At 73.0% G+C, this 54,883-nt stretch carries 41 protein-coding genes and 1 pseudogene; 26 read left to right on the top strand and 16 right to left on the bottom strand.

What is annotated here, in order from left to right; translation table 11 throughout:
• Nucleotides 1–88: 88 nt before the first annotated feature.
• Together AB0N31_RS30000 and AB0N31_RS29995 are read right to left on the bottom strand one after the other, a co-directional pair.
• A complete protein-coding gene (locus tag AB0N31_RS30000; RefSeq protein WP_366061588.1) occupies nt 89–1,948 on the bottom strand; it encodes an AAA family ATPase in 1,860 nt (619 codons plus the stop codon).
• 491 nt (nt 1,949–2,439) lie between these two features.
• A complete protein-coding gene (locus AB0N31_RS29995) occupies nt 2,440–3,012 on the bottom strand; it encodes a hypothetical protein (RefSeq protein WP_366061590.1) in 573 nt (190 codons plus the stop codon).
• 244 nt (nt 3,013–3,256) lie between these two features.
• Between AB0N31_RS29995 and AB0N31_RS29990 the strand changes: the two genes are divergently transcribed.
• The 4 genes from AB0N31_RS29990 to AB0N31_RS29975 all read left to right on the top strand — a co-directional run bounded on the left by AB0N31_RS29990 (nt 3,257) and on the right by AB0N31_RS29975 (nt 7,310).
• Nucleotides 3,257–4,714 carry a peptidase C39 family protein gene (locus AB0N31_RS29990; RefSeq protein ID WP_366061587.1) on the top strand — a complete coding sequence of 486 codons (1,458 nt, stop codon included), beginning with the start codon at nt 3,257–3,259 and terminating at the stop codon, nt 4,712–4,714.
• Between the two features lie 150 nt (nt 4,715–4,864).
• The gene (locus tag AB0N31_RS29985) at nt 4,865–5,008 is read left to right on the top strand and encodes an SCO1431 family membrane protein (protein WP_366061586.1); all 144 of its coding nucleotides are present in this window, start codon (nt 4,865–4,867) and stop codon (nt 5,006–5,008) included.
• Nucleotides 5,009–5,113: 105 nt separating this feature from the next.
• On the top strand, nt 5,114–5,773 hold the full coding sequence (locus AB0N31_RS29980) for a TetR/AcrR family transcriptional regulator (protein WP_366061585.1): 660 nt from the start codon (nt 5,114–5,116) through the stop codon (nt 5,771–5,773).
• 364 nt (nt 5,774–6,137) lie between these two features.
• Nucleotides 6,138–7,310, top strand: coding sequence for an acyl-CoA dehydrogenase family protein (locus AB0N31_RS29975; RefSeq protein ID WP_366061584.1), 1,173 nt, complete (start codon nt 6,138–6,140; stop codon nt 7,308–7,310).
• A gap of 454 nt (nt 7,311–7,764) precedes the next feature.
• Here AB0N31_RS29975 and AB0N31_RS29970 read toward each other — a convergent pair whose 3' ends face one another.
• Nucleotides 7,765–8,232: a hypothetical protein gene (locus AB0N31_RS29970; RefSeq protein ID WP_366061583.1), complete on the bottom strand. Its 468-nt coding sequence runs from the start codon at nt 8,230–8,232 to the stop codon at nt 7,765–7,767.
• A 240-nt stretch (nt 8,233–8,472) separates the two neighbouring features.
• Between AB0N31_RS29970 and AB0N31_RS29965 the strand changes: the two genes are divergently transcribed.
• From AB0N31_RS29965 to fxsA, 4 genes are all read left to right on the top strand, one after another.
• On the top strand, nt 8,473–8,913 hold the full coding sequence (locus AB0N31_RS29965; RefSeq protein ID WP_363091426.1) for an Lrp/AsnC family transcriptional regulator: 441 nt from the start codon (nt 8,473–8,475) through the stop codon (nt 8,911–8,913).
• A gap of 86 nt (nt 8,914–8,999) precedes the next feature.
• Complete coding sequence (locus AB0N31_RS29960; RefSeq protein ID WP_366061582.1) at nt 9,000–10,613, top strand: amidohydrolase; 1,614 nt, start codon at nt 9,000–9,002, stop codon at nt 10,611–10,613.
• Nucleotides 10,614–11,181: 568 nt separating this feature from the next.
• Nucleotides 11,182–12,057, top strand: a complete 876-nt coding sequence (locus AB0N31_RS29955; RefSeq protein ID WP_366061581.1) for a polyprenol monophosphomannose synthase — start codon at nt 11,182–11,184, stop codon at nt 12,055–12,057.
• A gap of 99 nt (nt 12,058–12,156) precedes the next feature.
• Nucleotides 12,157–12,717 (top strand): FxsA family membrane protein, encoded by a 561-nt coding sequence (gene fxsA, locus AB0N31_RS29950; RefSeq protein WP_366061580.1) that lies wholly within the window; start codon nt 12,157–12,159, stop codon nt 12,715–12,717.
• 146 nt (nt 12,718–12,863) lie between these two features.
• On the opposite strand, the gene AB0N31_RS29945 is transcribed toward fxsA, so the two are convergent.
• The 4 genes from AB0N31_RS29945 to AB0N31_RS29930 form a co-directional block, all read right to left on the bottom strand.
• Entirely contained in the window at nt 12,864–13,238 is a 375-nt protein-coding gene (locus AB0N31_RS29945) for an RNA polymerase-binding protein RbpA (protein WP_020128921.1), read from the bottom strand.
• A 278-nt stretch (nt 13,239–13,516) separates the two neighbouring features.
• A complete protein-coding gene (locus AB0N31_RS29940) occupies nt 13,517–14,872 on the bottom strand; it encodes an MFS transporter (protein ID WP_366061579.1) in 1,356 nt (451 codons plus the stop codon).
• Between the two features lie 63 nt (nt 14,873–14,935).
• Nucleotides 14,936–15,703, bottom strand: a complete 768-nt coding sequence (locus AB0N31_RS29935) for a glycerophosphodiester phosphodiesterase (protein WP_366061578.1) — start codon at nt 15,701–15,703, stop codon at nt 14,936–14,938.
• Entirely contained in the window at nt 15,700–16,365 is a 666-nt protein-coding gene (locus AB0N31_RS29930) for a hypothetical protein (protein ID WP_366061577.1), read from the bottom strand. Before AB0N31_RS29930 ends, AB0N31_RS29935 begins: the two co-directional genes overlap by 4 nt.
• A 98-nt stretch (nt 16,366–16,463) precedes the next feature.
• On the opposite strand from AB0N31_RS29930, the gene AB0N31_RS29925 reads away from it, so the two are divergent.
• Nucleotides 16,464–17,963, top strand: a complete 1,500-nt coding sequence (locus tag AB0N31_RS29925; protein WP_366061576.1) for a PLP-dependent aminotransferase family protein — start codon at nt 16,464–16,466, stop codon at nt 17,961–17,963.
• Nucleotides 17,964–18,022: 59 nt separating this feature from the next.
• Here the strand turns inward: AB0N31_RS29925 and AB0N31_RS29920 are convergent.
• Together AB0N31_RS29920 and AB0N31_RS29915 are read right to left on the bottom strand one after the other, a co-directional pair.
• Nucleotides 18,023–19,591, bottom strand: a pseudogene (locus AB0N31_RS29920) (hypothetical protein); the annotation flags it as partial.
• Nucleotides 19,592–19,663: 72 nt separating this feature from the next.
• A complete protein-coding gene (locus AB0N31_RS29915; RefSeq protein WP_366061575.1) occupies nt 19,664–19,858 on the bottom strand; it encodes a hypothetical protein in 195 nt (64 codons plus the stop codon).
• Nucleotides 19,859–20,121: 263 nt separating this feature from the next.
• On the opposite strand from AB0N31_RS29915, the gene AB0N31_RS29910 reads away from it, so the two are divergent.
• The 4 genes from AB0N31_RS29910 (at nt 20,122) to AB0N31_RS29895 (ending at nt 24,779) form a co-directional block, all read left to right on the top strand.
• Complete coding sequence (locus AB0N31_RS29910; RefSeq protein ID WP_366061574.1) at nt 20,122–20,514, top strand: ankyrin repeat domain-containing protein; 393 nt, start codon at nt 20,122–20,124, stop codon at nt 20,512–20,514.
• Nucleotides 20,515–20,838: 324 nt separating this feature from the next.
• A complete protein-coding gene (locus tag AB0N31_RS29905; RefSeq protein WP_366061573.1) occupies nt 20,839–22,260 on the top strand; it encodes a HEAT repeat domain-containing protein in 1,422 nt (473 codons plus the stop codon).
• Between the two features lie 168 nt (nt 22,261–22,428).
• Entirely contained in the window at nt 22,429–23,556 is a 1,128-nt protein-coding gene (locus AB0N31_RS29900; protein ID WP_366061572.1) for a glycosyltransferase family 1 protein, read from the top strand.
• Nucleotides 23,553–24,779 (top strand): glycosyltransferase, encoded by a 1,227-nt coding sequence (locus AB0N31_RS29895; RefSeq protein ID WP_366061571.1) that lies wholly within the window; start codon nt 23,553–23,555, stop codon nt 24,777–24,779. The genes AB0N31_RS29900 and AB0N31_RS29895 overlap by 4 nt, the downstream gene beginning before the upstream one ends.
• Before the next feature lie 16 nt (nt 24,780–24,795).
• Here the strand turns inward: AB0N31_RS29895 and AB0N31_RS29890 are convergent, their stop codons facing one another.
• The 3 genes from AB0N31_RS29890 to AB0N31_RS29880 all read right to left on the bottom strand — a co-directional run bounded on the left by AB0N31_RS29890 (nt 24,796) and on the right by AB0N31_RS29880 (nt 27,351).
• A complete protein-coding gene (locus AB0N31_RS29890) occupies nt 24,796–25,665 on the bottom strand; it encodes a biotin-dependent carboxyltransferase family protein (protein ID WP_366061570.1) in 870 nt (289 codons plus the stop codon).
• Between the two features lie 310 nt (nt 25,666–25,975).
• Nucleotides 25,976–26,602 (bottom strand): allophanate hydrolase subunit 1, encoded by a 627-nt coding sequence (locus tag AB0N31_RS29885; RefSeq protein ID WP_366061569.1) that lies wholly within the window; start codon nt 26,600–26,602, stop codon nt 25,976–25,978.
• Complete coding sequence (locus tag AB0N31_RS29880; protein WP_366061568.1) at nt 26,599–27,351, bottom strand: 5-oxoprolinase subunit PxpA; 753 nt, start codon at nt 27,349–27,351, stop codon at nt 26,599–26,601. Before AB0N31_RS29880 ends, AB0N31_RS29885 begins: the two co-directional genes overlap by 4 nt.
• Before the next feature lie 151 nt (nt 27,352–27,502).
• On the opposite strand from AB0N31_RS29880, the gene AB0N31_RS29875 reads away from it, so the two are divergent.
• The 4 genes from AB0N31_RS29875 (at nt 27,503) to AB0N31_RS29860 (ending at nt 35,806) form a co-directional block, all read left to right on the top strand.
• Nucleotides 27,503–28,207 (top strand): GntR family transcriptional regulator, encoded by a 705-nt coding sequence (locus AB0N31_RS29875; protein ID WP_366061567.1) that lies wholly within the window; start codon nt 27,503–27,505, stop codon nt 28,205–28,207.
• Nucleotides 28,208–28,497: 290 nt separating this feature from the next.
• On the top strand, nt 28,498–30,024 hold the full coding sequence (locus AB0N31_RS29870; RefSeq protein ID WP_366061566.1) for a hypothetical protein: 1,527 nt from the start codon (nt 28,498–28,500) through the stop codon (nt 30,022–30,024).
• A gap of 153 nt (nt 30,025–30,177) precedes the next feature.
• Entirely contained in the window at nt 30,178–31,053 is an 876-nt protein-coding gene (locus AB0N31_RS29865) for a hypothetical protein (RefSeq protein ID WP_366061565.1), read from the top strand.
• 139 nt (nt 31,054–31,192) lie between these two features.
• Nucleotides 31,193–35,806 carry a hypothetical protein gene (locus AB0N31_RS29860; RefSeq protein WP_366061564.1) on the top strand — a complete coding sequence of 1,538 codons (4,614 nt, stop codon included), beginning with the start codon at nt 31,193–31,195 and terminating at the stop codon, nt 35,804–35,806.
• Between the two features lie 188 nt (nt 35,807–35,994).
• Here AB0N31_RS29860 and AB0N31_RS29855 read toward each other — a convergent pair whose 3' ends face one another.
• Entirely contained in the window at nt 35,995–36,621 is a 627-nt protein-coding gene (locus AB0N31_RS29855) for a hypothetical protein (protein ID WP_366061563.1), read from the bottom strand.
• Nucleotides 36,622–37,041: 420 nt separating this feature from the next.
• Between AB0N31_RS29855 and AB0N31_RS29850 the strand changes: the two genes are divergently transcribed.
• From AB0N31_RS29850 to AB0N31_RS29820, 7 genes are all read left to right on the top strand, one after another.
• Nucleotides 37,042–39,939, top strand: coding sequence for a nitrate- and nitrite sensing domain-containing protein (locus tag AB0N31_RS29850; protein ID WP_366061589.1), 2,898 nt, complete (start codon nt 37,042–37,044; stop codon nt 39,937–39,939).
• Nucleotides 39,936–40,370 carry a roadblock/LC7 domain-containing protein gene (locus tag AB0N31_RS29845; RefSeq protein WP_366061562.1) on the top strand — a complete coding sequence of 145 codons (435 nt, stop codon included), beginning with the start codon at nt 39,936–39,938 and terminating at the stop codon, nt 40,368–40,370. The genes AB0N31_RS29850 and AB0N31_RS29845 overlap by 4 nt, the downstream gene beginning before the upstream one ends.
• Nucleotides 40,371–40,379: 9 nt before the next feature.
• Nucleotides 40,380–40,775 (top strand): DUF742 domain-containing protein, encoded by a 396-nt coding sequence (locus AB0N31_RS29840; protein ID WP_366061561.1) that lies wholly within the window; start codon nt 40,380–40,382, stop codon nt 40,773–40,775.
• A 24-nt stretch (nt 40,776–40,799) separates the two neighbouring features.
• Entirely contained in the window at nt 40,800–44,474 is a 3,675-nt protein-coding gene (locus AB0N31_RS29835; RefSeq protein ID WP_366061560.1) for a hydantoinase B/oxoprolinase family protein, read from the top strand.
• Entirely contained in the window at nt 44,455–45,060 is a 606-nt protein-coding gene (locus AB0N31_RS29830; RefSeq protein ID WP_366061559.1) for an ATP/GTP-binding protein, read from the top strand. The genes AB0N31_RS29835 and AB0N31_RS29830 overlap by 20 nt, the downstream gene beginning before the upstream one ends.
• Before the next feature lie 213 nt (nt 45,061–45,273).
• Nucleotides 45,274–46,110: a M15 family metallopeptidase gene (locus tag AB0N31_RS29825; protein WP_366061558.1), complete on the top strand. Its 837-nt coding sequence runs from the start codon at nt 45,274–45,276 to the stop codon at nt 46,108–46,110.
• A 17-nt stretch (nt 46,111–46,127) separates the two neighbouring features.
• Nucleotides 46,128–46,664 carry an NUDIX domain-containing protein gene (locus AB0N31_RS29820; RefSeq protein WP_366061557.1) on the top strand — a complete coding sequence of 179 codons (537 nt, stop codon included), beginning with the start codon at nt 46,128–46,130 and terminating at the stop codon, nt 46,662–46,664.
• Here the strand turns inward: AB0N31_RS29820 and AB0N31_RS29815 are convergent.
• A complete protein-coding gene (locus AB0N31_RS29815; RefSeq protein WP_366061556.1) occupies nt 46,655–49,030 on the bottom strand; it encodes a glycoside hydrolase family 31 protein in 2,376 nt (791 codons plus the stop codon). The genes AB0N31_RS29820 and AB0N31_RS29815 overlap by 10 nt on opposite strands.
• Before the next feature lie 213 nt (nt 49,031–49,243).
• Here AB0N31_RS29815 and AB0N31_RS29810 point away from each other — a divergent pair, with 213 nt between their 5' ends.
• Nucleotides 49,244–51,211, top strand: coding sequence for an acetoacetate--CoA ligase (locus AB0N31_RS29810; RefSeq protein WP_366061555.1), 1,968 nt, complete (start codon nt 49,244–49,246; stop codon nt 51,209–51,211).
• 90 nt (nt 51,212–51,301) lie between these two features.
• Nucleotides 51,302–52,207 carry a hypothetical protein gene (locus AB0N31_RS29805; protein ID WP_366061554.1) on the top strand — a complete coding sequence of 302 codons (906 nt, stop codon included), beginning with the start codon at nt 51,302–51,304 and terminating at the stop codon, nt 52,205–52,207.
• 69 nt (nt 52,208–52,276) lie between these two features.
• Here the strand turns inward: AB0N31_RS29805 and ptsP are convergent, their stop codons facing one another.
• Together ptsP and AB0N31_RS29795 are read right to left on the bottom strand one after the other, a co-directional pair.
• Nucleotides 52,277–53,947: a phosphoenolpyruvate--protein phosphotransferase gene (ptsP, locus tag AB0N31_RS29800; protein ID WP_366061553.1), complete on the bottom strand. Its 1,671-nt coding sequence runs from the start codon at nt 53,945–53,947 to the stop codon at nt 52,277–52,279.
• Nucleotides 53,948–54,025: 78 nt separating this feature from the next.
• Complete coding sequence (locus AB0N31_RS29795) at nt 54,026–54,475, bottom strand: PTS glucose transporter subunit IIA (RefSeq protein ID WP_366061552.1); 450 nt, start codon at nt 54,473–54,475, stop codon at nt 54,026–54,028.
• Nucleotides 54,476–54,883 lie beyond the last annotated feature (408 nt).

The raw sequence follows: 54,883 nt of genomic DNA, 5'->3' as shown, positions 1-54,883 counted from the left end.
TCGGGGCGACCCTCCGCCTTGCGATCGCACGCACCAGACGCCGCCGGGCCTGCCCTTCGGGCAGACGACGCTACTTTCGAAACACGCCCTAGGCCGGGTCCTGCGGCCCCCGTCCCGACAGCACCTCGCCGTACGCCTGCATCAGATCCGGCAACCGCAGTGTCGACAGGTCGTCCCGGGTCAGAGTCCCCGGGTACGTCGACAGCCGCAGGTCCCGGTAGGCGCAGCTCTTCTCGTACAGGGTCCGCAGGAACCGTCCGTTGCCCAGTTCGTCGATCCACCCCTGGTCCACCACGTGCCCGGCGATCGACCGCAGTTCGTCCAGCGCCTCCTCGTCCCACACGTCCCCGTTGTCCGCCGCGAGCACCTCACCGATCGAGGTGAGTTCGAGGGGTCGGTACGACGGGAAGTCGACGCGGGTCGTGAAGCGGGACGACAGACCGGGGTTCGCCGCGAGCAGCCGGTCCATGCCCTCGGGATAGCCGGCCAGGATCACCACCAGGTGGTCCCGGTTGTCCTCGGCCCGCTTCAGGAGCACCTGCAGCGCCTCGTCCCCGTACGCGTCCCCCTTGCCGTAGCCGGAGTTGGACAGGGAGTAGGCCTCGTCCACGAACAGGACGCCGCCCAGCGCGGAGTCGATCAGTTCGTTGGCCTTCACGGCGGTCTGGCCCAGGTACTCGCCGACGAGGTCGGCCCGCTGGGCCTCCACGAGGTGGTCGCCGCCGAGCAGACCGAGGGCGTAGAACACGCGGCCGAGGATGCGGGCCACCGTGGTCTTGCCTGTTCCGGAGGGGCCGGAGAAGACGAAGTGCCGCTTCGGCGGCTGGACCGGGAGCCCCTGGCCGGCCCGCAGCCGGGCCATGTTCAGCTGCGCCGAAAGGGCCTTGACCTGCCGTTTCACCGGCTCCAGACCCACCATGCGCTCCAGCTCGGTGAGCGCCTCCTCCAGTAACGTCGGGTCGGTGGGACCGGCCGGCAGGACCGAGGGCACGACGGTCTTCTCGCGCACGGCCGGGTCGGGCGCCGTCGGGACGGGACCCACGGGCGGCAGGTCGGACGGGTCGCCGAGTCTCAGGTCCCGGCCCTCGGTGCCGAACAGCGGGTCCAGGACGTCCGTCCCGTCCCCGACGTCCTGACCGACTCCGGCCAGGGTGATGGACGCCAGGTCGCCCGTGTCGTCGTAGCCGTCGCCCTCGGCGATCGCGGCGAGCCGGGCCGAGGTGTCCATGAAGGCGGGGTCGACCCGGTGCACGGCCCGGTACAGGGGGAGTGCGGCGGCGGAACGGCCGGTGCCCTCGTGCGCGCGGGCCAGCCAGTACCGCAACTCCTTGCGCTGCGGCTGTTCGCTGCGGCAGCGCATGAGCGCCGTCGACAGCAGCGGCTCGGCCTGCCCGTACATCTCCAGCCGGACCCGGGCCATGCCGCCGAACAGACCGGCCTCGATACCGAGGAGGTGGTCGTCGAGGAGCGGGTCGGTGTGCCGGACGAGCTGCTCCCAGTCCTTGACCAGATAGGCGCGGCAGGCGTGCAGGAAGCGGACGTGGTGGTCGGCGTCGACGGGCGGGAGGCCGGCCAGTGCCCGGTCCAGCTCGGGCACGTGCCGGCCGTCCAGCCAGTGCGAGGCGTGCGCGAGGAGCAGGTCGCGGGGACTCTCCAGTACGGGCTGCACCCACCAGCCCAGCCAGTACCAGGAGTTGAGGGTGCGGCGGTGCCGGGTGCGCTGTTCGCCGAAGCGGTCGCGGTGCCGGAACATCCTGAGCAGCGCGGTCGTCGTGTCGACGCGCAGCGCGTGCAGTCCGAGCCAGCCGTCGGCCATGCCGGGATCGATCCGCACCGCGGCGCGGAACTCCTCCTCCGCCTGCGGATACGCGCCCATGGTGTAGGCGTCCACACCTCGCAGCCAGGCGAGGTCGGCCGGGGCCTCGGGGCCCCGCGTGCCGAAGTCCATCACGTCCCCCACGAACCGTGCCCCCGTCGGTATGCCACCGGGCCGGAGCCCATCGGCTGCGATGGTCGAACCGCTGTGCCGCGGACCGGAGTTGCCAGGTGCGCACAGCAGTCGCCCGTAGGTCGCACCGAGGGCATCGTACCTGCGGGGGAGCACCCCGCCGTAGGGTGCCGCACGGCCCGTTCGGCGAGGTGGGAGCAGAGGGGGCGCACCGTCGCACGGTGACCCTGGGTGAGCGAACGGCATCACGGCGCGTCCGCGAAACGGCCCCCGAGGGGCGCGCGGGCAGAACGAAGCCCCCGATCACGGGGGAACAATCGGGGGCTTCGCGACTGCGGGGCGGCTTCCAATGCCGCACATTGAGAACGTAAGTCCTGTACGGGCCCTCGGTCAAGCCGAGTTGAAGCACTTGGCGGAGTTCGAACGCAAGGCCCTTCACGCTTTCACCACATTGCAGGCGTCCCCTCACCCTGCGTGACGCAGTGGTGTGCTCAGCGCGTTCCCTCGGGCCCCGGCAGCACCTCGTACCCCTCGGGCGACTGCCGTACCAGAGCGTGCGCGTACGGCCGCGACGGGTCCTCGGCGAAATGTCGCGCTTCCGCCTCGACCCATCCGTCCCAGAACTCCCGCTGGTCCTCCCCGTCCCGGGACCGCCCACGAGCCCAGGCCTCCTCGCGCGGCAGCTCCATCCACAGCAGGTGGGCCAGGTACGGCCGCAGGGCACGGCGGCCGGCGCCGACGCCCTCGACCAGGATCACGGGGGCCGGGGGAAGCGGGCGGGGCGGACCGAACCCGCGGACGCGCCAGTCGTAGGGGGCGTAGTGCGCCGTCTCGCCGCGTCCGAGCGGCTCGATCACCTGGGTCAGCAGCCGCCCGGTCCACGCGAACGGTTCGTCGTGGGTCGCGATGTCGTCCAGGCGCAGCACCGGTGCCCCGTCCGACGCCTCGGCCAGCTGTCCCGCGAACGTGGACTTGCCCGAGCCGGCGTGCCCGTCGACGCCGATCAGGCGGACCGGGCCGCAGGACGGCGGCAGGCTGCTGAGCCGGGAGGCGAGCTGGCGGATGACGGTTCCTGGCGGTGGTGGGGGCAGCGGTGGTGGTGGCGTGGCGGTGGCGGGCCGGGCAAGTCTAGCGGCGCGGGTCGGACCTCCCGCAGGTCACGCCAGTGGACCAGACCCATATTGCCGGGCGCGGCACGGGCGGAAGTGCTGGCAGGTCCGCCCCCCTCCCGCCATAGTTGGCGCACACCGCACACCGCACACCGCACCGGACCCGCTCCGACTCGGACACCCTGGGAGTCTTTCGCTCATGAGCAGAGCCGAACAGCCGTCCAGGAGGGCCGACCAGCTCTCCGACCGAACCGACCAGCCGTCCCGCAGGACGCTCCTCGCCGCCGCGGTCGTCGCCGCCGTGGCGGGCGGCGCGGCCCCCGCGGTGGCCGAGGCCGCCGTTCCGACCGAGCCCGCGGGCCGGGACGCGGCACCGGGCACAGCACCGGGCAGGGCGCCGGAAGCGGGGCCGGGCGCGGCCCCGGACCGACCCGTGGAGTACCACTCCTGGACGACCTACACCGACTGGCGCTCCGGCACCGCCGCGGGCACCCGCGCCGTCGCCGGCGCCCGGCCCGGGCTGGTCCTCGCGGCCCCGGCCGGGACCACCGACTACACCGACCCGCACACCGGCACCACCGCCGCCTGGGAGTACGCGACCTGGGCCTCTCCCGTCCACCGGTTCGCCGTCCCCGCCACCGAGGCGATCGCCTCCTGGAACGCCGGCACACCGGCCGGCACCTGGCTCCAGGTCGAGTTGAAGGCCGGCTACTCCGACGGCACGGACACCCCCTGGTACGTGATGGGCCGGTGGGCCGCCGGGGACCAGGACATCAAGCGGACCTCCGTCGACGGCCAGACCGACGGCAGGAGCACCGTGTGGACGGACACCCTCGCGGTCGACGACGCGGCGACGGGCCTGCGCCTCACGTCGTACCGGCTGCGCCTGACCCTGCACCGCAGGCCCGGCACGAAGCTCACCCCGACCGTGTGGCGGGTGGGTGCGACGGGCTCCGACGTCCCGGACCGCTTCACCGTCCCGGCCTCGGTGCCGGGCCTCGCGCAGGAACTGGTCGTCCCGCGCTACTCGCAGGAGATCCACGCCGGCCAGTACCCCGAGTACGACAACGGCGGCGAGGCCTGGTGCAGCCCCACCTCCTCGCAGATGATCATCGAGTACTGGGGCGGCCGCCTCACGCCGGAGCAACTGGCCTGGGTCGACCCCGCGTACGCCGATCCGCAGGTGTGCCACGCGGCTCGCCACACGTTCGACCACCAGTACGACGGCTGCGGCAACTGGCCGTTCAACGCGGCCTACGCCGCCACGTTCGACGGCCTCCAGGGCGTGGTGACCCGGCTCGGCTCCCTCACCGACCTGGAGACGCTGATCGCGGCCGGCATCCCGGCCATCACGTCGCAGTCCTTCCTGAAGGAGGAGCTGACGGGAGCGGGGTACGGCACCTCCGGCCATCTGATGACCGTGATCGGCTTCACCGCGGACGGCGACGTGATCGCCAACGACCCGGCCTCGCCGAGCGATCCGGCGGTGCGGCGCGTCTACCGGCGGCGGGAGTTCGAGAACATCTGGCTGCGGACCAAGCGGTACAACGCGAGCGGCAAGGTCGCGTCGGGCACCGGAGGCGTCTGCTACCTCTACTTCCCGGCACGTCCGAGCGCGCTCCAGCGCAGGGCGCTCGCGGCGGTCGGAGTGCGCTGAGCCCCGACCCGCACGCCGACGGCCCCCGCCGTGGCGGGGGCCGTCCGCGTGTGAGCAAGCTCTCGGCCGCAAAAGCCCCGCACGGTGGCAAGGTGGACGGATCGGGGGAAGCCCGCCGTCCACCGCACGCACGACCGTCAGCGAGAGACCATGACCGCACACGCCGCCACCGCCGCCGCCCGCACCCGTACCGGCGGGCCCGAGGACGACGGTCCGAAGATCTTCGAGCACGTCATGGGGTGGACCCTGGTCGTCGTCGTGGCGATGCTCGTGACCCAGCTGGGCCTGGTCTGACGCCGGCGCGGGAGCGTCGTCCGCGGTCCGGTCCCGCTGCGCCCGGGCCCGGTTCGACCTGACATACTGACGTCGTCCCGCCGAGCGTTGGAGCCAGGGTCGACATTGAACATCAGTCAGCAGCGTGACGCGTCCCGTCCCCGGGCGCGCGGCACCGAACGCTCACTGGCGCGTCGCGCCGAACTCATCTCCATCGGGCGCAGGTTGTTCGCCGACACCTCCTACGACGCGCTCTCCATGGACGACATCGCCCGGCAGGCGCACGTCGCCAAGGGACTGATCTACTACTACTTCCAGTCCAAGCGCGGCTACTACCTGGCGATCATCCAGGACTCCGTCGCCGACCTGGTCTCCTTCGCGGCGAGCGGCATGGAACTGCCCCAGGTGGACCGGGTGCACCGCACGATCGACGGCTACCTGCGCTTCGCCGAGCACCACCAGGCCGCCTACCGCACCATCGTCAGCGGTGGCGTCGGCTTCGACACCGAGGTGCACGCCATCCGGGACGGGGTGCGCGAGGCGATCGTGGCCGCCATCGCCGAGGGCGCCTACGGCCGCAGCGACATCCCGGCGCTGCCCCGCATGAGCCTGCTGTCCTGGGTGTGCAGCGTGGAGGGTGCCACCCTCGACTGGATCGGCCGCCCCGAACTCTCCCGCGAGACCATGCGCGACCTCCTCGTGAAGACCCTGGGCGGCGCCCTGCGCGCCGTCGAGGAACTCGACGCCGCCTTCCCGGCCCCGAAGCCGGCCCGGCGCGATCCCTGAACCGCCCCCGGGGCGAAGGCCCGTGGTCCTCCGCCCCGAGTGCCCGTGCGAGGCCGGCTGGTCGATGGCCTTGATCAGCTCGAGCAGACCGGCGGCGAGCGCGGCCGTACAGGCGGCGACGAGCGCCCGGAAGCGGGAGCGGCGGTGGGGAGGCTGCTGCATGGGGTGCCACCTCGTGGGGGAGAGGGGAGCACGCGCTGATTGGCATGAACGCGGTAACGCGGTGCCGAGAGGGCGAGAGGACTGGACCAGTCCGGTCAATGGTGCGGACCGACCGCCTCCGCGCTGGTCGTGCGGCCGCCGCCGGCCGCGGGCATACTCACCGCGCCGGGCCGCCGACCGGCCCGAGGAGGAGAGTGGGGTCATGCCCGACCGTCCAGCACCGCCCGTGGACCGCCTCCTGCCCACGGAGGAGGCCCGCGACCTGCTCGCCCTCGTCCAGGACATCGCCCGCCGCGAGATCGCCCCGAGCGCCGCCGCGGAGGAGGACGCCGGGCGCTTCCCCCGCGCGCTGTTCACCCTCCTGTCCCAAGCGGGTCTCCTCGGCCTGCCCTACCCGTCCGCGTACGGCGGCGGAGACCAGCCGTACGAGGTCTACCTCCAGGTCCTCGAGGAACTCGCCGCCGCCCGCCTCACCGTCGGCCTCGGCGTCAGCGTGCACACCCTGGCCACCTACCCCCTCGCCGCCCACGGCACCGAGGCGCAGCGGGCCGCCCGCCTGCCCGCGATGCTGGGCGGCGGGCAACTCGGTGCCTACTGCCTCTCCGAGCCCGCCTCCGGCTCCGACGCGGCCGCACTGCGCACCCGGGCCGTCCGGGAGGGCGACGGCTGGGTCCTCGACGGGACCAAGGCCTGGGTCACCCACGGGGGCATCGCCGACTTCTACACCGTCATGGCGCGCACCGGCGGCGAGGGCGCCCGCGGGATCACCGCGTTCCTGGTGCCCGGTGACGCCGAGGGGCTGAGCGCCGCGCCGCCGGAGCGGAAGATGGGGCTCAAGGGCTCGCCGACCGCCCAGGTCCACTTCGACGGGGTGCGGATCCCCGACGCGCTGCGCATCGGCGACGAGGGGCAGGGCTTCGCGATCGCCCTCGCCGCCCTGGACTCCGGACGGCTCGGCATCGCCGCCTGTGCCGTCGGCGTCGCCCGGGCCGCCCTGGACGAGGCGGTCGCCCACGCCACCGGGCGCCGGCAGTTCGGGCGGCCGATCGCCGACTTCCAGGGACTGCGCTTCCTGCTCGCCGACATGGCGACCCGGGTCGAGTCGGGCCGGGCCCTGTACCTCGCGGCGGCACGACTGCGCGACGCCGGCCGGCCGTTCGTGCGCGAGGCGGCCATGGCCAAGCTGCACTGCACCGACGCGGCGATGCAGGTCACCACGGACGCCGTCCAGGTGCTCGGCGGCTACGGCTACACCGCCGACTTCCCCGTCGAGCGCTACCTGCGCGAGGCCAAGGTCCTGCAGATCGTCGAGGGCACGAACCAGATCCAGCGCATGGTCATCGCCCGTCAGCTGCTGGGTCCGGAGACCCGCTGAACTGGCCCGGCCGCACCGGCGGTGCGGCCAGCCGCGCCCACTCCGGGTCCCGCCGACCGGGCAGGGTGCGGCCCCGGTCGGCCCAGGCGCGCATCATGTCGCGGTAGATCGGCGGGTCCTGCGGGGGCGGCGGCGGAGCCGGCGGAACCGATTTCGCCGACACCGGGGCCGGGACGGACAGTTGGCGGTGACGCCCGGACGCCTGATAGGTGGGGGTCATACCAGGGCAACGCGAGCGCGCGACGCCAGGTCACGGCTCGCACTCTCGTGCGTGAGTTCGGGATGTGCCCCCGGTACGGCCCGCGTTGACACGACCGTTCACCGACCCGCCGTCACCTACCGGTGCTCGAGCGGCACTCGACTGCTCCGGGCGTGCCGATCACGGGCCACGGCCGGGACGCGGGCCCGGATGCGGACCGTGGCGCGGATCGGTGGGGGCGTCGGGCGGAGGTGCTCAGGCGGCGTGGCGGCGCAGTGCCGGCACCCGGATCGGGCGCGAGGCGGGTCCGCCGACGTGCGAGAAGGGCTGCATGCGCCAGTCCAGTCCCTGAGGGAGCGTCAACAGCAGTGCCGTCTCCTGCTCCTGGGGCTCCACCGACTCGTCCGCGGGACGGGCCTCGGTCGCGGCACGGCCCGTGCCGGCGCAGACCGTGAGCCCGAACGGGTTCCACGGCGAGGCGCACAGCGCGTGCTCCGGCAGGACCTCCTCGTCCGCCAGCAGGGCGATGGGCTGCGCGCAGTCCGGGCAGATCACCCGGTACATCTCGAACGTGTCGTAGGCGTCGAACTCGTAGGAGTGGTCGCCGCTCTCGTCGTCGAGGCCGTCGTAGCCGTCGGGTTCGACGCCCTCCGGCTCGGACTCGACGACGGTGGGCTGGAACCGCTTGGGCGCGGTACGACCAGGACGCTTAAGGCTCTGCATGGGATTCTCCCCCTCGGGCTGGGCCGTTCAGGCACTGCGGCCTCGACCACAGCAAGCACTTCCCAGCCCTCCGCGGCGGTAATCACGGGACCATCACGAAGACTTCGCACGAGCTGTGGTGTTGGTCACATGCCACGCGCAGGTGCCGGTCGGCTCGTCCCGTCCGTCACATCACGAACCGGTATGGCCTGGGCTGTATACGTATACGAAGAGATCGCGCGCCCTGTAAGTTCTTGCGCCATGGAGGAGCTGGACCGACAGATCGTGCAGCTGCTCGTCAAGGACGGGCGGATGAGTTACACCGACCTGGGCAAGGCCACGGGCCTGTCCACGTCGGCCGTGCACCAGCGGGTGCGCCGGCTGGAACAGCGCGGCGTGATCCGGGGGTACGCGGCCGTCGTCGACGCCGAGGCCGTCGGGCTGCCCCTGACCGCCTTCATCTCGGTGAAACCCTTCGACCCCAGCGCGCCCGACGACATCGCCGACCGGCTCGCCGGAGTGCCCGAGATCGAGGCCTGTCACAGCGTGGCCGGCGACGAGAACTACATCCTCAAGGTGCGGGTGGCCACCCCGCACGAACTGGAGGAGCTGCTGGGCCGGCTGCGGGCCCTCGCGGGCGTCTCCACGCGCACCACGGTCGTGCTGTCCACCCCGTACGAGGCCCGCCCGCCCCGGATCTGAGGACCGCCGCCCCGGACGGGCCCCGACACCCGGGTACGAGGGGTCCCCCGTGCCGGTCGGCCGGGGCGAGGTACGAGACTGGTGCCATGAGTGAGCGCACCCCCGACCCGAAGACCGTCCTGCTCCGCCGAGGAGAGGTCCACAGTCCCGCCGACCCGTTCGCGACCGCGATGGTCGTCGAGCGCGGCCAGGTGGCCTGGGTCGGTTCCGAGGGCGCGGCCGACGCCTTCGCGGACGGCGTCGACGAGGTGGTCGACCTGGACGGTGCCCTGGTCACCCCCGCGTTCACCGACGCCCACGTCCACACCACCTCCACGGGCCTCGCCCTGACCGGCCTCGACCTGTCGGCCGCGCCCTCGCTGGAGGCGGCCCTCGCCCGGGTGCGGGACTTCGCCGCGGCCCGGCCGCGGGACACGGTCCTTCTCGGCCACGGCTGGGACGCCGCCCGCTGGCCCGGCGGCCGTCCCCCGACGCGCGCCGAACTGGACGAGGCCACCGGCGGACGGCCCCTCTACCTGTCCCGCATCGACGTCCACTCCGCGGTCGTCACCACGGCCCTGCTGGAGATGACCCCGGGCGTCGGCGCGACGGACGGGCCGGGCGACGCCCCGCTCACCGCCGACGCCCACCACGCCGTCCGCGCCGCGGCGTTCGCAGCCGTGACGCCGGCCCAGCGGGCCGAGGCCCAGCGAACCGCCCTGGCGCACGCCGCCTCGCTCGGCATCGGCTCGGTCCACGAGTGCGCCGGCCCCGAGATCTCCTCCGAGGACGACTTCACCTCCCTGCTGCGGCTGGCCGCCGAGGAACCGGGCCCGCGGGTCGTCGGCTACTGGGCGGAGCGCGACGTCGACAAGGCGCGCGCGCTGGGTGCCCTCGGCGCGGCCGGGGACCTCTTCGTCGACGGCGCCCTCGGCTCCCACACCGCCTGCCTGCACGACCCGTACCGCGACGCCGCCCACACCGGCACCGCCTACCTGGACGCCGCCGCGGTCGCCGGACACGTCACGGCCTGCACCGAGGCCGGCCTCCAGGCGGGCTTCCACGCCATCGGCGACGCCGCCGTCACCGCCGTCGTCGAGGGCGTGCGCGCGGCGGCGGAGAAGGTGGGCCTGGCCCGCGTGCGGGCCGCCCGCCACCGCGTCGAGCACGCCGAGATGCTCACCCCCGAGACGATCGCCGCCTTCGCCGAACTCGGCCTGACCGCCTCCGTCCAGCCCGCCTTCGACGCCCTGTGGGGAGGCGAGGACGGCATGTACGCCCAGCGCCTGGGTGCCGAGCGGGCCCGCGCCCTCAACCCGTTCGCCGCCCTGCTGCGCTCCGGCGTCCCCCTCGCCTTCGGATCCGACAGCCCGGTGACCCCCCTCGATCCGTGGGGCACCGTCCGCGCCGCCGCCTTCCACCGCACGCCCGAGCACCGGATCTCCGTGCGCGCGGCCTTCACCGCCCACACCCGGGGCGGCTGGCGGGCCGTCGGACGCGACGACGCGGGTGTCCTGGTGCCGGGCGCGCCCGCGGACTACGCCGTCTGGCGCACCGGCGCCCTCGTCGTGCAGGCCCCGGACGATCGCGTCGCCCGCTGGTCCACCGACCCCCGCTCGGGCACTCCCGGCCTGCCCGACCTCACGCCCGGCACCGACCTGCCCGAATGCGTGCGCACGGTGGTCGGCGGACGGACGGTGTTCGCAAGGCCGGGCGAGTGATCCGCCGGGGCGCGGCGCTGAGGATCACCCGTCCGCACGGCGTCCCGCGAGAGTCGCCGCCTGCCCGCTGACCAGCGCCTTACCCGAAGAGCCGCAGGTCGGTCGGCTGTTGACAGCCGACCGCGGGGGGCCGGTAGGTTCTGCCGGGTCCACCACCGGACGCCCCGCCGGGGAACGTCCGCGCACTCGCCGGTGCGCCGCTGGGTCAGGGACGGTGTGCCGCACCGGCGCGTCGCCACTGGGAGCCAGGCGCGGCGCCGCACCAGGACGGGAGAACGTTCCGGCCGGTCGGGGCGGTGTGACCCGGGTGGGGCCCGGACGCTCAGTAGACAACGGCTTCAGGTCGACCCGCAGCCGGCGGGTCCCAGGTCGGCCCGAAGGGCGCCGGGCCCCCATCCGCAGGACCGTACGGGCACGCCCTCCGGCGGTACGCTCGGTCGTACGAGCCGAAAAGCGGATCCGTACCCCGCTTTTGTGGAAACGACACCACCGTACGAACGTCCTGTCGCGTCACCCCAGGCGGCGGCCACTATGGTGGACCCCTGCGTACGGACACGAAGGGGCAGCAGTGAACGACGGCGACGCGAACCGCGCGGCACAGGACCGGGGGAGGAAGTTCGGTCCGCTCGGCACGGCGTTGGTGATCATTCCGACCTTCAACGAGGCGGAGAACATCAAGAGCATCGTCGGCCGGGTGCGCGAGGCCGTCCCCGAGGCGCACGTCCTCGTGGCCGACGACAACAGCCCCGACGGCACCGGCAAACTCGCCGACGAGCTGGCCGCCACGGACGACCACGTCCAGGTGCTGCACCGCAAGGGCAAGGAGGGCCTCGGCGCCGCCTACCTCGCGGGCTTCCGCTGGGGCCTGGAGAACGGCTACGGCGTCCTGGTCGAGATGGACGCCGACGGCTCCCACCAGCCCGAGGAACTGCCCCGCCTCCTCATCGCCCTCAAGGGCGCCGACCTCGTGCTGGGCTCCCGCTGGGTGCCGGGCGGCCGGGTCGTGAACTGGCCCCGGTCCCGCGAGATCATCTCCCGCGGCGGCAGCCTCTACTCGCGTCTGGCGCTCGATCTGCCGCTGCGCGACATCACCGGCGGGTACCGCGCCTTCCGGCGCGAGACCCTCGAAGGCCTCGGCCTGGACGAGGTCGCCTCGCAGGGGTACTGCTTCCAGGTCGACCTCGCCCGCCGGGCGGTCAAGGCCGGCTACCACGTCGTGGAGGTGCCCATCACCTTCGTCGAGCGCGAGCTGGGCGACTCCAAGATGAGCCGCGACATCCTCGTGGAGGCGCTGTGGCGGGTCACGGCCTGGGGCGTGGGAGAGCGCGTCGGCAAGATCGCCGGCCGGACGGGCGGGCAGGAGCAGACCCAGTCCCCCTCACAGTCGTCCCCGGCCTCCTCCGCCCCGCCCGCCCCGTCGCCGCAGCAGCCCCCGCAGTCCTAGGGTGTGGCGCCGGGGGCCGAGCCCCGTCCGGCGGATCGCACAGGGACGGCTGATCGGCCCCTTACGCCGCTCTGAGCCGGGGCCAGGCACACTGGGAGCATGACGACTGGCGCTCAGACTCCCACGCCCCTCGACACCCGGCCCCGGCGCTCCCGTCTGCGGACGTTCCTGCCGCTGGGGCTCGCCGCGTGGCTGGCGCTGGAGATCTGGCTGCTGACCGTGGTCGCGGGCGCGGCCGGCGGGTTCACGGTCTTCCTGCTGCTGCTCGCCGGGTTCCTGCTCGGCTCCATGGTCATCAAGCGGGCGGGTCGCCGCGCCTTCCAGAACCTCAACGAGGCGCTCCAGCGCGGCACGCCCCCCTCCTCGGGCGGGGGCAGTGGCCTGATGATGCTGGGAGGCCTCCTCCTCATGATCCCCGGCCTGGCCTCCGACGCGCTGGGGCTGCTTCTGCTCCTCCCGCCGGTCCAGAAGGCCGTCGGGCGCCACACGGAACGCACGGTCGACCGCAAGCTGCGCGCGGCCGGCCCCGGGAGCCTCGGCGACGCCTTCCAGCAGGCCCGCATGCACCGCCCGGACGGAAAGGTGGTCCAGGGCGAGGTGCTCAGGAGGGACGAGCGCGGAGAAGACCGTCAGGACCGGCGTCCCCCGCTGACCCAGTGAGTCGAGCCCATGGGCGGTGAGACACGTAGTCGGTGAGACACGAATAGTCGGTGAGACACGAAAAGACCGCGGGCGCCGTACGCACTTCGCGTACGGCGCCCGCGGTCATTTCTCGTTCGCTGTAAACCAGCCCCAGCTCCGCAGAACTACGCGGACTTGCGGCTGTCCCGAGGATGTACCGCGAGGTTCATCGCTCCGGAACGCAGAACGGCGAGCCGTTCCTCGAGGACCTCTTCGAGTTCCTCGCGGGTCCGCCGCTCCATCAGCATGTCCCAGTGCGTACGCGCGGGCTTGGCCTTCTTCTCCTCAGGGCCGTCGCCGTCCACGAGGAGCGCAGGCGCTCCGCAGACCTTGCACTCCCACTCCGGCGGGATCTCCGCCTCCACCGAGAAGGGCATCTCGAAGCGGTGCCCCTTCTCGCATGCGTACTCCACGGCCTGGCGCGGGGCCAAGTCGATGCCGCGGTCCGTCTCGTAGCTGGTCACCACGAGGCGCGTGCCGCGAAGAGCTCGCTCACTCATGAATCGTGCCTCCCGGGCTTGTCGCCCACAGGACAGGTGTCGCTGTCGTCGTCATCCGGTCAACGTCCGGTCGGCGGTAAAGATTCCCGTTCGGAGTCCCGTTCCGGGTCGTGCGTCGCCGTCGTAGCCGCAGTCTTGTCAACCAGTGCAGTACCCACCGGCGCCCGGTTTGTCACATCTGAATGGAGATGTCACCCAGCGTTTCGGTATCTTTGACGCGCAGTAACGGTACGCCTGGCAGGCCAAACGCGTACACTACCGCCCTTTGGTCTCCAGCGCTAAATCCTTTCGGGTGCGGGATTGCCCGCGTCGGCGATCGCCCGTCGTACCGGGACGCGCGCCAGCAGCAGGAAACCGGCGATGAAGAAGATCACCAACGAGATGATCGCGTCCCGATAACTTCCGGTCACCTGGTAGGTGATCCCGAACAGCAGCGGGCCGAGCCAGCTCGTCCCGCGGTCGCTCACCTCGTACGCGGAGAAGTACTCGGCCTCCTTGCCGGGCGGGACGAGGTGGGAGTAGAGGGAGCGCGACAGGGCCTGGCTGCCGCCGAGGACCAGGCCGATCGCGGCCGCCAGCAGGAAGAAGCCCACCGGCGCGCCGGCCGGCAGGAGGTAGCCGACGGCCAGGGTGAGCGTCCAGGCCGCCAACGACCCGAGGATCGTGCGCTTCGCGCCGTAGATCCGGGACAGCCGGCCCATCGTCAGGGCGCCGGCGACAGCCAGAACCTGCACCAGGAGGACGGCGCCGATGAGGGTGGACTGGCCGAGGCCGAGTTCCTCGGAGCCGTAGACCGAGGCCTGGGAGATCACCGTCTGGATGCCGTCGTTGTAGACGAGGTAGGCCAGCAGGAAGGCGAGGGTCAGCGGATGGCGGCGCATGTCCCGGAAGGTCGCCGCCAACTGGCGCAGGCCCGGGGCGCTCACCGCGCCCGCGGAGGCGGCCGCCGGCGGGCGGTCGCGCAGCCGGAGCAGCGGGATCAGCGTGAAGCCGCCCCACCACAGGCCCGCCGAGGCCAGACAGATCCGTACGGCGGTGGACTCCGCGACGCCGAAGGAGCCGTGGGCGAGATAGAGGACCAGGTTGACGACCAGGACCAGGGAGCCCGCCGCGTATCCGAAGGCCCAGCCGCGCGAGGACACCGCGTCGCGTTCCTCGGGCGGGGCGATCTGGGGCAGGTAGGAGTTGTAGAGCATCATCGCGACGGACTGGGCGGCGTTGGCGACCACCAGCAGCACGCCGCCCAGCAGGTAGCGGTCACCGGAGAGGAAGAACATGCCCGTCGTGGCCGCGGCCCCGGTGTAGGCGGCGGCCCCCAGGAACGGTTTCTTGCGGCCGGTGCGGTCGGCGGCCGCGCCCACCAGCGGCATCACCAGGACGGCCGCGATCACCGACAGCGACACCGAGTACGCGAAGAAGGAGCCCGCGCGGACCGGGACGCCCAGCGGATGCACATAGCCGGCCGGGTCGGCGGCCTCCTCGGTGACCGACGTCAGATACGGGCCCAGGAACACGGTGAGCACGCTCGTCGAGTAGACGGAGCACGCCCAGTCGTAGAAGTACCAGCCGCGCTGTTCGCGCCGCCGCCCGGCCGCGTCGTCGGACGCCTCCGTCCGCACGGTGTCGGTGCCCACCCGCGCCCTCGCCTCCCCGCCGAAGATGCCGCGCGCGGCTGCGGAACGGAGAGGGGACCGGGGTCAGACCCAGACGCCCCGGTCCACCATGACCTGGCGCAACGTGTCGATGTGATCGGTCATGATGCCATCCACTCCCAGGTCCAGGAGCCGGTGCATCCGGTCCGCCTCGTTGACCGTCCACACATGCACCTGGAGCCCGCGCGCGTGGGCGGAACGCACGAAAAGCCGGTCCACGACCTGGATGCCCGACTGCGCCTCCGGCACCTGGGCGGCGACCGCCGACCGGCGCACCGTCGCGGGCACGCCCCAGGACCGCAGCCGCAGGTTCAGCACCCCGCGGGTGCCGTACGACGTGGCCAGGCGCGGTCCGGCCAGCCGCTGGGCGCGCACGACGCGGGCCTCGGAGAAGGAGCCGACGCAGACGCGGTCCCAGGCGTCGGTGCGGGCGATCAGGTTGAGCAGGGGGTGGAGGGCCGGTTCGGCCTTCATGTCGACGTTCCAGCGGACCTCGGGGAAGGTCTCCAGCAGTTCCTCGAACAGCGGGACCGTCTCCCTGCCCCCCACGCGCGCGTGCCGGACGTCCGTCCACGGCAGGTCGGCGATGCGGCCCGTGCCGTCGGTCAGCCGGTCCAGCGTGGAGTCGTGGAAGGCGACGAGCCTGCCGTCCCGGGTGGTGTGGACGTCGGTCTCGATGTAGCGGTATCCCGCCTCGACCGCGCGGCGGAACTGCGCCACGGTGTTCTCCAGGCCGTCGGCGGCTCCGCCGCGGTGCGCGAACGCGAGGGGACCCGGGTGGTCGAGGTAGGGGTGGCGTACGAGGGTGCTCACGGACGCAGTATCGCCCCCTGTGGTGACCCGCCGGCAACCACCGTGCTGCCGCCGGATGCCGGGGACAGGGCGAACACCCGCAGGAACAGCTGGGCGAGCGGCCCGATCGACAGCGCGTACAGCAGGGTGCCGACGCCGATCGTGCCCCCGAGGGCGAAACCGGTCGCCACCACCGCGATCTCGACGGCCGTCCGCATCAGGCGGATCGACCGGCCGGTGCGCCGGTGCAGCCCCGTCATCAGCCCGTCGCGCGGCCCTGGCCCGAAGGACGCCGCGATGTAGAGGCCGGTGGCCGCGCCGTTCAGGACGATGCCCGCGACCAGCAGCGGCACCCGCACGGCCAGGCCGTGCGCCTCGGGGACCAGGGCGAGTGTGCCGTCCATCGCGAGACCGACCACGAAGACGTTGGAGACGGTGCCGAGCCCCGGGCGCTGGCGCAGCGGGATCCACAACAGCAGCACGGCGGCGCCCACGACGATCGACACGACGCCGATGGACAGGCCGCTCCGCTCGGCGAGCCCCTGGTGGAGCACGTTCCAGGGTTCCAGACCGAGGCCCGCCCGCACGAGGAGGGCGGAGCTGGCGCCGTAGAGCGCGAGGCCGACGTAGAGCTGGGCCAGCCGGCGGGTGGGCGGGCCGACGGGGGGAAGCGGCTCGGACAAGTGGACCCCTGGTGGTGAGAGTGGACTGACGCGTGTCACTCTGTGGCGTGGAAGGAAAGGTCATCCATGGCCAATCCCGGGAAGGTGGACTGATATCCATGGCGCAGTGGACCTCGGCGGTGGGGGCCGCGCAGCTCGCACGGCTCCTCACGTCCCAGCAGGACCGGCCCGCCGGCCCCGGGACGCGCCGCCCGCCCGCCTACCGTGCCCTCGCCGACGGCGTCCGGCTGCTCGTCCTGGAAGGGCGGGTCCCCGTCGCCGCGCGCCTGCCCGCCGAACGCGAACTGGCCCTGGCCCTGTCCGTCAGCCGTACCACCGTCGCCGCCGCCTACGAGGCCCTGCGCGCGGAGGGATTCCTGGAGTCCCGGCGCGGCGCCGGGAGCTGGACGTCCGTCCCCGCGGGCAACCCGGTGCCCGCGCGCGGGCTGGAACCCCTGCCGCCCGAGGCCCTCGGCTCGATGATCGACCTGGGCTGCGCCGCCCTCCCCGCCCCCGAGCCGTGGCTCACCCGGGCCGTTCAGGGCGCACTGGAGGAACTGCCCCCGTACGCCCACACGCACGGCGACTACCCGGCGGGGCTGCCCGCCCTGCGCGCGATGATCGCCGAGCGGTACACCCGGCGCGGGATCCCGACGATGCCCGAGCAGATCATGGTGACCACGGGCGCGATGGGCGCCATCGACGCCATCTGCCACCTCTTCGGCGGCCGCGGCGAGCGCATCGCCGTCGAATCTCCCTCGTACGCCAACATCCTCCAGCTGATGCGGGAGGCGGGCGCCCGGCTGGTGCCCGTGGCGATGGCCGAGGGGCTCGCCGGGTGGGACATGGACCGCTGGCGGCAGGTCCTGCGCGAGGCCGCGCCGCGCATCGCCTACGTGGTCGCCGACTTCCACAACCCGACCGGGGCGCTCGCCGACGAGGACCAGCGGCGCCGGCTCGTCGAGGCGGCCCGGTCGGCCGGGACCGTACTGGTCGCCGACGAGACGATGACCGAGCTGTGGCTCGACGACGACGTCGAGATGCCCCGTCCGGTGTGCGGATTCGACCCGGCCGGGTCGACGGTGATCACCGTGGGCTCGGCGAGCAAGGCCTTCTGGGCCGGCATGCGCATCGGCTGGGTCCGGGCCGCCCCCGACGTCGTCCGCAGCCTGGTCGCGGCCCGTGCCTATGCCGACCTCGGGACGCCGGTCCTGGAGCAACTGGCCGTGAACTGGCTGTTCAGCACCGGCGGCTGGGAGCAGGCCGTGGACCTGCGCCGCGCACAGGCCAGGGACAACCGGGACGCGCTGGTCGCGGCGGTGCGCCGGGAGCTGCCCGAGTGGGAGTTCGCCGTGCCGAGGGGTGGGCTGACCCTGTGGGTACGGTCCGGGGGGCTCTCCGGGTCCCGGCTGGCCGAGGCGGGGGAACGGGTCGGGGTGCGGGTGCCCTCCGGGCCCCGGTTCGGGGTCGACGGCGCTTTCGAGGGCTTCGTGCGGCTGCCGTTCACCGTGGGCGGCGCGGTGGCGGAGGAGGCGGCGACGCGGCTGGCCGCGGCCGCCCGGATCGTGGAGAGCGGCGGGACCGCGGGCGGCGAGGGCCCCCGCACGTTCGTGGCGTGAGGGGCCGCGGCCGGGTGGGGGATCACCCGGCCGCGGCCTGTCGGTGCGTGCGGCTCCTGTCAGGAACTCTCCGCCGCCACGGCCTCGGCGGGCACCGGCAGCTTCTCGCCGTCCGCGGGCGTCGTCCGCGGCGGCAGCAGCTCCAGCACCGCCTGCCGGTGCGCGTCGCTGGTGGCGTCGTCGTACGGGTCAGGAGTCGCCGGCACCTGGAGACGGTGCGCCGGGCCGCTGCCCAGCCGGGCGTAACCGCGCCCCGGCGGGACGTGCTCGGCGGAGGTGGTGTGCGGCCGGACGCCCAGGACCCCCTCCAGCAGTGCGGCGGGGGCGGGCCCGAGGACGACCCGCGCGCGCGTGTGCTGCCGCACGGAGTCGCTCAGCGTGTCCAGGCTGTCGAACTGCTCGGCCACCACCACCGTGACCTGGGCCGCGCGGCCGTGCCGGAGCGGGGCCTGCAGGAGGGACTGCGGGTCCTTGCGGCCGTCGGCGTCGGCGAGGTGGGTGAACGCCGTCGGCCGGTCGAGCAGGATCCACAGGGGGCGCTTGGTGTCGTCCGGCGGCGGGTGGCCCTCCTGACGGGCCCGGTTCGCGGCGATCAGGCGCCGCTCGGTCTCGTGTGCCGCCCACTCCAGACTGGCCAGCGCCCCGGCGAGCCCGACCTCGACCCCCAGGACGCCGTCCCGGCCGGTCAGGCAGGCGTACTCGCCGGTGCCGCCGCCGTCGATGACCAGGACGTCGCCGTACTGGAGGGCCTGGAGGGCGATGGAGCGCAGCAGGGTCGAGGTGCCGCTGCCGGGCTGGCCGACCGCCAGCAGGTGGGGCTCGGTGGAGCGGATGCCGGTGCGCCAGACGACCGGCGGGACGTCGCGCTGCTCCTCGCCGTGGGTGAGCGGGAGCGTGCGCTGGACCTGGGAGGGGTCGGTGAAGCCCAGGACGGTTTCGCCGGGCGCGGTCACGAAGCGCTGGGCGGCGAGGTCGGTGGGGAGCGGGGCGAGCACCGACACGGTGAGCGTGTTGCCCTCCTCGTCCCAGCCGAAGTGGTACTCCCGCCCCCGGCCGGACTTGGCCGTGAGCAGATGTTCGACCCGCGCGCGTGCCCCGGCCTCGCCGTCGGGGAAGTACGCGGGGTAGTGGATCTCCAGTCGGGTGATCCGCCCCGAGCCGTCGAACTCGTACGACGGGAAGGCCTTCTCCCACTCGCCGCCGTGCGCGTAGAGGGGAGAAGGGTCCTCCGCCGTGGAGAAGTACGGCACCAGGGCTTCGTACAGTGCCTGGAGCCGCTGGATCTGCGACTCGTCGGGGCCGTCGGGAACCGGTGGGGTGCGGTCCCGGCCCTGCCAGGCGGCTGCCGCCATCACGGTGATGACGGCGAGCAGCGGTCCGTACGGTACGAGCGCCACGACCAGGATCACCGAGGCCACCAGGAACAGCAGCGGCCCGCGCCTGTCCTTGGGGGTCTCGGCCCACCTGCGCCGCCCGGCCGAGGCCAGCCGGCGCAGACCGCGGGTCACCGTGATCAGCGGGTGGAGGATGTCGGTGGCGCTGTCCGCCGCCGTCCGGGCCAGCTCCCGGCTCCGGGCGATCTGCGCGCTGCCTGTGCTCAGGATGCGGGGGAGGGGGCGCCGGGCCACTGCTGTCTCCTGAAGGTGCGTACGGAAGGGGCGGAAGGGACGGAAGGGACGGACGGCGGGGGACGGGCGGCCTCAGAACTTGATGCCGCCGAGGATGCTGGCCAGGCTCTCGCCGCCGGCCTTGATGCTCGGGGCGATGGCCGTACTGGCCAGGTAGAAGCCGAACAGGGCGCAGACGAGGCAGTGCGACGCCTTGAGCCCGTCCTTGCGGAAGAAGAGGAAGACGATGATGCCGAGCAGGACCACGCCTGAGATGGACAGGATCATTTCGGTTCTCCTGGTTCACGGGGGACAGTCACCATGAGTACTTCCAGGATCACAGGATGTATCCATACGATAAAAGGTGCAACTGGGTGAAATCTGGTGATTTTCCCCCGTGTGGCCGAGGTTCTGACGGGCCGCCTGAGCAGGGGAGTTGCGGCGAACGGGTCCCGCCGTGATGGTTGCCTCCGGCGGGTCACGTCATGTGTCCGGGGAGCCAGTACCCTGGCGATTCACCTGAACGGTTGCAACGAGAGGCGGTCCGGCCGATGACCGAAGTCCCCGACCCCGAGGTCGTGGAACTGGCGACCAAGATCTTCGATCTTGCTCGCCGGGGACAGACCGAGGCGCTCGTGGCCTACGTCGACGCGGGCGTTCCGGCCAACCTCACCAACGACCGGGGCGACTCGCTCGTGATGCTCGCCGCCTACCACGGCCACGCCGGGGCGGTCCGGGCACTGCTGGCCCGGGGGGCCGAGGCGGACCGGATCAACGACCGGGGCCAGACCCCCCTCGCCGGTGCCGTCTTCAAGGGGGAGACGGACGTCATCCACGTCCTTCTGGAGGCCGGCGCCGACCCCGCCGCGGGCACCCCCTCGGCGGTCGACACGGCCCGCATGTTCGGCAGGACGGAGTTGCTGGAGCTGTTCGGCGTGGGGTGAGCCGGGCGTTCCTGAGCGGGTGAGAAGCAGTTCCTGACCAGGCAGATCGACGACCACGGGGGAGGCGGTACGGGGCCGCCGGAAATTTCGGTCGCGGCAGGCTGAGCTGCCGAGTCATCATGACGACGTGATTCACGGACGCGATGGCTGGGCAGGTGTTGCCGCACCGCGCGGGCCGTGATGCGGTCCGCATGGGCCACCGACGAGAGGCAGAGGAAGATGGCTTACAGCAAGCAGGAAACGGCGGGCGCCCCGACGTGTTGTCACGCGGCCAGGTAATGCACGTCCCCGGTTGCGTCGACGCTTGATGTGAGGCTGTTTCCCATGTTCGATCCGTTCATAGCGCCCAGCGGTACGCTGCTCGGCCTGCTCCAGCGGGGCCGCGGCGACGGCACACTCCACGCGCTCACCGCCCCCCGCGCCGAGGCGCTCGCGGCACTCGACCACTGCGTGCTGCGCGATCCGCGCCACGACTGGCAGGTGGAGAACCGCTCCCTCTACTACGCCCGTCTCTACCTCGACCTGGGCGGTGGCCTCGACGAGATCGAGGCGCACCTCTTCGACGTCGAGGACGCCTTCGACACCGAGGAGAGCCGTACCGGCCTGAGCCTGGCGGTCCTCGGCCACCTCGCCTCCTACGGCAGGCGCGACGCCCTCGACCTGCTGCGCAGGTACGCCGCCTCGGGCTCCAACTGGGCCTGGGCGCTGGACGAACTCGCCCTGCGCGACGACGACGCCGGCCTGCGCGCCCTCGCCGCCCCCGTGCTCGCGCGGTTCGCCACCGATCCCGAGGGGGAGGCCCGACTGGCCGCCGTCGTACGGGACGCGTTCGAGCCCCGGCCCTGGCGGCTGTGGGCCGAGGACCCCCGCGAGTACGTCTCCGCGCGCGTGCGCGCCGCCCAGGAAGCCGGATGCTTCGACCGCTGGCAGCGGCAGATGAGCCCCACCGGTCCCCGCCCCGGCTGGAGCGTGCGGGCCGTGTTCGAGTGGGCCCAACAGGGCATCGAACGGGGTGCCGCGCTCCATGTCCCCGCCGCCCGCTGCCTCACCGCCGTGGCCGGGCCCGAGGACCGCGCGGAGATCGTGCGGGCGGCCCAGGACGGGACCGAGGGAGCCCGGTGCACCGCCCTGCGCTATCTCGCCGATCACGACGACCCCGAGGCCCCCGACCTGATCGAGCAGGCCGTGGCGACGGGCAGCAGGTTCGTCGTGGAGGCCGCCGTCGACGCCTTCGAACGCATGCGCAGCGGCGCCGCGGTCGACCGGGCCCGCGGCTGGGCCCACCGACCCGACGCCCTGGGCGCCGCGGCCGGGCGGGTGCTCGCCTGCCGGGGCACCGCCCGTGACAGCGACCTGGTCCTCGGCGCCCTGCGCGAGGCCGTGCGCGGCGAGGGCTGCGACGCGCCGACCCTGTGGACCCTGGTCCACGGCGCCGGACGGCTGGGCATCGCCTGCGCGGCCCCGGTACTGCGCCACATCTACCGCGAGACCGCCTCGTCCCATCTGCGCGGGCGCTGCGCCCGCGCGCTCGCCGCCACCGACCCCTCCTTCGCCACCGGCTTCGCCGTCGAGTGCCTGTGGGACTGCGAGGAGACCACCCGAGAGATCGCCGCCCGGCACGCCGAGACCGGCGACGCCCGGGTCGTGGAACGGCTCCGCCGCCTCGCCGCCGACCCCGCCGAGGAGGCGGAGGTCCAGACGGCCGTACGCAGCCGGATCGGGCCCGACGCCGCCTCCGCCATGTGATCGACGGCGGAGGCACATCCGCCGGGTGAACGGCGGACGACCCGCGGGTCAGACGGGCGTGGACGCCGTCTGACCTGCTCGGGCGCGCGGCGCAACGCTCATGGGACGTTTGTCCTCCGGAAAGATCCACTTTGACGCGTACACGTCCTGCGTGGCGACAACACCCGTATGCGTGTCGTCATCGTGACCGAATCCTTTCCCCCCGACGTCAACGGCGTGGCCCACTGCGCGCTCCAGACCGCCCGGCACCTCGTGGACCGCGGCCACCTCCCGCTCGTCGTCGCGCCGGCCACCGCCGCCGGTTCCGGGCCGGACGCCGAAGCGCCCTGCCCCGTCGTCCGCGTCCCCTCCCTCCCGCTTCCGGGCTACCCCCAGGTCCGCGTCGCCCTCCCCAGCCGACGCGTCGCCGCGGCCCTCGCCGACCACCGGGCCGACATGGTCCATCTGGCCGGCCCCTTCGTCCTCGGCGTACGCGGCATGGCCGCCGCCGCCCGGCTCGGCATTCCCGCCGTGGCCGTCTACCAGACCGATCTGGCCGGGTACGCCCGTACCTACGTGCACACCGGCGAGGCGGCCGCCTGGCGCCGCATCCGCTCCGTGCACGCCGCCGCCGACCTCACCCTCGCCCCCTCCAGCGCGGCCCTGCACGACCTGACCACGCACGGCGTGCCCCGGGTCAGGCTGTGGCCGCGCGGCGTCGACGCCGTCCGCTTCCGCCCCGACCTCCGCGACGAGGCGCTGCGCCGGGAACTCGCCCCGAACGGCGAGGTGATCGTCGGCTACGTCGGGCGACTCGCCCCCGAGAAGCAGGTCGAACTCCTCTCCGGCGTCTGCGGCCTGGACGGCGTGCGCGTCGTGGTGGTGGGCGACGGGCCCGCCCGGCCGGGACTCGCCGAGGCACTGCCCGGCGCGGTCTTCCTCGGCCGCCGCACCGGTGACGACCTCGCCCGCGTCTTCGCCTCGCTGGACGTCTTCGCGCACACCGGGCCCTTCGAGACGTTCTGCCAGACCGTCCAGGAGGCCATGGCGAGCGGCGTCCCGGTCGTCGCGCCCGCCGCCGGCGGACCACGGGACCTGGTCGACCACGGGCGCACCGGCCTGCTGGTCCCGCCGCGCGACGCCGGCGCCGTGCGCGACGCGGTCGCCGCCCTGGCCGCCGACCCGGCGCGCCGGAGGGCCTACGGGGACGCCGGACGGGCCATGGTCGAGGGCCGCACCTGGGCCGCCGTCGGCGACCAGCTGATCGGCCACTACGGCGACGTCCTCACCGCGCGCCGGCCGGTGGTGGCCGCATGAGCGCCGGACCGCTGCGGATCGTCCGTCTCGCCAACTTCGTCGCGCCCGCCTCGGGCGGACTGCGCACGGCGCTGCGCGAACTGGGCAAGGGCTACCGCGCCGCCGGACATGAACCGGTCCTGGTCGTGCCGGGCGACCGGGCGAGCGACCGCGCCACCGAACAGGGCAGGGTGATCACCCTGCCCGGACCGCTGCTGCCCGGCACCGGCGGCTACCGCGTCCTCACCGACAAGCGGCGTGTCGCCCGCCTGCTCGAGCACCTGGAACCGGACCGCCTCGAGGTCTGCGACCGTACGACGCTGCGCTGGACCGGCAAGTGGGCGCGGCGGGCCCGGGTGCCCGCCGTCATGGTCTCCCACGAGACCGCCGACGGCGTGCTGCGCACGTGGGGGCTGTCGGAGGGTGCCGCCCGGCGAGCCGCCGACTCGCTCAACGTCCGTACGGCGCACAGCTACGCGCGCGTGGTCTGTACGACCGGGTTCGCCGAGCGGGAGTTCGTGCGCATCGGCGCCCGGAACGTGATGCGGGCGCCGCTCGGCGTCGACCTGGTCGAACGGCACCCCGCGCTGGCCGACACGCGGCTGCGGGCCCGGTACGCGCGAGACGACCGGACGCTGCTGGTGACGTGCACCCGACTGTCCGTGGAGAAGCGCCCCGGTACGGCGCTGGACGCGCTCGAGTCCCTGGTGCGCCGTGGCACGCGCGCGGTGCTGGTGGTGGCCGGCGACGGGCCGCTGCGAGGCCGGCTCGAACGGCGGGCCCGGGAACGCGGGCTGCCTGTCGCCTTCCTGGGACACGTCTCCGACCGCGGCCTGCTCGGCGCTCTCCAGGCCTGCGCCGACGTGTGTCTCGCACCGGGGCCCGCGGAGACGTTCGGGCTCGCCGCGCTGGAGGCCATGGCCTGCGGCACGCCCGTGGTCGCCAGCGTCTCCTCGGCGCTGCCCGAGGTGATCGGGGCCGCCGGGGCGACCGCGGCGGACCACGGGGACGCGTTCGCGGACGCCGTGGAGGAACTGCTGGCGCGGCCCCCCGTGGAGCGGCGCGAGGCGGCACGCGCGCGTGCGGAGCGCTTCGGGTGGGCAACGGCGGTGGAGACCTTCCTGGCGGCGCACGACGCGACGGTGCTCACCCGGTCGGGAACGGGAGCGGGGGACGACATGGCGGGAGTGTCGCGCTCCGACGGAGGCGACGGTCCCGTCCGGACGGTTCCGTCCCGGTGCTGACGCCGGCCGGGGTGCGTCAGCGACCGCGTACCGCCACGAAGCGCACCGGGGTGCCCGGTGCCGCCTGGGCGGCGTACGGGAGGTCGGAGGGGCGGACGACCCCGATCACCGGGTAGCCCCCGGTGGTCGGGTGGTCCGCCAGGAAGACCACCGGTCTGCCGTCGGGCGGGACCTGCACGGCACCCAGGACCATTCCCTCGCTCGGGAGTTCGCCCGTCGCCGCCCGGTCCAGCGCGGGTCCCTCGGTGCGCAGCCCGATGCGGTTGCTCGCCGCGGACACGCGGTACGCGCGCGAGGTGAACACCCGGACCGCCTCAGGCGTGAACCAGTCGTCGCGCGGGCCCAGGGTGACCCGGAGGACCAGTTCGGCCGGAGGCGCGGGCTGCGGGGCGACGTCCACGTGCGCGCACGGCGCGCCCGCCCGCCCCAGGGGCAGGACCGTGCCGTCGGTGAGGGGCGCGGGACCGAGGCCCGAGAGGAGGTCCGTCGAGCGGCTGCCGAGGACGGGGTCGAGGGCTATGCCGCCGCCCACGGCGACACAGCTCCGTACGCCGGAGACGGCCCGGCCGACGTCCAGGACGGCTCCCGCGGGCACCCGCACGGGCGTTCCCCAGGCGGCGGGCCGACCGTCCACGACGACCCGGCACGGAGCGCCGGTGACGGCCACGGTGACCGCGCACCGAGGGCGCACGGCACAGCCGTCGAGGGTCGTCTCCAGGACGGCCGCCCCGGGCGGGTTCCCGACGAGCCGGTTGCCGAGCGCCGCGGCGGGCGCGTCCAGGGCTCCGGAGCGCGGCACGCCGAGATGGGCGTGGCCGGGGCGGCCCCGGTCCTGCACGGTGGTCAGCGCCCCGGCGCGGACGACGACGAGCGCACGGTCCGTCATACGGCGTCCTCTCGCGCGTGGGCGACGCGGGTGCCCTCGGCGGCGCGGCCGGGCGCGCGGCTCGTGCTGTGCCGCAGGAGGGAGCCGGCCGTGGGCCGCGAGCCCGGCCGGGCTCGGCCGGTGCCCGCGCGTCTCGGGCGGCGCGCCGTGGCGAGGGCACTCCCGCCACGGCCACGTGGCACCGGCACCGGCATCGAGCCGCTCCCGCCGCAGCGGCGCGGCATCGGTACCCGGCCGCCGACGCCGTAGCGCAGTGGCACCGGTACCCGGCCGTCGATGCCGCAGCGGCGTGGCACCGGCATGAGGACGTTCATGCCGCACCCTCCCGGTCCGTCGGGACGAAGCGCACGCGCGTGCCCGGTGCCAGCAGCGCGGCCGGCACGCGCGTGTGGTCCCACAGCACGGCAGGCGTGGTCCCGATCAGCTGCCAGCCGCCCGGCGAGGAGCGTGGATAGACCCCCGTGTACGGGCCCGCCAGCGCCACCGACCCGGCCGGCACGGCGGTGCGCGGGGTCGCCCGGCGCGGGACGTCGTAGCGCGACGGCAGGCCCGTGAGGTAGCCGAAGCCGGGTGCGAAGCCGCAGAAGGCGACGCGGAACTCGGTGGCCGCGTGGATGCGGGCCACCTCCAGGGCGCGGACGCCCCAGTGGGCGGCGACCTCGGCCAGGTCGGGGCCGTCGTACCGCACCGGCAGTTCGATCACCTCACCCGTGAGCGGGGGAGCGGGCGGCACGGCGGCCGTGGTCAGTTCGGCGGCCCAGCGGGCCCGGTCGGCCAGACCGTCGAGGAGGACCGTACGGGCCGCCGGGACGATCTCGCGCACGGTCAGCGAGCCCTCCGCGCGGCGCCGCAGCAACTCGGCGTGGAGGGCTTGGGCCTCCGCACCGGAGGTCACCTCGACGAGCAGGGCGTCCTGGCCGACGGGCAGCGCCCTCATGCGAACGCCGCCACGCGCACCCCGGACTCCTCCAGCCGCCGCCGGACCCGGCGGGCCAGCTCCACCGCGCCGGGCGTGTCGCCGTGCAGGCAGAGGGAACGCGCGCGTACCCCGATGCGCGACCCCGCGCGGGAGGTGACCTCTCCGAGCCTGGCCAGGCTCACCGACCGCTCGACGACGGCGTCCGCGTCGGTGATCACGGCCCCGTCCCGGCCACGGGGCACCAGTGTGCCCTCCTCGGTGTAGGCGCGGTCCGCGAACGCCTCCGTGACGGCGGACAGCCCCGCCTTCCCGGCCAGCTCCAGCAGGCGCGAGCCCGGCAGCCCGAGCACGGGCAGCGTCGCGTCGGCCAGGAGCACGCCGTCGACCACCGCCGCCGCCTGCTCCTCGTCGTGCACGACCCGGTTGTAGAGCGCGCCGTGCGGTTTGACGTACGCCACGCGGGCGCCCGCCGCGCGAGCGAAGACCTCCAGGGCACCGATCTGGTAGGCCACCTCGGCGGCCAGTTCGGAGGGCGGCACGTCCATCGTGCGCCGCCCGAACCCGGCGAGGTCGCGGTAGGAGACCTGCGCGCCGATCGTCACGCCCCGCTCGGCGGCCAGCTCGCACACCCGCCGCATGGTGGACGCGTCCCCGGCATGGAAGCCGCAGGCCACGTTGGCGCTGGTCACGACGGACAGCAGTTGCTCGTCGTCCGTCAGCTGCCAGCGTCCGAAGCCCTCGCCGAGGTCGGCGTTGAGATCGATCATGCTGTCTCCTGGTCAGGCCACGCGGTACCGCTCGTCGCGGGCATCGGTGAGGAACATCTGTCCCGGAAGGTGTCCGGAAAGGTAGAGGATCGTTGAACGATCCCTCAATACCCCTGTTGTTTCGTCCGGTGTCTGCGGTTGAATTCCGGGCATGGCAGAGCAGCTGGCGGGACTGGCCGACGACCGCGCCCTCCTGGGCCGCACCAGTACGGCCGAACGCGTCTCGGACATCCTCAGGAGCCGTATCGCCGAGGGCTATTTCCCGCCGGGGACGCGCCTGTCGGAGGACAGCATCGGCGGTGCCCTCGGCGTCTCCCGCAACACCCTGCGCGAGGCGTTCCGGCTGCTCACCCACGAACGCCTGCTGGTCCACGAGTTGAACCGGGGCGTGTTCGTCAGGGTCCTGACCGTCGAGGACGTCGAGGACATCCACCGCACGCGCGCCCTCGTCGAGTGCGCCGTCGTACGAGGTCTGGGGGAGCCGCCGTACGCCCTCGGCAACCTCGCCGAAGCCGTCCGGGAGGGGCAGCGGGCGGCGCGCGAAGGTGACTGGAAAGCGTTGGGTACGGCCAACATCCACTTCCACCGGGAACTGGTCGCCCTCGCGGGCAGCGAACGCACCGACGAGCTGATGCGCAGCGTCTTCGCCGAACTGCGTCTGGCCTTCCACGTCGTCGACGACCCCCGTCGGCTGCACGAGCCCTACCTCACCCGCAACCGGCAGATCCTCCAGGCGCTCGAGGCCGGCGGCAGGGACGAGGCGGAGAAGCTGCTCGCCGTGTATCTCGCCGACTCACTGGAACGGATCGTCGAGGTGTACCGGCGGCGGGTGGGCGACGACCCCGCCGGCGGCTGAGGCTCTCCGCGGCGGCTCTGGGGGAGCGCGGCCTGGACCGGCTGCGGCTTCGGCTGTGGCCTCAGCGGGCTGGGGGTCTGGCGGCCTGTGGTTCTGGCGGGGCGTGGCCTTCGAGGCTGGTGGCTTCGGCCGGCCGTGGCTCTCGGGGCTCCGGCTCTGGCGGCCGTCGTCGTCGCGGGCCGCGGCCGGGGCGTCCCGGCGTTCGCGTCGGGCGGTCTCGCGCCGCTGTGACGGGGGTCGCTTCTGCGCTGTTTGGGTCGATGTCAGACCGAGGACCTAGTCTGTGCACCGTGACTTCGCCTGCATCGACGGACCGTGTTCCGCCCCAGCTCAGCGCGGGGCCGCGCCCGGCGCCGGGCCCGGCCGCCGACGAGGGACTGGCGCGGCGGCTGCGCGCGCTCGCCTGCACCGCGCCGATCCACGACCTCGACGCACGCAAGGCCAACCTCGCCGGCGAGTACTCGGTCTACGGCATGGCGGAGATCGCCCTCTCCGCGATCGACCTGGTCACCCTGAACATGGACTTCGACACCGGCGCCGACCACGACCAGATAGTCGCCCGCCTGATCCCGCGCATCGCCGCGCAGGCCCCCCGAAGGCCGGCCGAGGAACACGAGCGCGTCGCCCGCTGGGTCCTGGAGAACCTGATCAACGTCGGCAGCGTCGACCGCGGCTTCCGCGCCGTGTACGGCACCTTCACGCCGGACGGCACCTACGTCCGCCGCGACTACGACTTCAAGCTCCTCGAGGAGGTCCCCGGCCACGGCGGCACGGTCTACCTCCGTACCACGGACGAGGCGGTCAACGTCCTGGTGGGCGCCCTCGACACCGACGTCACCAGCGCGCAGATCGCCGCCGAGGTCAAGCTCGAGGTCCTCGTCCGCCGCGGCCGCCTGGCCGACGCCCAACTCGCCGCCGAGCAGGCCCGCTACCGGACCGTGCAGTACTCGGAAACGCTGCGCCGGGCCCTGGAGGCGACCCGGCGCAACGTCCGCGCGGTGGACTGGCTCAACGCCGTGCCCGACATGATCGCCGAGGCCCTCGACCACGTGGCCGACCGCTACCGCCACGAGAACGCGATCCTCACCAACATCCGCAAGGCCCGCGACGAGATCGAGGACGCGGAGAACAAGCGGCGGGCCGCCGAACTCGTCGACATCGTCAAGGACTGCATCCGCCGCCACACCCAACTGCAGTCCCGGCTGCTGGAGGCCGGACCGCTGTTCCGCGCCGAGCAGGACCGGCAGGCCTTCGCCACCCCCATGACGTCGTCGGGAATAGACCTCTACGGGCATCTCGTCGCCCCCGTGCTGCCGTTGCCGCTGGAGGAGGCGGTCCGGGTCACCGACGCGTTCTTCGCGCACGGGACGGGACTGCGGACACCGGTGTCCGTCCGGGTGGGTGATCTCGTCGACCTGCTGCTGACGCCACCGGTGGAGCGGGAGCACCTCGGCGCCGAGATGCCGGAGCCGGACCTCATCGCGACACCCGACGACAGCCGGTTCAGCGAGGAGCAGCTGGCCGCCGCGATGGAACTGCTGGACCTGCCCGCCGACGCGCCGCGGCGGCTGTCGGGCCTCCTCGCGCAAGCACGCGGACGAGATCCCGAACTGCCCTACCTGGTGGCCCTGCTGGCGGTGCACGCGGCCAGCCCGGCGGTCGGCACGGCCTATCGGCAGGGCGAGCCGAAGCTGTTGTTCGCCGTCGACGACGGGACCGAACTGGACGATCCGGAGTTCGGCGGGGCCGACCTGATCGTGGGCACGGCGCTGCTGGACGCGGCGGGGATGGCCGCGGATCGGACGGAAGCGGCATGAGGCGGTCCCCGAAGCGAAGCGGCACGAGCCGGATCCGGAAGCGGAACGACACGAACCGGCCGCCGAAGCACAAGAGCGAACGTCCCCGCAGGACGCCCGCAAGAACGAGCACCCCCGCAGCAACGCGCACCCCCGCAGCAAGGAGCCGAAACCGTGACCGAGCACGTCGACCGGAGTGAGCCCGAGGCCGCCGCGCCGGTCTCCGCCGTCGTCACTCCCGCCGACGCCGCCGACGCGGCGCGGCTCGTCGCCTTCGGGCTCCAGCCCAGACTCCAGCCCGCGCGCGACCAGGAGTACACCGACCTGCTGCGGCGCTACCGCGAGGACCCGCCGTTCGCGCGGCTCGCGGACGCCGTGGCCACCGGGCTGGGACTGATCGTGCTGGAGGTGTCCCCGCGCGCGGGAATGGCCGTCACCGCCGCCGAGGACTCGGTGTTCGCCGTCCGTATGGGCGACTACGCACGGCGTACGTCCGCCGACTCCGGGGACCGGTTCCTGCACGGTCTGGCCCACCTCGCCGTCGCCGCGATGGCGTTCCCCCGGCCCGAGGACCTGGCCGACGACGGCTACATCGGCCGGGTCAGCGTCAACGGCGTCGACGCCTTCGTGCGCCAGGCCTGCCGCCGGCTGGAGGAGCGGGCGGAACGGCAGGGCGAGAACACCGACCCCGCGACCGACGCCCCGGGTCTGGAGGCCGCCTGGCGCATCTGGGCCAGACGCAGCGCCGCCGGTGCCACCAAGGACGCCCGCCGGCTCGCCGGTTCGACGACCGGCATCGTCGGCAAGGCCGTCGCGTTCCTCACCGACTCCGGGTTCCTCCAGCGCACCGGCGACGACAACGGCGGCACGTACCGGACCACCGCCCGCTATCAGCTCCAGGTCCGCGACATGGCGGGGAACGCGGCCATGGCCGAGCTGCTGGAACTGGGCATTGTCCCGGTCACCGACGGCGCACCGACCCTGCTGCCCCCCGAGGAGTCCGACGACCTGGAACTCGTCGCCGACGCGGGGCTGCCGTTCCACTCCTGAAGCCGCCCGAGCCTCCCAAGGCTTGCCGGGACCTCCCGCGGCTTCCGGGGACTCCGCGAACTCCACGCAGCCCCGAGGCCCGGGCAGTTCCCCGGAGCACCGATCCACCGCACCTTCCGAAGACTTACGAGAGTCCGCCATGTACGAGCTGTCCCGGGTCCGCCTCTACTCGATCGGGCCCGCCGGTGCGCGCTATGCCGACACCGTGCTTGACCTGCGAGGCGTGGGCGACGTCGTGCCCGATCCCGCACCCACGCAGGCGGAGTTCTTCGAGGACGAGCCCGTCGGCCCGCCGCGCCGGCCCGCGCCCGCGGGCGTGCTCTTCCTGGAGAACGGCGGCGGCAAGTCCGTCCTGCTCAAGCTGATCTTCTCGGTGATGCTGCCCGGCCACCGCAACACCCTCGGCGGCGCCAGCTCCGGCGTTCTGCGCAAGTTCCTGCTCGCCGACGACTGCGGTCATGTCGCCCTGGAGTGGCAGCACGTGCTGACCGGCGAGTGCGTGGTCGTCGGCAAGGCCAGCGAGTGGCGCGGCCGCCAGGTGTCCAACGACCCGCGGAAGTTCGCCGAGGCCTGGTACTCCTTCCGCCCCGGCCCCGGCCTCACCCTCGACAACCTTCCCGTCGCCGAGTCCACCGCCGTACGGCCGTCCGTCGAGGGTCAGTCGGGGGCTCAGGGCCGCCGGCGCACCATGAAGGGCTTCCGGGACGCGCTCACCGACGCGGGCAAGGCGTACCCGCATCTGGAGGTGCACTGGGAGGAGATCCACGACCGGTGGATCGAGCACCTCGGCGAGCTCGGCCTCGACCCCGAACTCTTCCGCTACCAGCGGGAGATGAACGCCGACGAGGGAGAGGCCGCCGGCCTCTTCGCGGTCAAGAAGGACTCCGACTTCACCGACCTGCTGCTGCGCGCCGTGACGGACACACGGGACACCGACGGTCTCGCCGACCTCGTGGGCGGCTTCGGCAACAAGCTGGGCCGGCGCGCCGAGCTGATCGCCGAACGCGATTTCACCGCAGGCTCGGTGGACCTGCTCGGGCGCATCGTCGAGGCCGCGGACGCGCGGGCACGCGCGCGTGACGTCCACGCCGGTGCCGAGCGCCGCACCCGCACCCTCGCGCGCCGGCTCACCGCCCGTGGCCTGCGGGAGCGCACCCGTGCCGCGGACCTGGCCCAGCGGGTCACCGCCGCCGCCTACGCCGTCACGCACTCCGAGGGCGCCCGCGAGCGCAGCGCGCTGATCGCCGCCGAACTCGCCTTCCGGCACGCCTCCTTGGCGCTCGCCGCCGCGGAGAAGTCCGCCGCCGCCCAGAAGCGGGAACTCGCCGAAGCCCGCACCCTGCACGCCGCCTGGCAGGCCGCCGAGGTCTCCCTGCGCCAGCGCGCCGCCGCCGACCGGGTCGCGCGCGTGTCCGCCGCCATCCAGGAGGCAGAGCGGGACGCCGCCCCGGCGCTGGCCGCCCGCGCCAAGGCCGCCGCCGACCTCGTCCGCGCCCTGCACGCCGCCGCCGCGAACGCCGAGACCCTCGCCAACGAGGAGGAGGAACGCTCCGCAGCGCTCCAGGACGTCGGCGAGGCCGCCCACCGGGACGCCACCTCCGCCGCCACCGAGGCGCAGCGCGCCCGCAGCGAGGCCGGCCACCTGCGCCAGCGCCTCACCGAGGTCGAGCAGGAGACCGCCGAAGCGGTCCGCGCCGGCTGGCTGGACGACAGCGCGCCCGACGCCGACCCCGCGCGCGCCGCCCTCGCCGCCAGCGACGCCGAGAAGAGCGCCGTGGCCGCCTGGGACACCGCCCGCGAGGCCGCGCGGGCAGCCGCCGAGCACGCCCGCGAGGCCGCCTCGGCCGAGTCCCGCGCCGAGCTGACCGCGGCCCGGGCCGCGGACGCGGCGACGGCCGCACAACGGTCGTACGAGGCCGAGCGCCGGCTCGCCGAGGGCCTCGCGAGCGAGGAACGGCTGGCCGAACTGCTCGGCCTGACCGGTGGCGCGAGCGCGCGGATCATCCCGCAGCCGCGCCAGGAGGGCGAGGCCGAGGGCACCGGGCTCACGCCCGAGGACCTCGACCGCTACGCCGAGGAGCTGCGCGAACTCCTCGACGACACCGTCTCCTCCGCCGAGCGGCAGCTGTTCGAGCTGCGGACCGCCGCCGCCGACGACTCCCGCATCCTCGGCGCACTCGGCGACGGTGGACTCCTGCCGCCCGGCCCGGACGTGCTCGCGACGGTCGAGTTCCTCGGCGAGCACGGCATCCCCGCCCTGCCCGGCTGGCGCTACCTCGCCCAGGCCGTCGACCCCGTCGACCACGCACGCGTCCTCGCCGCCCGGCCGGAACTGGTCGACGGCGTGATCATCACCGACCCGGACTCGCACGCACGCGCGCGCGAAGCGCTCAGCGAGGCCGCGCTGCTGCCCCGGTCCGCCGTGGCCGTCGGCACCGCCGCCGCCCTCCTCGCCCCCACCCCGGCGCCCGGCGCCGACACCCGTGACGTCTTCCTCGTACCGCCGAACCCGGCCATGCACGACGAACACGCAGCCGACGAGGAACGGCAGACGCTGCGCGCGCGGGCCACGGAACGGGACGAGGAGATCCGCCGGCTCGCGGCGCGGCTCGGCAAGGACCGCGAACTGGCGGCCAGGCTCGCCTCCTGGCGCACCGGCTGCCCTGCCGGGCGGCTCACCGAACTGGCGCGGACCACCGAGGAGGCACGCGCCTTCGCCGAGGAGACCGAGGCCGAGCTGGCCGAGGCACGGACCGTGCGCGCGGAGGCCGACGAGGCGGCCGCCGAAGCCGCGCAACTGCGCGACGAGCGGCAGGAGACCGCCCAGAAGGCCCGGCGCGCCGCCGACGCCCTCGCCGGCCTCGCCTTCCGGCTGCGCGAACGCGCCGGCTGGCAGGTCAAGCTGCGTGAACTCGCCGACGAGGCCGCGGAGTCCGAGGCCCGCGCCCAGGCCTGCCTGGAGCGCGCCCGCGCTGCCGACGAGGACCGCCGCGCCGCCCAGCGCGCCGCCGACGACTCCCGCCGCACCGCGCGTGCGCTGCGCGCAGAGCGCTCCGAGATCGCCGGCGCCCCCGACGACGTACCGGAGGACGAGCCGGACGCGCCCAAGGCGTCCCTGCCCGCCCTGCGCGAGGCCTATCGGGCCGCCTCCCAGGTGTACGAGAAGGTGGGCGTCGGCGCCGACCTGCGAGCCGAACAGGCCCGCGCGGAGAGCGACGAGAGCGCGGCCCTGGCCGAGCTGGACCGGCTGAGCAACAAGGTCCGCACCCGCGCGGAGCAGTTGCTCCAGTCACCCGACGGCTCCGACGGGCCGTCCCGGCAGGCAGCCGCCGCGCGCGCGGAGGAGCTGGTCCAGCTCCTGGAGACCCGCGTGTCCAGCACGAGCGAGCAACTCGGCAGGCTCCGCGGCGAGGCCGAACGGAACGCGCCCGAGGACGGCGACGCCCACACCCGGCTGCCCGAGGAGCTCGAGCCGCGCGACGCCGAACACGCACAGGCGCTGCTGCGCACCGCCACCGCCGAACTGGCCTCCCGCGCCGAGGCGTTGACCCAGGCCAGGGAGGCGCACGCTGAACTGCTGGACGCCCACCGTGCCGCCGAGGACGCCGCCGGAGGCTTCGACGAGATCGCCGCCATGCTCCGCGACCTGCTGCGCGAGCACACTCCCGAGGAGGGACAGGAGGCGCCGGAGCCCTACCCGGGCACCCTGGAGGAGGCCCGCCAGTCCGCGGCCGAGGCCCGCCGGTCCCTGCGTGGCTGCGCCGCCGACCTGTCCGCCGCCGAGGCCGCGGTCCGTGAGGCGAGCGACATCCTCGTCCGGCACGCCAACTCCACCCGCTACGAACAGGTGCGCACCCCTGCCCGGCAGCAGATCCGCGAACTGCCCGCCGCCGCGCTGCCCGAGCACGCCCAGAAGTGGGCGGACGCCTTCGCACCCAGGCTCCGCGTCCTCACGGACGAGTTGGAGCAGCTGGAGCGCAATCGCGACTCGATCGTGGACCGGCTGCGCGGCCTCGTGGAGTCGGCGCTCGCCACACTGCGGTCCGCCCAGCGGCTGTCCCGGCTGCCCGAAGGACTCGGCGAGTGGTCCGGGCAGGAGTTCCTGCGCATCCGCTTCGAGGAACCCGACCAGGCCACTCTCACCGAGCGGCTCGGCGAGGTCGTCGACGAGGCCACCCGCGCCGCCGTCAAGAAGAACTCCGACCTGCGGCGCGACGGCATGTCCCTGCTGCTGCGGGGCGTCGGGGCGGCGCTTGAGCCCAAGGGCGTCGCCGTCGAGATCCTCAAGCCGGACGCCGTGCTGCGCGCCGAGCGGGTGCCCGTCGGCCAGATGGGCGACGTCTTTTCCGGTGGCCAGCTGCTCACCGCCGCCATCGCCTTGTACTGCACGATGGCGGCCCTCAGGAGCAACGACCGGGGCCGCGACAAACACCGGCACGCCGGCACACTCTTCCTCGACAACCCCATCGGCCGTGCCAACGCGACCTATCTGCTGGAGCTCCAGCGCGCGGTCTCGGACGCCCTCGGTGTGCAGCTCCTGTACACCACCGGCCTGTTCGACACGACGGCGCTGGCGGAGTTCCCCCTGGTCATCCGCCTGCGCAACGACGCCGACCTCCGGGCCGGCCTGAAGTACATCAGCGTGGAGGAGCACCTCCGCCCGGGACTGCCGCAAACGTCCTCCGGCGAGGCGGGGCACAGCGAGATCACGGCGACGAGGATGTTCAAGCGCCCGGCACCGGTCACCCCGTAGCGCGGCGGCGGGAAACCGCCGCCATGGCGGGCGCCGTCCGAGAGGAAGGACAGGTGACGCCGCGACCGGAGTGATGCGACGGCGGGCGCGGCCGCCCCGGCTGCGAGCCGGAGCGGCCTGCTGAGCGATGCGTCCCGTGAGGCCGGTCTCGGGTCGTCAGGGACGTCCCGAGCTATCGGTCGCAGGTGTCAGGAGTGGGACAGCCGTCCGGCGCCGCCGCTCCTGCGACGTATCCGCTCCTGCGCGCGCCCGGCGACCCGCTCCTGCCGGCGCGCCCGGCGACGCTCACGGCGCAGTGCTCGCGCGGTGCTGCTCGGCGTCGACACGACGCCGTTGCGCTGGTTCCACACCTGGCGGGTCACCCAGACGTCCAGCGCACCCCAGGTGGCCACCACGATGCTGACCACGCTGCTGATGACCATGGGGAAAGCCAGCCAGGATCCGGCCAGCGTGCACAGGAAGGCGACCATGGCCTGAAGCAGAGTCACGGCGATGAGCAGCACCGCCCGCACCGCCGACCTGCGAACAGGGTCGGGAAGCCGACGCCGACGGGCGGGCTCTTCCACCCACAACGGCCGGTACTGCGGCTGCTCCCGCTCCGCCCGGGACGTGACACCGCCCCGGGTCGCCCCCGAGTCGCGGACCTCCTCGGCCACGTCGCCGACGGCCGCCACGGTCACCGGAGGGCCGCTTCGCTCCGTCACCCTGCGCGCCTGGACCGGAATGTCACGATCCGGTGCCTCGGGGTCCCGCAGCGCCGTACCGCGCGCAGCCGTACCGTCCTCGGGCGCCTCGCGCCGCTCCGCCGTGCCCATCAACGTGTCACTCCCCACCGCCGGCAGACCTCTTGCCCCCGGCTCCAAGAACCGGCTCCCCATTGGCTGCCCGGCTTGCGCTCTTTTACGCCGTCCGGGTGCGGCATGCGGCTCCTGTGGCCGATTCCGTCCCCAATTCCCAATGAGTAGGACGCGCAACCCGCCCCGAAGATTCCCGAACTGCGAAAAATTCTGGCCAACTCCACCACGGTGCCGGTCGGATCCCGTCCCCCTCGAAGGTGTTGGTTCCGGGAGGCAATCTCCCGCAATGAACGGACAACTCACCCTGCTGCGACGCCTATGCGGACGTTCCGATTCCGGACGTGTCTTCGAGTTAACGGCGCGTCGGTAGTAGGCTCGCGCCGTTTGTTGACGCACATGCGTACCCCCTGCCGGTGGGGGTTCGAGCTGGGGGAGTCCATGCGCTTTCGCGGGAAGTCGATCCGCCGGAAGATCGTGGCGCTGCTGCTCGTGCCGCTGGTGTCCCTGACCGCCCTGTGGGGCTTCGCCACGGTGCTCACGGGCCGCGAGGCGAACCGCCTGTTCACGGTGTCGAACCTCGTGGAGAAGGTCGGCTACCCCATCGAGGACACCGTCCGGATCGTCCAGCAGGAACGCCGCCAGACCCTGGTCTACCTCGCCGATCCCCGCGCCTCCGACGCGTTGTCCGCCCTGCGCCGTACCCGTACCGCCACCGACGAGGCGCTCGCGGAGATCCGCGCGAACGCCAAGGACTCCGACGTACACGAGGTACTGGACGAGGACGACGGCGAAGGGCTGACGGCGGTCCTCGACGCCTTCGACGGGGTCGACGCCCTGCGCCGCGGTGTCGAAGAGGGAACCGTGACCCGCGCCCAGGCGCTGGACCTCTACAACCGTCTGATCGACCCCTGTTACACGCTGCTGGCCAAGCTCGACGTCGTCGACAGCGTGGAGATGGACAAGCAGTACCGCGCTCTCGTCAGCGTCGCCCGCGCCCGTGAGCTGCTCTCCCGGGAGGACGCCCTGCTCGGCTCCGCCCTGGTCGTGGGCCGGGTCACCCGGGAAGAGATCCGTGACGTCTCCGACCTCGAGGCCCAGCGCAACGTCGTCTACGACATCAGCCTCGCCCAACTGCCCGTCGCGGAGCGCGAACGCTACGAGCGCTTCTGGAAGAACGCCACCACCGCCCCCGTGCGCACGGCGGAACAGGCGGTCGCGTCCACCGAGCCCGGCGAGATGCCCCGCGGGGTCACCGCCAAGACCTGGGACACCGCGGCCGCGAACGTCCTCGACGAACTCGGCACCCTCGACGAGCAGGCGAACGACCGTTACCAGGACCGCGTCCGCCCCGTGGCCGTCGAGGTGATCGTCAAGGCGGTCGTCGCCGGAGTATTCGGCCTCATCGCCCTGCTCGTCTCCCTCGTCCTGTCCGTGCGCATCGGCCGCGGACTCATCCGTGACCTGCGTCAACTGCGCCTGGAGGCGCACGAGGCGTCCGGCGTACGGCTGCCCAGCGTCATGCGCCGCCTCTCCGCGGGCGAACAGATCGACGTCGAGACAGAAGCCCCGCGGCTGAAGTACGACAAGAACGAGATCGGCGAGGTCGGCCAGGCCCTCAACACCCTTCAGCGCGCCGCGGTCGAGGCCGCCGTCAAACAGGCCGAGCTGCGCTCCGGCGTCTCCGAGGTCTTCGTCAACCTCGCCCGCCGAAGCCAGGTCCTGCTCCACAAGCAGCTCACCCTGCTCGACACCATGGAGCGCCGCACCGAGGACACCGAGGAACTCGCCGACCTCTTCCGCCTCGACCACCTCACCACCCGCATGCGACGGCACGCCGAGGGCCTGGTGATCCTCTCCGGCGCCGCCCCCTCGCGGCAGTGGCGCAAGCCCATCCAACTGATGGACATCGTGCGCGCCGCCGTCGCCGAGGTCGAGGACTACGAACGCATCGAGGTCCGCCGCCTCCCTCGTGTCGCCGTCACCGGCCCCGCCGTCGCCGACCTCACGCATCTCGTGGCCGAGCTCCTGGAGAACGCCACCGTGTTCTCCCCGCCGCACACCGCCGTCCAGGTCCTCGGCGACCGGGTCGCCAACGGCTTCACGCTGGAGATCCACGACCGCGGCCTCGGCATGGCGCCCGAGGCGCTCCTGGACGCCAACCTCCGGCTCGCCGAGACGCCGGAGTTCGAACTGTCCGACACCGACCGGCTGGGCCTCTTCGTGGTCAGCAGGCTCGCCCAGCGTCAGAACGTCCGCGTCTCCCTGCAGCCCTCCCCGTACGGCGGCACGACCGCGGTCGTCTTCATCCCCGACGCCCTGCTCACCGACGACGTCCCCGACACCAACGGCATCGGCTTCCGGCTCGACCGCCCCCGGCCCGGGAAGGAGACGGAGCCCGCGAGGAGCCGCAGGTCCGCGCTGGCCCAGACGCCGGTGCAGCTCCCCGGCACGCCCGCGCTGCTGGACGGCCCGGTCGAACTGGAGGCTCCGGTCGACCTGGACGCCTTCGGCGGCTTCCCGGTCCCCCTGGACGACGACAGCGGCGAGCGGGGCGGCCTGTTCCGTACCAGCCGCTCCCTCACCCGCACGCCGGACGGCCCGGTGCCCGATGCCGTCGAGCAGCGCCGTCGGCCGACCGACGTCCGGAGCGACCCGGACCGTCCCGCGACGGGCGACCCGGCCGCCCCCGTGCCCCTGCCGAGCCGGAGAACCCCGAAGCTGGTCAGCTCGCACGGCCGTCCGGTCACCGATCAGCGGCCCCGACGCGCGGGTGCGGAGACGGGCACGGGCGAAGAACCCCCGTCGCGGCCGACCGGAGGGCGGCCGGAGCAGGACGGCCCGGCCCCGCTGCCCTCCCGCCGTCGCGGCGCGACGCCACAGATACCGCGGAGCACCGGTGCCGCCGAGCACTCCGGCGACAGCGCCGGCCGGCCGCCGCAGCCACCCGCCCTGCCGAGCCGCAGCCGAAGGCCCGCCGGCCCGGACGAGACGGCCGACCTCACGCGCAAGCCGCCCCACCAGGCCGAGGAACCGGTGCCGGGCGGTCCCGAGGGCCTCACCGGGTCTCCTGGCGACACGGCTCATGGCACCGGCTCCGGTACGGGTGCCCTGCCCCGGCGTGTACGGCAGGCGAACCTGGCCCCGCAGCTGCGGCAGGGCCCCGAGCAGCCCGCCCAGGACCGCTCGAACCCTGCCGACCGTGACGCGGACGAGGTCCGCAGCCGCATGGCCTCGCTCCAGCGCGGCTGGCAGCGCGGCCGCGCGGAGAACGCCGCGGACGACGATGCCCACAGCGGTACAGCACCACAACGAACGACAAAGGGGGACGGTCGATGACCGCACCGAAGGCGACCCGCCACACCACGACCGACAACGGCGAACTGAACTGGCTCCTCGACGACCTCGTCGACCGCGTCGGCAGCATCCGCAAGGCCGTCGTCCTTTCCGGCGACGGCCTGCCGACGGGAGCCTCCAAGGACCTGAGCCGGGAGGACAGCGAGCACCTGGCCGCTGTGGCCTCCGGATTCCACAGCCTCGCCAAGGGCGTCGGGCGCCACTTCGAGGCCGGCAGCGTCCGCCAGACCGTCGTGGAACTCGACGAGGCCTTCCTGTTCGTCACCGCCGCGGGCGACGGCAGCTGCCTCGCAGTCCTCGCGGACGCCGACTCGGACGTCGGACTGGTGGCGTACGAGATGACGCTGCTGGTGAAGCGGGTCGGCGTACATCTGGGTACCGCCCCGCGCACCGATCTGCCCGCCGGCGGGTAGTGGGACGGTATGAGGACAGACGGACAGGGAAGCAGCCACTGGTTCGACGACGAGGCCGGACCAGTCGTCCGTCCGTACGCCATGACGCGCGGCCGCACCACCAGTGCGGTCCAGCACCGTCTCGACCTGATCGCGGTCGTCGTGGCCGAACCCCAGGCCGACGACCCGGACGCGGACCTCGCGCTGTCCCCGGAACACGTCGACATCGTGGACCTGTGCCGGGACGCCCCCCAGTCGGTCGCCGAACTCGCCGCCGGACTCGACCTGCCCGTCGGGGTGGTACGGGTCCTCGTCGGGGATCTCGTGGACGCGGAATTCGTCCATGTGAACCGGCCCGTACCCCCGGCCGAGCTGCCGGACGAGAGTATTCTGCGCGACGTGATCAACGGCCTCCGAGCGTTGTGAGCAGCGCGGAAGCGAGGTGAGGACGTGGCAGGCTGGCAGTTCTGGGTGGACCGGGGCGGCACCTTCACGGACGTCGTCGCGCGCCGCCCGGACGGCCGTTTGCTCACCCGCAAGCTGCTGTCCGACAACCCGGCGCGGTACGCCGACGCGGCCGTCGCCGGCGTCCGCGCCCTGCTCGGCGACGCGTGCGAGCCCGTCGAGGCGGTGCGCATGGGCACCACCGTCGCCACCAACGCCCTCCTGGAGCGGACGGGCGAACGCACCCTCCTCGTCGTCACCCGCGGCTTCCGCGACGCCCTGCGCATCGCCTACCAGAACCGCCCCCACATCTTCGCCCGCCGCATCGACCTGCCGGAACTCCTCTACGAACGGGTCGTCGAGGTCGACGAGCGCATCGCGGCCGACGGCACCGTCCTGCGCGCCCCGGACCTGGACGTCCTCGCCGGACCGCTGCGGCAGGCCTACGACGACGGCATCCGCGCGGTCGCCGTGGTCTGTCTGCACAGTCACCGCCATCCCGCCCACGAGCAGGCCGTGGGACGACTCGCCGCCCGCATCGGATTCCCGCAGATCTCGCTGTCCAGCGAGGTCAGCCCCCTCATGAAGCTCGTCCCGCGCGGGGACACGGCTGTGGTGGACGCCTACCTCTCGCCGGTGCTGCGCCGCTACGTCCGGCACGTCGCCGACGAACTGCGCGATGTGCGCCTGATGTTCATGCAGTCCAACGGAGGCCTGGCCGAGGCGAGGCGGTTCCGCGGCAAGGACGCCGTCCTGTCCGGGCCCGCAGGGGGCATCGTGGGCATGGCCCGCATGTCCCAGCTCGCCGGCTTCGACCGTGTCATCGGCTTCGACATGGGCGGAACCTCCACCGACGTCTCCCACTTCGCGGGCGCGTACGAACGCGTCTTCACCACGCAGCTCGCGGGCGTCCGTCTGTGCGCGCCCATGCTGGACATCCACACCGTCGCCGCCGGCGGCGGCTCCGTCCTCCACTTCGACGGTTCCCGCTACCGCGTGGGGCCGGACTCGGCCGGCGCGGCCCCCGGCCCCGCCTCCTACCGAGGCGGCGGCCCCCTCGCCGTCACCGACGCCAATGTGATGCTCGGCCGCATCCAACCCGCCCACTTCCCGAAGGTGTTCGGCCCCGAAGGCGACCAGCCCCTCGACGACGCACTCGTCCGTGACCGCTTCACCGCACTCGCGCGCGAGATCCGCGAGACGGTCGGCGACGACCGCACACCCGAGCAGGTAGCCGAGGGGTTCCTCCAGATCGCCGTCGCCAACATCGCCAACGCGGTGAAGCGGATCTCCGTCCAGAAGGGCCACGACGTCACTCGCTACGCCCTCACCACCTTCGGCGGTGCGGGCGGTCAGCACGCCTGCATGGTCGCCGACTCCCTCGGTATCCGTACCGTGCTCGTGCCGCCCATGGCCGGTGTCCTGTCCGCGCTCGGCATCGGCCTCGCCGACACCACGGCCATGCGCGAACAGTCCGTGGAGGCGCCGCTGGAGTCCGCCTCCCTGCCGCGGATCCTCAGGACGGCCGACGACCTGGAGGCGGCGGTCCGCGCCGAACTCCGGGCCGAACACGTCCCCGACGACCGCGTCCGGGTCACCCGCCGCGCCCAACTGCGCTACGACGGCACCGACACCACCCTCACCGTCGAACTGACCGACCCCGCCACCATGCGGGCCGCCTTCGAGGAACGTCATCGCGCCACGTACTCCTTCGTGCTCGACCGCCCGGTCGTCGTGGAAGCACTCTCCGTGGAATGCACCGGCGTCACCGAACCCCCCGATCTCTCCGCCCTCGCCCCGTACGAAGGCCGCACCGCACCACCCCGCACCGTCCGCCTCCACACCGGCGGCACCTGGCGCGACGTGCCCCTCCACCGCCGCGAGGACCTGCCTCCCGGCCAGACCGTCACCGGACCGGCGATCATCACCGAGACCAGCACGACGACCGTCGTGGACGACGGCTGGCGGGCCGCGACCACGCACGACGGGCATCTGCTCTTGGAACGCACGGCGATCACGCAGAGTTCCGATGTGGACACGGAAGCGGATCCCGTCCTCCTAGAGGTGTTCAACAACCTGTTCATGTCCATCGCCGAACAGATGGGCGCCCGGCTGGAGTCGACGGCCCAGTCCGTCAACATCAAGGAACGCCTCGACTTCTCCTGCGCGCTCTTCGACCCCGACGGAAACCTGGTGGCCAACGCCCCCCACATCCCCGTCCACCTGGGATCGATGGGAACCAGCGTCAAGGAGGTCATCAGCCGTCGCGGCCCCGCCATGCGCCCTGGCGACACCTACGCCGTCAACGACCCCTACCACGGCGGCACCCACCTGCCCGACGTCACCGTGATCACGCCGGTCTTCGACGCGAGAGGCGACCGCGGCACGGAGAGTCACCGCGGCACCGGGAGTGACCGCGACACGGGGAGTGACCCGCGGATCCTCTTCTACGTCGCCTCCCGCGGCCACCACGCCGAGATCGGTGGCATCGCCCCGGGCTCCATGCCGGCCGACAGCCGCACCATCGACGAAGAAGGCGTCCTCTTCGACAACTGGCTGCTCGCGGAGAACGGCCGCCTCCGGGAGAGGGAAACCCTCCGCCTGCTCACCGAGGCTCGCTACCCCTCCCGCAACCCCGCGACCAACCTCGCCGACCTGCGCGCGCAGATCGCCGCCAACCAGAAAGGCGTCGACGAAGTCGCCCGCATGATCGAGAACTTCGGGCTCGACGTCGTACAGGCGTACATGCGGCACGTCCAGGACAACGCCGAGGAGGCCGTGCGCCGCGTCATCGACGCCCTCGACGACGGTGAGTACGCCTACGAGACCGACGCCGGCGCCTTCATCCGGGTACGCGTGCGCGTGGACCGCGAGAACCGCTCGGCGACCATCGACTTCACGGGCACGTCGGCGCAACCGGCGACCAACTTCAACGCCCCGTACGCCGTCGTCAACGCGGCCGTCCTGTACGTCTTCCGCACCCTGGTCGCGGACGACATCCCCCTCAACGACGGCTGCCTGCGCCCTCTCAGGATCATCGTGCCGCGTGGCTCCCTGCTGGCACCCGAACCCCCCGCCGCCGTGGTCGCGGGCAACGTCGAGACCTCCCAGGCGATCACCGGCGCCCTCTACGCCGCCCTCGGAGTCCAGGCCGAAGGCTCCGGCACGATGAACAACGTCACCTTCGGCAACGCCCACCACCAGTACTACGAGACCGTCGCCTCCGGATCCGGCGCGGGTGACGGTTTTCCCGGCGCGAGCGTCGTCCAGACGCACATGACCAACTCCCGCCTGACCGATCCCGAGATCCTGGAGTGGCGGCTTCCCGTACGGCTCGACGAGTTCGCCGTCCGACAGGGGAGCGGCGGTGCGGGAGAATGGCGCGGCGGGGACGGCGCCGTACGCCGCATCCGGTTCCTGGAACCGATGACCGTCTCCACCCTCTCCCAGCACCGCAGGGTCCCTCCCTACGGCATGGCGGGCGGCGCCCCCGGAGCACTGGGCGTCAACCGCGTGGAACGCGCGGACGGCACCGTCGCCGAACTCGGCGGCAGCGACTGCGTGGACGTCGGCCCCGGCGACGTGCTCGTCATCGAGACCCCCGGCGGCGGAGGCTATGGTCCGCCGCCCACGACCCCCCATCGAGCAGGAGAAGTAACCGATGATCTTCGGGCGTTCTGAGCGCGGCAAGCCCCCGGTGGAGCCTGTCACGCTCAAGATCCTGGTGGCAGGCGGCTTCGGCGTGGGCAAGACCACCCTCGTCGGCGCCGTCAGCGAGATCAGGCCGCTGCGCACCGAGGAGTTCCTCACCGAGGCCGGCCGGCCGGTCGACGACACCACGGGCGTCGAGCGCAAGCACACCACCACGGTCGCCATGGACTTCGGGCGCATCACCCTGCGCGAGGACCTGGTGCTGTACCTGTTCGGCACGCCCGGCCAGGAACGGTTCTGGTTCATGTGGGACGAGCTCTCCGAGGGCGCGCTCGGCGCCGTCGTGCTGGCCGACACCCGCCGCCTGGAGGACTGCTTCGCCGCCGTCGACTACTTCGAGCGCCGCTCCATCCCCTTCCTCGTCGGCGTCAACTGCTTCGAGGGCGCGGCCCGGTACCCCGTGGAAGACGTACGCCGCGCCCTCGACCTCGACGACGCCGTACCGGTGCTGTTGTGCGACGCCCGCGACCGCGGCTCGGTGAAAGACATACTGGTCGGTGTCGTCCAGCACGCCATGGACCACGACGCCGACCGCCGCCGGGCCGTCGCCACCTGAGACGTGCGCACGGCCCGTGCCCCCGCCGCCCGGGGTACGGGCCGCGGCGCCGGACGGGCCACACGCGTGTGCCGGGCTCGGGCTGACCCTCGACCCCTCCCACAGGAATGCTGCCTTCTCGCCCCGGAACGGGCGGGACGGTCCGACTCCCACGGACGGACCGCGTGCGATCGCCTTCCCGCGGGGGACCGGGACCTGATAGACGCAGGGGGCATGACACGACTTCCCAGCGCCGTCCGCGGTGCCGTCACCACGCTCGCCGCCCTGCTGGCACTGACCACCGCGTCCGCCACGGCCCGCGCGGACACCGCCCCCGGAGCTCCGGCGGACTTCGTCGCTCTGCGGACCGTGGACCGGACGATCCTCCAGGACATGCGCTACGTCACCCCGCACAACTTCGTCGGCGAACGCATCGACGGCTATCGCCAGCCGCTGTGCATCCTCACCCGGCCGGCCGCCCAAGCCCTGCACAGGGCCCAGACGCAGCTCCTGCGCCAGGGCTACACGCTCAAGGTCTACGACTGCTACCGCCCCCAGCGCGCCGTGAACCACTTCGTCCGCTGGGCCCAGGACCTCGACGACCAGGTCATGAAGGGGGAGTTCTACCCGAACGTCGACAAGACCGGCCTCTTCGAGGACGGTTACATCGCCGAGAAATCCGGTCACAGCCGCGGCTCGACCCTGGACGTCACACTCGTCAGGCTGCCGGCCCGACCGACCGGGCCGTACGTGCCCAGCGAACCTCTCGTGCCCTGCTTCGCACCACAGCGCGACCGTTTCCCGGACAACTCCGTCGACATGGGCACCGGTTTCGACTGCTTCGACACCCTCAGCCACACCCTCGACCCGCGCGTCCAGGGCGAACAGCGAGCCAACCGCCTGCTCCTGAAGAGCACGCTCGAGGAGCAGGGCTTCGTCAACCTCGCCGAGGAGTGGTGGCACTACACCTTCAAGCCCGAAGCCCACCCGGAGACCTACTTCGACTTCCCCGTCTCCGCCAAGTCCCTCACCAGGGCCCCTGAGCCACCCGCGCACGACGCCCACCGATGATCGGATACAGTCCGCGCGTGTCCGAAACTCAGCACTCCACTTCCAACTCCGTTCCCGACTCCCACTGTTCGGGCTGCGGAGCGCCTTATGGAGAGGGCGTCACCGGCTGGCCCCGCACCTGCCCGGCCTGCGCCGCCGTCGCCTACCGCAACCCCCTGCCGGTCGCGATCGCGCTCCAGCCCGTGTACGACACGAAGGGCACCGCCCTCGTCGTCATCACCCGAACCATCGCCCCCGCCCGCGGAGGCATCGCCCTGCCCGGCGGCTACGTCGACCACCAGGAGGACTGGAAGCAGGCCGTCGTCCGGGAACTCAACGAGGAGACGGGCATCGACGCCGCGAGCCGCGACGTACGCCTCGCCGACGCGATGAGCTCGCCCGACGGCCACCTCCTGCTGTTCGGGCTCCTGCCGGAACGCCCCGCGGACCGGCTGCCGACGTCCGCCGTCACCGACGAGACGGAAGGCTGGCACCTGCTGCACAGGCCGGAGGAACTGGCCTTCCCGCTGCACACGATCGCCGTGCGGGCGTTCTTCGAGGGCCGCTACATCTGAGCCGGCCGGCCGAGCCCGCATACGCGCACGGGGTGGGACGGCTCACGCACACCGTCCTCACCCTCCCGCTCCACGACGACCTCTCGGCCGACGCCCCAGCGGGCGACGTACCGCTCGATCTCGGGCTCGTTCCAGCCGTCGCCCGCATCCCGCACCACCAGCCCGCCACCCGTCCCTCCCGGGGCCGGCGCCCACACCTCCAGTTCCAGCCCGCCGTCCTCTCCGCGCACGGGCACGACCGCACCCGCGCGCGCGAGCACCGGTATCCGCCCCAGGGGCGCGTCGATGAGAACCTGCCCCGGCCCCGCGTACCGCTTTCCCGTCGCCGTGTCGTACCAAAGGCCCCGCGGCAACTGCACGGCCCGCCGGTCCGCGCCCGGGTCCAGTACCGGCGCCACCAGCAGGCAGTCACCGAGCAGGAAGGCGTCCTCGCAGTCGCGCAACGCCCGGTCCTCCGGGGCACCCCACCACAGCGGCCGCACATAGGGCGCCCCCGTCCGCCGGGCCAGATGCGCCAGCGTCACGAAGTACGGCAGCAGCCGCCGACGCTCGACGAGCGCCGCGCGCGCGTGCTCCAGCACCTCGGGGCCGAACTCCCACGGCTCCCCGAGCCCCGCCCGGGGAGCCGCACGCGTACGGAACAACGGCAGGTGGGAACCCAGCTGCAACCACCGCAGATACAACTCCGGAGACGGGTCGCCGTCGAACCCGCCGACGTCAGGCCCCGAGCACGGCACCCCGCACAGCCCGAGCCCCAGCACCAGCGACAGCGACGCCCGCAGACCCGGCCAGCCCGCGGCGACGTCACCGGACCAGGTACCGCCGTAGCGCTGGAGCCCCACCCAGCCGGAGCGCGAGAACACGAACGGGCGCTCCTCGGGAAGCAGCTCCCGCAGCCCCTCGTAGCCCGCCTGCGCCATGCACAACCCGTACACGTTGTGCGCCTCGCGATGATCGCCGCCACGGCCCTCCAGAGCGTGCCGCGCCGACCTGGGGAGCGTCGCCTCCCCGAAGGCGGTGAACGATGTGGGCTCGTTCATGTCGTGCCAGAAACCCGAGAACCCCTGCGCGACTCCCTCCGCGTACAGCCCACCCCACCAGCGCCGCACACGCGCGTGCGTGAAGTCCGGGTACACCGAATCGCCGGCCCGCGCCACGCCCTCCACGATCCGCCCCGAGGCGTCCCGCACGAACGCGTCCGCGGCGACCCCGCCGTCGTGGGCCGCGTCGCCCGGCACGGCCCGCACGGCGGGCTCGACGACCGACACCAGGCGGACTCCGTCCCGCCGCAGTTCCCCGGCGAGCACCGCCGGCTTCGGGAAACGCACCTGGTCGACGGCGAACACCTGACGGTCGTCCAAGGGACCGACGCCGAGATGGACCACGTCGAGCGGCAGGCCGCGCTCCGTATAGCCGGCCACGACATCCCGCAGCTCCTGCCCGTCGCCGAAGCGCCGCGCGTGATGGTGCCCGAGCGCCCAGGCGGGCGGCACCGCCGGCGCGCCGGTGAGCGAGGCCCAGGCGAGCAGCACGCGCGCGGGGGTTCCCACCACCACCCAGCAGCGCAGTGGGCCGCCGTCCATCCGCAGCTCGGACATCCCGGGCCGGTCGTGCCCGGAGCCGGCCCCTTCCTCGCCCTCCCGCAACCTCACCGAGCCGTCCCAGGACGTGTCGTGGAACGCCAGATGCGTGGCCGCGTCGGCCACCACCAGTTGCACCGGCATCGTCAGGCACAGCGGATCGTCGCCCCGATCGAACGCACGCCCCGGATCGGTGTTCCACAGCCGGTAGGTCCCGGCACGCAGACGAGGCCCGGCCGCCCGACCGCCCAGCCCGAAGAAGCGGGCGTCCGCCGGCACCTCCGACCGCTGCATCCAGCGCCCCGGTCCCCCGTCCGCCGGTTCCCACCACCGTGGCGCCAGATCCCGCCGCAACGCCACGCCACCCGGCGTCCGCACCTCGATGGCCCCGTGCCGCGAGACCACGACGGTCACCCGTTCCGCCACCACCCGCCAGCCGCCGTCCTTGTCCGGTTCCAGCACCGCCCGCGGATCGGCCTCGGGGCAGCGCCCGGCCAGCGCGTACGACGGCTCCGGCCCGGCCCCGTCCCAGCCCCAGAAGACGGCACCGTTCACCGCCACCCGGATCGTCAGCTCGGAGCGGCTGAACCGGATCGTCCCGCCGCCGGGCCCCGGCTCCACGTCCCGCACCGCCCCCGGCACCCGCGCGCGCTCGACGCCCCGCGCGGGCAGTGCCAGGGCGTCGGCACGCCGCCGGCGCCACGCCGCCCGCACGGTGCGCAACCCCCGTACGGTCCCCGCGGAACCGACCATCTTCATCGAACGCACCAGGTCACGACCGTCCATGTCGCTCACCCTGTCACTGACGGCACCATGCGCGCGTGTCGTTCAACTGCCGTTCACCTGTGCCGGACCCACATCTTCACGACACGGACTGTGTGGGACACACCCTGGTGTGGAAGTCGATCACATGGCATCGTCCGTGTCAGCCGTGTCACGCGCACACCCCAGCACGTGCGCGAGCGACGCACACGACGCGCACAGTCCGGGAGCCGCCCCATGTCGACCGTGAACCCCGAGCCGCTCTGGCGGCCCGATCCGCAGCGCACCGCCGAGGCCCAGGTCACCAGATTCCAGACCTGGGCGGCCGAACGCCACGGAGCCCCGTCCGACGGCGGCTACCCGGCCCTGCACCGATGGTCCGTCGACGAACTGGAAACGTTCTGGAAAGCCGTCACGGAGTGGTTCGACGTACGCTTCTCGACCCCCTTCACGCGCGTCCTGGGCGACCGCGCCATGCCCGGCGCCGAATGGTTCCCCGGCGCCACCCTGAACTACGCCGAGCACGCGCTGCGCGCCGCCGCCGGCCGCCCGGACGAACCAGCCCTCCTGCACGTCGACGAGACCCACGAACCCCGACCGGTGACCTGGTCGGAACTGAGCCGCCAGGTCGGCTCCCTCGCCGCCGAACTGCGCCGTCTCGGCGTCCGCCCCGGAGACCGCGTCAGCGCCTACCTCCCGAACATCCCCCAGGCCGTCGTCGCCCTCCTCGCCACGGCCGCCGTCGGCGGTGTCTGGACCTCCTGCGCCCCCGACTTCGGCGCCCGCAGCGTCCTCGACCGCTTCCAGCAGGTCGAGCCGGTCGTCCTCTTCACCGTCGACGGCTACCGCTACGGCGGCAAGGAACACGACCGCCGCGACGTCGTCGCCGAACTCCGCCGCGAACTGCCCAGCCTGCGCGCCGTCGTCCACATCCCCCTCCTCGGCACCGAGACCCCCGAGGGGGCCCTGGACTGGTCTGTCCTGACCGCCGCCGACCAGGAACCCACCTTCGAGCAGGTTCCGTTCGACCACCCCCTGTGGGTGCTCTACTCCTCCGGCACGACCGGTCTGCCCAAGGCCATCGTCCAGTCCCAGGGCGGCATCCTCGTCGAACACCTCAAGCAACTCGGTCTGCACTGCGACCTGGGCCCCGGGGACCGCTTCTTCTGGTACACCTCGACCGGCTGGATGATGTGGAACTTCCTCGTCTCCGGCCTCCTCACCGGAACGACGGTCGTCCTCTACGACGGCAGCCCCGGCCACCCCGACACCGGAGCCCAGTGGCGCATCGCCGAACGCACCGGCGCCACCCTCTACGGAACGTCGGCGGCCTACGTGATGGCCTGCCGCAAGGCCGACGTGCACCCGTCCCGCGACTTCGACCTCTCCAAGGTCCGCTGCGTCGCCACCACCGGCTCGCCGCTGCCGCCCGACGGTTTCCGCTGGCTGCACGAGGAGGTCCGCGACGACCTGTGGATCGCCTCCGTCAGCGGCGGCACGGACGTCTGCTCCTGCTTCGCGGGAGCCGTCCCCACCCTGCCCGTGTACACCGGCGAACTCCAGGCCCCCTGCCTCGGCACCGACCTCCAGGCCTGGGACCCGAGCGGCCGGCCCGTCGTCGACGAGGTCGGCGAACTCGTCGTCACCAACCCCATGCCGTCGATGCCGGTGTACTTCTGGAACGACCCCGACGGCAGCCGCTACCACGACAGCTACTTCGACACCTACCCCGGCGCATGGCGTCACGGCGACTGGATCACCCTCACCTCGCGAGGCACCGTCGTCATCCACGGCCGATCCGACTCCACGCTCAACCGCCAGGGCGTCCGCATGGGCTCGGCCGACATCTACGAAGCCGTGGAGCGGCTGCCCGAGATCAAGGAATCCCTCGTCATCGGCATCGAACAGCCCGACGGCGGCTACTGGATGCCCCTCTTCGTCCACCTGGCACCGGGAGCCGTCCTCGACCAGGCGCTCCTCGACCGCATCAAGCGGACCATCCGCGAGGAACTCTCGCCACGCCACGTCCCCGACGAAGTCATCGAGGTCCCCGGAGTGCCGCACACCCTCACCGGGAAGCGCATCGAGGTCCCCGTCAAGCGTCTCCTCCAGGGCACCCCCCTGGAAAAAGCGGTCAACCCGGGCTCCATCGACAACCTCGGCCTCCTGCACTTCTACGAGGATCTCGCCCGCAAACGAGCCTGACCAAACCGAAACCGCAGCTCAGGGCCCGTTGTCAGTGCCAGTGATTACTGTGAGTGAGCATTGATCGACCGCGCACACACAGGGGGAGCCATGGCGGCACACACCGACCACTGGACCATGCGACGCGTCCTGCGCCGCGAGATCGCCGGCACCATCGGCCTGCTCACCGACGAACACGACTTCCGGGCCATGCGGCGCTATCGCACCTTCACCTTCGACGACCACACCACCTATCTCCGACAGGTCGAGGAGCTCCTCAAAACGCGCGCCCTCCAGGGCACCCACACCACCGTCGCCCTCTTCGACCCCCAGGAGTACGCCGATTTCTGCGCGGCGAGGGGCCTCGACCCCGACGACCCCGCCCACCGCACACGCTTCACGGCCGAACTCGCCACCACCGGCCCCACCCTCCCGTACGAGGGCCAGCCGCTGGCCGATCTGGTACCCGCACTGGTCGAGGAAGCAGTCCGGCAAGCGACCTGGGAATACGCGGCCACTCTCCTGGCCCGCGTCGGAGCATGCACGACCTGCGGCGAGGACATCGGCCGCGCGGCCTTCAGCCAGGCCTCCGACCTGCTCGCCCGCATCCTCGACACGGCACCGCCCGGCGACCGCCACCTCGTGTGCAGCGTCACCGGCACGCCCGAGACCCTGGTCGCCGTCCTCCACGCGGACGAGGCAGCCGACGGCACCACTTCGCTCGACGAGGCCGAGGCCCTCGAATTCACGACCGTCCTCGCCCTCGGCGTCGCCACCCGGAGCCCTGGCGGGCTGGTCATGCGCACCATCTCCGCCGGCAGCCCCGACCGCGTGTACGGCTGGCGGCTGCGCGGCGAGGGACTGGAACCGCTGACCGCCGGCGAGGTCTTCGACGCCTACTGCACCGACGTCGAATCCGGCGACCTCATCGCACCCGAGTCCGACGTCGACTACTGCGCGCCGCCGGACCTCGGCGAGGACGGACAGCGCGGGCCGGCCCCGGGCCACCACCACTGACACGCAGGAGGGGCGCTCCGCGACACACGCGGAGCGCCCCTCCTCACCGGCCGAACACGGCACCGCCGACTACTCGCCGGACAGCACCGCCCGCGCGGCCTCGCGCGCATCCTCGGCACTGTCGGTGGCACGGGCGGCCGCCGCCGCCCGCTCACACTGCGCCAGCGTGTACTTCGCGAGCGTCGCCCGCACATACGGAATCGACGCCGATCCCATCGACAGGGAGGTGACGCCCAGACCCGTCAGCACGCAGGCGAGCAGCGGGTCGGCCGCGGCCTCACCACAGACCCCACAACTGCTGCCCTCCGCCCTGGCCGCCTCGGCGGACAGCGCGACCAGGTCGAGCAGCGCGGGCTGCCACGGATCCTGGAGCCGCGACACCGCACCCACCTGACGGTCCGCTGCAAAGGTGTACTGCGCGAGGTCGTTCGTCCCCAGAGACAGGAACTCGACCTCCTGCAGAATCGAACGCGCCCGCAGAGCGGCCGACGGAATCTCCACCATCGCGCCGAACTTCGCCCGGAGCCCGGCCGCACGGCACGCGTCGGCGAACGCCTTCGCATCAGCACGGTCCGCGACCATCGGGGCCATCACCTCGAGGTGGACCGGCAGACCCTCGGCAGCCTTCGCCAGCGCCGACAGCTGCGTGCGCAGCACATCGGGGTGGTCGAGGAGCGTCCGCAGACCCCGCACGCCCAGCGCCGGATTCGGCTCGTCCGCCGGGGTCAGGAAGTCCAGCGGCTTGTCGGCGCCGGCATCCAGCACCCGCACCACGACGCGCCCCTCGGGAAACGCCTCCAGCACCTGCCGGTACGCCGCGACCTGCTTCTCCTCCGACGGAGCCTTCTTGCTGTCGTCGAGGAAGAGGAACTCGGTACGGAACAGGCCGACACCCTCAGCGCCGGCCTCGACGGCGGCCGGTACATCGGCCGGGCCACCGACGTTCGCCAGCAGCGGCACCTTGTGTCCGTCCGCGGTGGCGCCCGGTCCCGTCGAGGCGGACAGCGCCGCCTTCCGCTCCGCCGCCGACGCTTCGAGCTGCGCCTTCTTGTCCTCGGTCGGGTCCACGAAGATCTCGCCGGTGCTGCCGTCGACGGCGATGACCGTTCCCTCGGCAAGCTCACCGGCACCCGGCAGCGCCACGACGGCCGGCACACCCAGCGCCCGCGCCAGAATCGCGCTGTGGCTGGTCGGCCCGCCTTCCTCGGTCACGAACCCGAGCACCAACGTCGGATCCAGCAGCGCGGTGTCGGCCGGCGCGAGATCCCGCGCCACCAGCACGTACGGCTCGTCGCTGTCCGGGACACCCGGCATCGGGACCCCCAGCAGACGGGCCACGATACGGTTCCGCACGTCGTCGAGGTCGGCCACGCGACCGGCGAGGTACTCCCCGGCGTTCGCCAACAGTTCGCGGTACGCGGCGAACGCGTCGTACACGGCACGCTCGGCCGTACTGCCGACGGCGATACGCCGCTCCACGTCCGCCATCAGTTCCGGGTCCTGGGCCATCATGGCCTGGGCTTCGAGCACCGCCTGAGCCTCGCCCCCCGCCAGATTGCCGCGCGCCATCAGATCGGCGGCCACAGCATCCACGGCCTGGCGGGCGCGCCCCTGTTCGCGCTCCGCCTCCTCGGCCGGGATCTGCTTGGCGGGCGGTTCGAGGACCGCCGTTCCCATGTGCCGAACCTCGCCGATCGCCACACCGTGGCTCACGCCGACGCCTCGCAGCGTTGTCTCCATCTCACCCGTCTCCGGTAGTGCGGCGGGTCCCGCCGCGGTGGTTGTCCCATGTGCCGTCATCGATACGACGGCCTCGGCTCAGCGCCATGAAAAGAGAACGTCGCCAGTCTTCACGTCGCCGTCCTCGCGGAGATCACCGAGGGCGTCGGCGGTGGCTTCCAGGGCCACGACCGGGCACACCGGGGACTTGCCGGCCTCTTCGACCGCGACGGGATTCCACCGCACGATGCCCTGCCCGCGGGCCACCGTGTCGCCCTTGTTCACGAGCAGCTCGAAGCCCTCGCCGTTCAGCTGCACGGTGTCGATACCGAGATGAGTGAGCACGCCGTGCCCCTCGGCGTCGACCACCACGAAGGCGTGCGGGTGGAGGGAGACGATGACTCCGTCCACGGGTGACACGGCCTCGGAGGGCTCGCGCACCGGGTCGATGGCCGTGCCGGGGCCGACCATGGCCCCGGAGAAGACCGGATCGGGCACCGCTGCCAGTCCGATGGCGCGTCCTGCCAACGGGGACGTCACGGTGGTCATGGGAAGCCTCCCAGGGGTGGAGATGTATATGGGCCGTCACTACCAGTCCCGGACGGCGCACTGTGCAGCAGGGTATGTCATATGAAGTACCGGTTCCGCACGAGTGATCCCGATCCGTGGTCTAGACCACTAGCCTAATCGATTTGCACGCGCTCCGCGGCCCCGTGTACAGTCGTACTCCTGCTTAAGGGTGAGCGACGCTAACGAGCGCGCTTAACCGAGCAGCATCCAACTTGTCAGATCCTAGCTTTTGATCATCTTCCGCATGCCTGCGGGACGGTGGTCAGGGGGACGGAAAATGACTGGTAGAGTTGGAAACACCGAAGGGAAGCGCCCGGAGGAAAGCCTGAGAGAGTCTCTCGGGTGAGTACGAAGGAAGCGTCCGTTCCTTGAGAACTCAACAGCGTG

It is taken from the genome of Streptomyces sp. NPDC051051 (assembly GCF_040682975.1).
Taxonomy (GTDB): Bacteria; Actinomycetota; Actinomycetes; order Streptomycetales; family Streptomycetaceae; genus Streptomyces.
Note: the sequence above shows the minus strand (reverse complement) of the source record. Positions and strands in the feature narration are given on the sequence as shown.

What these genes read in the sequence shown, in the direction of transcription:
- AB0N31_RS29890 (WP_366061570.1), bottom strand. Translation starts at nt 25,665, where the DNA reads ATGACGGACCGTGCGCTCGTCGTCGTCCGCGCCGGGGCGCTGACCACC.
- AB0N31_RS29850 (WP_366061589.1), top strand. Translation starts at nt 37,042, where the DNA reads ATGCGCTTTCGCGGGAAGTCGATCCGCCGGAAGATCGTGGCGCTGCTG.
- AB0N31_RS29900 (WP_366061572.1), top strand. Translation starts at nt 22,429, where the DNA reads ATGCGTGTCGTCATCGTGACCGAATCCTTTCCCCCCGACGTCAACGGC.
- AB0N31_RS29975 (WP_366061584.1), top strand. Translation starts at nt 6,138, where the DNA reads ATGCCCGACCGTCCAGCACCGCCCGTGGACCGCCTCCTGCCCACGGAG.
- AB0N31_RS29925 (WP_366061576.1), top strand. Translation starts at nt 16,464, where the DNA reads ATGGCGCAGTGGACCTCGGCGGTGGGGGCCGCGCAGCTCGCACGGCTC.
- AB0N31_RS29825 (WP_366061558.1), top strand. Translation starts at nt 45,274, where the DNA reads ATGACACGACTTCCCAGCGCCGTCCGCGGTGCCGTCACCACGCTCGCC.
- AB0N31_RS29840 (WP_366061561.1), top strand. Translation starts at nt 40,380, where the DNA reads ATGAGGACAGACGGACAGGGAAGCAGCCACTGGTTCGACGACGAGGCC.
- AB0N31_RS29880 (WP_366061568.1), bottom strand. Translation starts at nt 27,351, where the DNA reads ATGATCGATCTCAACGCCGACCTCGGCGAGGGCTTCGGACGCTGGCAG.
- AB0N31_RS29810 (WP_366061555.1), top strand. Translation starts at nt 49,244, where the DNA reads ATGTCGACCGTGAACCCCGAGCCGCTCTGGCGGCCCGATCCGCAGCGC.
- AB0N31_RS29875 (WP_366061567.1), top strand. Translation starts at nt 27,503, where the DNA reads ATGGCAGAGCAGCTGGCGGGACTGGCCGACGACCGCGCCCTCCTGGGC.
- ptsP (WP_366061553.1), bottom strand. Translation starts at nt 53,947, where the DNA reads ATGGAGACAACGCTGCGAGGCGTCGGCGTGAGCCACGGTGTGGCGATC.
- AB0N31_RS29845 (WP_366061562.1), top strand. Translation starts at nt 39,936, where the DNA reads ATGACCGCACCGAAGGCGACCCGCCACACCACGACCGACAACGGCGAA.
- AB0N31_RS29895 (WP_366061571.1), top strand. Translation starts at nt 23,553, where the DNA reads ATGAGCGCCGGACCGCTGCGGATCGTCCGTCTCGCCAACTTCGTCGCG.
- AB0N31_RS29985 (WP_366061586.1), top strand. Translation starts at nt 4,865, where the DNA reads ATGACCGCACACGCCGCCACCGCCGCCGCCCGCACCCGTACCGGCGGG.
- AB0N31_RS29885 (WP_366061569.1), bottom strand. Translation starts at nt 26,602, where the DNA reads ATGAGGGCGCTGCCCGTCGGCCAGGACGCCCTGCTCGTCGAGGTGACC.
- AB0N31_RS29855 (WP_366061563.1), bottom strand. Translation starts at nt 36,621, where the DNA reads ATGGGCACGGCGGAGCGGCGCGAGGCGCCCGAGGACGGTACGGCTGCG.
- AB0N31_RS29860 (WP_366061564.1), top strand. Translation starts at nt 31,193, where the DNA reads ATGTACGAGCTGTCCCGGGTCCGCCTCTACTCGATCGGGCCCGCCGGT.
- AB0N31_RS29970 (WP_366061583.1), bottom strand. Translation starts at nt 8,232, where the DNA reads ATGCAGAGCCTTAAGCGTCCTGGTCGTACCGCGCCCAAGCGGTTCCAG.
- AB0N31_RS29805 (WP_366061554.1), top strand. Translation starts at nt 51,302, where the DNA reads ATGGCGGCACACACCGACCACTGGACCATGCGACGCGTCCTGCGCCGC.
- AB0N31_RS29945 (WP_020128921.1), bottom strand. Translation starts at nt 13,238, where the DNA reads ATGAGTGAGCGAGCTCTTCGCGGCACGCGCCTCGTGGTGACCAGCTAC.
- AB0N31_RS29830 (WP_366061559.1), top strand. Translation starts at nt 44,455, where the DNA reads ATGATCTTCGGGCGTTCTGAGCGCGGCAAGCCCCCGGTGGAGCCTGTC.
- AB0N31_RS29815 (WP_366061556.1), bottom strand. Translation starts at nt 49,030, where the DNA reads ATGGACGGTCGTGACCTGGTGCGTTCGATGAAGATGGTCGGTTCCGCG.
- AB0N31_RS29910 (WP_366061574.1), top strand. Translation starts at nt 20,122, where the DNA reads ATGACCGAAGTCCCCGACCCCGAGGTCGTGGAACTGGCGACCAAGATC.
- AB0N31_RS29960 (WP_366061582.1), top strand. Translation starts at nt 9,000, where the DNA reads ATGAGTGAGCGCACCCCCGACCCGAAGACCGTCCTGCTCCGCCGAGGA.
- AB0N31_RS29965 (WP_363091426.1), top strand. Translation starts at nt 8,473, where the DNA reads ATGGAGGAGCTGGACCGACAGATCGTGCAGCTGCTCGTCAAGGACGGG.
- AB0N31_RS30000 (WP_366061588.1), bottom strand. Translation starts at nt 1,948, where the DNA reads ATGGACTTCGGCACGCGGGGCCCCGAGGCCCCGGCCGACCTCGCCTGG.
- AB0N31_RS29795 (WP_366061552.1), bottom strand. Translation starts at nt 54,475, where the DNA reads ATGACCACCGTGACGTCCCCGTTGGCAGGACGCGCCATCGGACTGGCA.
- AB0N31_RS29915 (WP_366061575.1), bottom strand. Translation starts at nt 19,858, where the DNA reads ATGATCCTGTCCATCTCAGGCGTGGTCCTGCTCGGCATCATCGTCTTC.
- AB0N31_RS29990 (WP_366061587.1), top strand. Translation starts at nt 3,257, where the DNA reads ATGAGCAGAGCCGAACAGCCGTCCAGGAGGGCCGACCAGCTCTCCGAC.
- AB0N31_RS29905 (WP_366061573.1), top strand. Translation starts at nt 20,839, where the DNA reads ATGTTCGATCCGTTCATAGCGCCCAGCGGTACGCTGCTCGGCCTGCTC.
- fxsA (WP_366061580.1), top strand. Translation starts at nt 12,157, where the DNA reads ATGACGACTGGCGCTCAGACTCCCACGCCCCTCGACACCCGGCCCCGG.